At 66.9% G+C, this 52993-nt stretch carries 61 protein-coding genes (1 of these 61 cut by a window edge); 21 read left to right on the top strand and 40 right to left on the bottom strand.

The window, feature by feature from the left end; all coding sequences use genetic code 11:
- Window positions 1-914: the 5' portion of an MFS transporter gene (locus AC3WTC_RS12125; RefSeq protein ID WP_059063279.1), read on the bottom strand. The gene continues 448 nt to the left of window position 1, outside the view; 914 of the gene's 1362 nt are visible here — the first part of the coding sequence; its start codon is at window positions 912-914; its stop codon lies beyond the left edge, outside the window.
- A gap of 88 nt (window positions 915-1002) precedes the next feature.
- Here AC3WTC_RS12125 and soxR point away from each other — a divergent pair, with 88 nt between their 5' ends.
- The gene (soxR, locus tag AC3WTC_RS12120) at window positions 1003-1437 is read left to right on the top strand and encodes a redox-sensitive transcriptional activator SoxR (protein WP_032951587.1); all 435 of its coding nucleotides are present in this window, start codon (window positions 1003-1005) and stop codon (window positions 1435-1437) included.
- Window positions 1438-1474: 37 nt separating this feature from the next.
- On the opposite strand, the gene AC3WTC_RS12115 is transcribed toward soxR, so the two are convergent.
- Window positions 1475-2077: a short chain dehydrogenase gene (locus tag AC3WTC_RS12115; RefSeq protein ID WP_025874043.1), complete on the bottom strand. Its 603-nt coding sequence runs from the start codon at window positions 2075-2077 to the stop codon at window positions 1475-1477.
- A gap of 98 nt (window positions 2078-2175) precedes the next feature.
- Here AC3WTC_RS12115 and AC3WTC_RS12110 point away from each other — a divergent pair, with 98 nt between their 5' ends.
- Complete coding sequence (locus AC3WTC_RS12110) at window positions 2176-3051, top strand: LysR family transcriptional regulator (protein WP_025874042.1); 876 nt, start codon at window positions 2176-2178, stop codon at window positions 3049-3051.
- A gap of 54 nt (window positions 3052-3105) precedes the next feature.
- On the opposite strand, the gene proC is transcribed toward AC3WTC_RS12110, so the two are convergent.
- On the bottom strand, window positions 3106-3927 hold the full coding sequence (gene proC / locus AC3WTC_RS12105; RefSeq protein ID WP_492711499.1) for a pyrroline-5-carboxylate reductase: 822 nt from the start codon (window positions 3925-3927) through the stop codon (window positions 3106-3108).
- 16 nt (window positions 3928-3943) lie between these two features.
- Window positions 3944-4621 (bottom strand): YggS family pyridoxal phosphate-dependent enzyme, encoded by a 678-nt coding sequence (locus tag AC3WTC_RS12100; protein ID WP_105163564.1) that lies wholly within the window; start codon window positions 4619-4621, stop codon window positions 3944-3946.
- 87 nt (window positions 4622-4708) lie between these two features.
- Between AC3WTC_RS12100 and AC3WTC_RS12095 the strand changes: the two genes are divergently transcribed.
- From AC3WTC_RS12095 to AC3WTC_RS12080, 4 genes are all read left to right on the top strand, one after another.
- The gene (locus AC3WTC_RS12095; protein WP_004147099.1) at window positions 4709-5746 is read left to right on the top strand and encodes a type IV pilus twitching motility protein PilT; all 1038 of its coding nucleotides are present in this window, start codon (window positions 4709-4711) and stop codon (window positions 5744-5746) included.
- Between the two features lie 100 nt (window positions 5747-5846).
- Window positions 5847-6989 (top strand): PilT/PilU family type 4a pilus ATPase, encoded by a 1143-nt coding sequence (locus AC3WTC_RS12090; RefSeq protein WP_025874039.1) that lies wholly within the window; start codon window positions 5847-5849, stop codon window positions 6987-6989.
- A 43-nt stretch (window positions 6990-7032) separates the two neighbouring features.
- Entirely contained in the window at window positions 7033-7701 is a 669-nt protein-coding gene (locus AC3WTC_RS12085; protein WP_492711496.1) for a PIN domain-containing protein, read from the top strand.
- A gap of 142 nt (window positions 7702-7843) precedes the next feature.
- Complete coding sequence (locus tag AC3WTC_RS12080; RefSeq protein WP_492711495.1) at window positions 7844-8827, top strand: aldo/keto reductase; 984 nt, start codon at window positions 7844-7846, stop codon at window positions 8825-8827.
- A gap of 129 nt (window positions 8828-8956) precedes the next feature.
- Here the strand turns inward: AC3WTC_RS12080 and AC3WTC_RS12075 are convergent, their stop codons facing one another.
- Window positions 8957-9856: a LysR family transcriptional regulator gene (locus tag AC3WTC_RS12075; protein WP_033830519.1), complete on the bottom strand. Its 900-nt coding sequence runs from the start codon at window positions 9854-9856 to the stop codon at window positions 8957-8959.
- Between the two features lie 277 nt (window positions 9857-10133).
- Here AC3WTC_RS12075 and AC3WTC_RS12070 point away from each other — a divergent pair, with 277 nt between their 5' ends.
- Window positions 10134-10346, top strand: coding sequence for a DUF4287 domain-containing protein (locus tag AC3WTC_RS12070; protein WP_025874036.1), 213 nt, complete (start codon window positions 10134-10136; stop codon window positions 10344-10346).
- A 404-nt stretch (window positions 10347-10750) separates the two neighbouring features.
- The gene (locus AC3WTC_RS12065; RefSeq protein WP_025874035.1) at window positions 10751-11458 is read left to right on the top strand and encodes a YitT family protein; all 708 of its coding nucleotides are present in this window, start codon (window positions 10751-10753) and stop codon (window positions 11456-11458) included.
- Between the two features lie 74 nt (window positions 11459-11532).
- Here AC3WTC_RS12065 and AC3WTC_RS12060 read toward each other — a convergent pair whose 3' ends face one another.
- Entirely contained in the window at window positions 11533-12078 is a 546-nt protein-coding gene (locus tag AC3WTC_RS12060) for a DNA-3-methyladenine glycosylase I (RefSeq protein ID WP_025874034.1), read from the bottom strand.
- The gene (locus AC3WTC_RS12055) at window positions 12075-13886 is read right to left on the bottom strand and encodes a DUF4153 domain-containing protein (RefSeq protein WP_492711493.1); all 1812 of its coding nucleotides are present in this window, start codon (window positions 13884-13886) and stop codon (window positions 12075-12077) included. The genes AC3WTC_RS12060 and AC3WTC_RS12055 overlap by 4 nt, the downstream gene beginning before the upstream one ends.
- 81 nt (window positions 13887-13967) lie before the next feature.
- On the opposite strand from AC3WTC_RS12055, the gene AC3WTC_RS12050 reads away from it, so the two are divergent.
- From AC3WTC_RS12050 to AC3WTC_RS12040, 3 genes are read left to right on the top strand one after another with little or no spacing between them, the layout of a single operon-like run.
- Entirely contained in the window at window positions 13968-14534 is a 567-nt protein-coding gene (locus tag AC3WTC_RS12050; RefSeq protein WP_059063289.1) for a YqgE/AlgH family protein, read from the top strand.
- Window positions 14527-14994: a Holliday junction resolvase RuvX gene (gene ruvX / locus AC3WTC_RS12045; protein ID WP_025874031.1), complete on the top strand. Its 468-nt coding sequence runs from the start codon at window positions 14527-14529 to the stop codon at window positions 14992-14994. The genes AC3WTC_RS12050 and ruvX overlap by 8 nt, the downstream gene beginning before the upstream one ends.
- A gap of 16 nt (window positions 14995-15010) precedes the next feature.
- Entirely contained in the window at window positions 15011-15961 is a 951-nt protein-coding gene (locus AC3WTC_RS12040) for an aspartate carbamoyltransferase catalytic subunit (protein ID WP_080149501.1), read from the top strand.
- Window positions 15962-16042: 81 nt separating this feature from the next.
- Here AC3WTC_RS12040 and AC3WTC_RS12035 read toward each other — a convergent pair whose 3' ends face one another.
- From AC3WTC_RS12035 to AC3WTC_RS11955, 17 genes are all read right to left on the bottom strand, one after another.
- Complete coding sequence (locus AC3WTC_RS12035; protein WP_492711492.1) at window positions 16043-16534, bottom strand: REP-associated tyrosine transposase; 492 nt, start codon at window positions 16532-16534, stop codon at window positions 16043-16045.
- A 132-nt stretch (window positions 16535-16666) separates the two neighbouring features.
- A complete protein-coding gene (locus AC3WTC_RS12030; protein ID WP_492711491.1) occupies window positions 16667-17464 on the bottom strand; it encodes a carboxylesterase family protein in 798 nt (265 codons plus the stop codon).
- A 70-nt stretch (window positions 17465-17534) separates the two neighbouring features.
- The gene (locus tag AC3WTC_RS12025) at window positions 17535-17801 is read right to left on the bottom strand and encodes a hypothetical protein (RefSeq protein ID WP_025874027.1); all 267 of its coding nucleotides are present in this window, start codon (window positions 17799-17801) and stop codon (window positions 17535-17537) included.
- An 11-nt stretch (window positions 17802-17812) separates the two neighbouring features.
- Window positions 17813-19174, bottom strand: coding sequence for a magnesium transporter (mgtE, locus tag AC3WTC_RS12020; RefSeq protein WP_025874026.1), 1362 nt, complete (start codon window positions 19172-19174; stop codon window positions 17813-17815).
- A gap of 218 nt (window positions 19175-19392) precedes the next feature.
- Window positions 19393-21162, bottom strand: a complete 1770-nt coding sequence (gene ptsP / locus AC3WTC_RS12015) for a phosphoenolpyruvate--protein phosphotransferase (protein WP_025874025.1) — start codon at window positions 21160-21162, stop codon at window positions 19393-19395.
- Between the two features lie 2 nt (window positions 21163-21164).
- The gene (locus AC3WTC_RS12010; protein ID WP_025874024.1) at window positions 21165-21434 is read right to left on the bottom strand and encodes an HPr family phosphocarrier protein; all 270 of its coding nucleotides are present in this window, start codon (window positions 21432-21434) and stop codon (window positions 21165-21167) included.
- Window positions 21427-21819: a PTS sugar transporter subunit IIA gene (locus tag AC3WTC_RS12005; protein WP_025874023.1), complete on the bottom strand. Its 393-nt coding sequence runs from the start codon at window positions 21817-21819 to the stop codon at window positions 21427-21429. Before AC3WTC_RS12005 ends, AC3WTC_RS12010 begins: the two co-directional genes overlap by 8 nt.
- Window positions 21820-22248: 429 nt before the next feature.
- Window positions 22249-23133 (bottom strand): RNase adapter RapZ, encoded by an 885-nt coding sequence (gene rapZ / locus AC3WTC_RS12000; protein WP_032951584.1) that lies wholly within the window; start codon window positions 23131-23133, stop codon window positions 22249-22251.
- A gap of 27 nt (window positions 23134-23160) precedes the next feature.
- Window positions 23161-24111, bottom strand: coding sequence for an HPr(Ser) kinase/phosphatase (hprK, locus tag AC3WTC_RS11995; RefSeq protein WP_004147299.1), 951 nt, complete (start codon window positions 24109-24111; stop codon window positions 23161-23163).
- On the bottom strand, window positions 24108-24560 hold the full coding sequence (locus AC3WTC_RS11990) for a PTS sugar transporter subunit IIA (RefSeq protein ID WP_032977285.1): 453 nt from the start codon (window positions 24558-24560) through the stop codon (window positions 24108-24110). Before AC3WTC_RS11990 ends, hprK begins: the two co-directional genes overlap by 4 nt.
- Window positions 24561-24581: 21 nt before the next feature.
- The gene (hpf, locus tag AC3WTC_RS11985) at window positions 24582-24899 is read right to left on the bottom strand and encodes a ribosome hibernation-promoting factor, HPF/YfiA family (protein ID WP_004147311.1); all 318 of its coding nucleotides are present in this window, start codon (window positions 24897-24899) and stop codon (window positions 24582-24584) included.
- 58 nt (window positions 24900-24957) lie between these two features.
- Window positions 24958-26397 carry an RNA polymerase factor sigma-54 gene (locus AC3WTC_RS11980; RefSeq protein ID WP_100435910.1) on the bottom strand — a complete coding sequence of 480 codons (1440 nt, stop codon included), beginning with the start codon at window positions 26395-26397 and terminating at the stop codon, window positions 24958-24960.
- A gap of 40 nt (window positions 26398-26437) precedes the next feature.
- A complete protein-coding gene (lptB, locus tag AC3WTC_RS11975; RefSeq protein ID WP_025874019.1) occupies window positions 26438-27157 on the bottom strand; it encodes an LPS export ABC transporter ATP-binding protein in 720 nt (239 codons plus the stop codon).
- On the bottom strand, window positions 27157-27681 hold the full coding sequence (lptA, locus tag AC3WTC_RS11970) for a lipopolysaccharide transport periplasmic protein LptA (RefSeq protein WP_025874018.1): 525 nt from the start codon (window positions 27679-27681) through the stop codon (window positions 27157-27159). The genes lptB and lptA overlap by 1 nt, the downstream gene beginning before the upstream one ends.
- Window positions 27682-27786: 105 nt before the next feature.
- Window positions 27787-28362: an LPS export ABC transporter periplasmic protein LptC gene (gene lptC, locus AC3WTC_RS11965; RefSeq protein WP_080149498.1), complete on the bottom strand. Its 576-nt coding sequence runs from the start codon at window positions 28360-28362 to the stop codon at window positions 27787-27789.
- Window positions 28359-28907: a KdsC family phosphatase gene (locus tag AC3WTC_RS11960; protein WP_492711485.1), complete on the bottom strand. Its 549-nt coding sequence runs from the start codon at window positions 28905-28907 to the stop codon at window positions 28359-28361. The genes lptC and AC3WTC_RS11960 overlap by 4 nt, the downstream gene beginning before the upstream one ends.
- A gap of 66 nt (window positions 28908-28973) precedes the next feature.
- A complete protein-coding gene (locus AC3WTC_RS11955; RefSeq protein ID WP_025874015.1) occupies window positions 28974-29975 on the bottom strand; it encodes a KpsF/GutQ family sugar-phosphate isomerase in 1002 nt (333 codons plus the stop codon).
- A 54-nt stretch (window positions 29976-30029) separates the two neighbouring features.
- Between AC3WTC_RS11955 and AC3WTC_RS11950 the strand changes: the two genes are divergently transcribed.
- Genes AC3WTC_RS11950 through AC3WTC_RS11940 form a run of 3 tightly spaced genes read left to right on the top strand, consistent with a single transcriptional unit; the run spans window position 30030 to window position 31867 of the window.
- The gene (locus tag AC3WTC_RS11950) at window positions 30030-30260 is read left to right on the top strand and encodes a BolA family protein (RefSeq protein WP_025874014.1); all 231 of its coding nucleotides are present in this window, start codon (window positions 30030-30032) and stop codon (window positions 30258-30260) included.
- Window positions 30261-30281: 21 nt separating this feature from the next.
- On the top strand, window positions 30282-31556 hold the full coding sequence (gene murA / locus AC3WTC_RS11945; protein WP_492711484.1) for a UDP-N-acetylglucosamine 1-carboxyvinyltransferase: 1275 nt from the start codon (window positions 30282-30284) through the stop codon (window positions 31554-31556).
- Window positions 31553-31867, top strand: a complete 315-nt coding sequence (locus AC3WTC_RS11940; protein WP_025874012.1) for a hypothetical protein — start codon at window positions 31553-31555, stop codon at window positions 31865-31867. The genes murA and AC3WTC_RS11940 overlap by 4 nt, the downstream gene beginning before the upstream one ends.
- Window positions 31868-31982: 115 nt before the next feature.
- Here the strand turns inward: AC3WTC_RS11940 and AC3WTC_RS11935 are convergent, their stop codons facing one another.
- The 7 genes from AC3WTC_RS11935 to purM all read right to left on the bottom strand — a co-directional run bounded on the left by AC3WTC_RS11935 (window position 31983) and on the right by purM (window position 36891).
- The gene (locus AC3WTC_RS11935; RefSeq protein WP_025874011.1) at window positions 31983-32666 is read right to left on the bottom strand and encodes a DUF3108 domain-containing protein; all 684 of its coding nucleotides are present in this window, start codon (window positions 32664-32666) and stop codon (window positions 31983-31985) included.
- A 2-nt stretch (window positions 32667-32668) separates the two neighbouring features.
- Window positions 32669-33466 carry a DUF3108 domain-containing protein gene (locus AC3WTC_RS11930; RefSeq protein ID WP_025874010.1) on the bottom strand — a complete coding sequence of 266 codons (798 nt, stop codon included), beginning with the start codon at window positions 33464-33466 and terminating at the stop codon, window positions 32669-32671.
- Between the two features lie 68 nt (window positions 33467-33534).
- A complete protein-coding gene (gene purN / locus AC3WTC_RS11925) occupies window positions 33535-34191 on the bottom strand; it encodes a phosphoribosylglycinamide formyltransferase (protein WP_080149496.1) in 657 nt (218 codons plus the stop codon).
- Window positions 34188-34799, bottom strand: a complete 612-nt coding sequence (locus tag AC3WTC_RS11920; protein WP_170919604.1) for a DUF2238 domain-containing protein — start codon at window positions 34797-34799, stop codon at window positions 34188-34190. Before AC3WTC_RS11920 ends, purN begins: the two co-directional genes overlap by 4 nt.
- 94 nt (window positions 34800-34893) lie before the next feature.
- Window positions 34894-35316 (bottom strand): hypothetical protein, encoded by a 423-nt coding sequence (locus AC3WTC_RS11915; RefSeq protein WP_080149495.1) that lies wholly within the window; start codon window positions 35314-35316, stop codon window positions 34894-34896.
- Window positions 35313-35810: a hypothetical protein gene (locus AC3WTC_RS11910; protein WP_059063303.1), complete on the bottom strand. Its 498-nt coding sequence runs from the start codon at window positions 35808-35810 to the stop codon at window positions 35313-35315. Before AC3WTC_RS11910 ends, AC3WTC_RS11915 begins: the two co-directional genes overlap by 4 nt.
- A 22-nt stretch (window positions 35811-35832) precedes the next feature.
- Window positions 35833-36891: a phosphoribosylformylglycinamidine cyclo-ligase gene (purM, locus tag AC3WTC_RS11905; protein WP_032951578.1), complete on the bottom strand. Its 1059-nt coding sequence runs from the start codon at window positions 36889-36891 to the stop codon at window positions 35833-35835.
- A gap of 112 nt (window positions 36892-37003) precedes the next feature.
- Between purM and AC3WTC_RS11900 the strand changes: the two genes are divergently transcribed.
- From AC3WTC_RS11900 to hda, 3 genes are read left to right on the top strand one after another with little or no spacing between them, the layout of a single operon-like run.
- Entirely contained in the window at window positions 37004-38131 is a 1128-nt protein-coding gene (locus AC3WTC_RS11900) for a DUF2066 domain-containing protein (RefSeq protein WP_223482051.1), read from the top strand.
- A complete protein-coding gene (locus tag AC3WTC_RS11895) occupies window positions 38128-39300 on the top strand; it encodes an AI-2E family transporter (protein WP_080149494.1) in 1173 nt (390 codons plus the stop codon). The genes AC3WTC_RS11900 and AC3WTC_RS11895 overlap by 4 nt, the downstream gene beginning before the upstream one ends.
- Window positions 39300-40007: a DnaA regulatory inactivator Hda gene (hda, locus tag AC3WTC_RS11890; protein WP_032977533.1), complete on the top strand. Its 708-nt coding sequence runs from the start codon at window positions 39300-39302 to the stop codon at window positions 40005-40007. The genes AC3WTC_RS11895 and hda overlap by 1 nt, the downstream gene beginning before the upstream one ends.
- A 539-nt stretch (window positions 40008-40546) precedes the next feature.
- On the opposite strand, the gene murU is transcribed toward hda, so the two are convergent.
- The 4 genes from murU to AC3WTC_RS11870 all read right to left on the bottom strand — a co-directional run bounded on the left by murU (window position 40547) and on the right by AC3WTC_RS11870 (window position 44191).
- Window positions 40547-41257, bottom strand: a complete 711-nt coding sequence (gene murU, locus AC3WTC_RS11885; protein ID WP_032975826.1) for an N-acetylmuramate alpha-1-phosphate uridylyltransferase MurU — start codon at window positions 41255-41257, stop codon at window positions 40547-40549.
- A gap of 11 nt (window positions 41258-41268) precedes the next feature.
- Window positions 41269-42294: a phosphotransferase gene (locus tag AC3WTC_RS11880; protein ID WP_263929575.1), complete on the bottom strand. Its 1026-nt coding sequence runs from the start codon at window positions 42292-42294 to the stop codon at window positions 41269-41271.
- Window positions 42295-42358: 64 nt separating this feature from the next.
- Window positions 42359-42628, bottom strand: coding sequence for a GlsB/YeaQ/YmgE family stress response membrane protein (locus AC3WTC_RS11875; RefSeq protein WP_025874000.1), 270 nt, complete (start codon window positions 42626-42628; stop codon window positions 42359-42361).
- 69 nt (window positions 42629-42697) lie between these two features.
- Complete coding sequence (locus AC3WTC_RS11870; RefSeq protein ID WP_033830531.1) at window positions 42698-44191, bottom strand: M20 family metallopeptidase; 1494 nt, start codon at window positions 44189-44191, stop codon at window positions 42698-42700.
- Between the two features lie 198 nt (window positions 44192-44389).
- Between AC3WTC_RS11870 and AC3WTC_RS11865 the strand changes: the two genes are divergently transcribed.
- From AC3WTC_RS11865 to AC3WTC_RS11850, 4 genes are all read left to right on the top strand, one after another.
- A complete protein-coding gene (locus AC3WTC_RS11865) occupies window positions 44390-44716 on the top strand; it encodes a ComEA family DNA-binding protein (protein WP_033832065.1) in 327 nt (108 codons plus the stop codon).
- A gap of 337 nt (window positions 44717-45053) precedes the next feature.
- Window positions 45054-46121: a L,D-transpeptidase gene (locus AC3WTC_RS11860; RefSeq protein ID WP_492711479.1), complete on the top strand. Its 1068-nt coding sequence runs from the start codon at window positions 45054-45056 to the stop codon at window positions 46119-46121.
- Window positions 46122-46138: 17 nt separating this feature from the next.
- The gene (locus AC3WTC_RS11855) at window positions 46139-46864 is read left to right on the top strand and encodes a murein L,D-transpeptidase catalytic domain family protein (protein ID WP_025873996.1); all 726 of its coding nucleotides are present in this window, start codon (window positions 46139-46141) and stop codon (window positions 46862-46864) included.
- Window positions 46865-46898: 34 nt separating this feature from the next.
- Complete coding sequence (locus tag AC3WTC_RS11850; protein WP_032975832.1) at window positions 46899-47507, top strand: HutD/Ves family protein; 609 nt, start codon at window positions 46899-46901, stop codon at window positions 47505-47507.
- Window positions 47508-48080: 573 nt separating this feature from the next.
- Here the strand turns inward: AC3WTC_RS11850 and AC3WTC_RS11845 are convergent.
- The 5 genes from AC3WTC_RS11845 to AC3WTC_RS11825 all read right to left on the bottom strand — a co-directional run bounded on the left by AC3WTC_RS11845 (window position 48081) and on the right by AC3WTC_RS11825 (window position 52832).
- The gene (locus AC3WTC_RS11845) at window positions 48081-49685 is read right to left on the bottom strand and encodes a sulfite reductase subunit alpha (RefSeq protein ID WP_492711477.1); all 1605 of its coding nucleotides are present in this window, start codon (window positions 49683-49685) and stop codon (window positions 48081-48083) included.
- The gene (locus AC3WTC_RS11840) at window positions 49682-50653 is read right to left on the bottom strand and encodes an FAD:protein FMN transferase (RefSeq protein ID WP_492711508.1); all 972 of its coding nucleotides are present in this window, start codon (window positions 50651-50653) and stop codon (window positions 49682-49684) included. Before AC3WTC_RS11840 ends, AC3WTC_RS11845 begins: the two co-directional genes overlap by 4 nt.
- A 55-nt stretch (window positions 50654-50708) precedes the next feature.
- Window positions 50709-51512 carry a DUF4198 domain-containing protein gene (locus tag AC3WTC_RS11835; protein WP_025873992.1) on the bottom strand — a complete coding sequence of 268 codons (804 nt, stop codon included), beginning with the start codon at window positions 51510-51512 and terminating at the stop codon, window positions 50709-50711.
- 125 nt (window positions 51513-51637) lie between these two features.
- A complete protein-coding gene (locus AC3WTC_RS11830; RefSeq protein WP_080149488.1) occupies window positions 51638-52156 on the bottom strand; it encodes a DUF2271 domain-containing protein in 519 nt (172 codons plus the stop codon).
- A gap of 40 nt (window positions 52157-52196) precedes the next feature.
- Entirely contained in the window at window positions 52197-52832 is a 636-nt protein-coding gene (locus AC3WTC_RS11825) for a PepSY-associated TM helix domain-containing protein (protein ID WP_033830536.1), read from the bottom strand.
- Window positions 52833-52993: the final 161 nt, after the last annotated feature.

The raw sequence follows: 52993 nt of genomic DNA, 5'->3' as shown, positions 1-52993 counted from the left end.
GCCCAGCTGGGTGACAGCCCACGCTCGCGCTGCAGCAGCAGGGGCAGGTAGGCCTCGCAGGCGAAGAACGCGGCAGCGGCCACACCACGCAATGCGATCACACTGGGCAGGCCACGGCGCAGGCGCAGGGTGCCGGCGGGCAACAGGCGATGCACGCAGAACAGCAGCGCCAGCATCGCCACGCTGATGCACAGCAGTGCAGGTACGCCCTGTTGTTGCCCGCCCAGATACAGCAGCAGGGCAGCCAGGGAGGCGCCGCTGGCCCAGCGCACGATGTTGCCGCGGCCATCATCGGCAACATCCGTGGCTGCAGCCTGCATGCGCGCCAGCGCCGGTCGCAGCAGCAGGCCGGCCGGTATCGCCAGCAGCGGCACCGCCAGGAACACCCAGCGCCAGCCAAGATGCTGCACGATCACACCGCTCAGCGCGGGGCCGATCATCGACGGCACCACCCAACCGGCAGAGAACGCGGCGAAGACCTTCGGCCGCAGATGCTCGGGATAGGTCCGGCCGACCATCACATACAGCGACACCGAAATGGCGCCTGCGCCCAGGCCCTGCAGCAGGCGTCCGGCCACCAGCATGCCCATGCGCAGGGCGAAGCCCGCCAGCAGCAGGCCCAGCACGAAGCAGGCCAGGCCCCACCATAGCGGGCGTGCGGGGCCGTGGCGGTCGGCCCAGCGGCCGGCCAGGGTCATGCCGATCACGCTGGTGGCCAAGGTGCCGCCGAAGGCCAACGCATACAAGCGCAGGCCGTCCAGGGCCTCGGCCACGGTCGGCATTGCTGCGGCCACCGCCAGTGCCTCGAAGGCATGCAGGGAGACCAGGGCGACCATGCCCAGGGTGGTGGCGCGGTAGCGCGCGGACAGGATGGAGGAATCGACCGGATCGGCCGTGGCAGCGGGGGAGGGCATCGGGTTCCTGCGGGGGCGGACGGGCCGCGCTTGTCATCTGGCGGCGATGGTAGCAGCATGCCACCTCAACCAAAGTTGAGGTCAATCGATGCTGGCACAGGACATGAGCGTCGGCGATGTCGCCCGTCGCAGCGGCGTGGCCGTCTCTGCGCTGCATTTTTACGAGCGCAAGGGATTGATCAGCAGCCTGCGCACGTCGGGTAACCAGCGCCGCTACGCCCGCGACGTGCTGCGCCGGCTGGCGGTGATCCGCGTGGCGCAACGCGTGGGCATGCCGCTGGAAGCTGTGGCACGTGCGTTCGAGAGCCTGCCGCAGGGGCGGGCGCCGACCAAGGCCGACTGGGCCAAGCTGTCGGCACGCTGGCAGGTGGAACTGGAGGAACGCATCCACATGCTGCAGCTGCTGCGCGACGAGCTGACCGGCTGCATCGGCTGCGGTTGCCTGTCACTGAAGCGTTGCCGCCTGGCCAACCCGGATGACGTGCTCGGCGAGCGCGGCGACGGCCCGATGCGCTGGGGCTGACCGTGCTGGTGGGTGCCGACCTTGGTCGGCACGCTCGTTACCAGACGGTGATGGTTTCGCCGCTCTGAATGCCTTCCACCGCGCGCTGGAAGGCCAGTGCCGCGCGCTGTGCGGTTACTGCTTCAAAGCCGGGGAAGTAGGGGCCGTAGGCTTCCATCGATTCCACCAGCACGTTCGGGCTGACCACGTTGATGCGCAGCCCGCGCGGCAGCAGTTCCAGCGCCGCCGCCCGCACGAAACCTTCCAGTGCATGGTTGACGGCGGTGGCATTGGCGCCATCGCGGATCGGCTGCGCGCTGACGATGCCGCTGGTCAGGGTGATCGAGCCGCCAGCGTTGAGATGGTGCTGCGCGGCCAGTGCAAGGCGTACCTGGCCGAGCAGCTTGTCCTGCAGGCCGACGTTGAACTGTTCGGGTGTCATCTGCTGCAACGGGCCGAAATGCAGCTTGCCGGTGGTGGATATCACCGCATCGACCGGGCCGGTCTGCGCGAACAGTTCGCGCACGCTGGCGTCGTCGGTGAGGTCCACGCGCAGGCTGCCGCTGTGGCGGCCGGCAGCGAGGATGTCGTGCTGCTGGCCCAGGTGGCGGGCGACCGCCTGGCCGAGGGTGCCGCTGGCACCGACGAGAAGAATCTTCATGACAGCTCCTTGCGAGAGGGGATGGATGCAGTCTGCGCTGTCACCGGTTGGTTTGGTAAGTGGCTTATGATTCGCATATTCCTAACCATGGATTTGCAATGGATACCTTGCGCTGCATGCAGGCCTTCGTCGCCGTGGCCGAGCACGGTAGTTTTTCCGCTGCCGCCAGCCACCTGCAGGTGTCGGCGGTGATGGTCGGCAAGTACATCCAGCAGCTGGAAGCGCACCTGGGCACCGCGCTGCTGCAGCGGAACACCCGTCGCCAACGCCTGACCGAAGCCGGCACTGCCTACCTGGCCGGTTGCCGGCAGGTGCTGGAACAGGTGCAGCAGGCCGAGGCGGACGTGGCCGGGCTGCAGGTGCAGCCACGCGGGCTGTTGCGGGTCAGTGCGCCGACCACCTGGGGCAGCTGCGTGCTGGCTCCCGTGTTGAGCGATCTGCTGCGGGCACAGCCGCTGCTGAACATCGAGCTGGACCTGAGCAATCGCCGCATCGACCTGATCGAGGATGGCTTCGATGCAGCCATCCGCGTCGGTCCGCTGCCGTCGCAGGAACTGGTGGCGCGGCCGCTGCCGCCGTATGCGATGAGTCTGTGTGCATCACCGTCGTACCTGCGCCGCCGTGGTACGCCGCGCACGCCCGCCGATCTTGAAGGACATGATTGCCTGAGCCACCTGGCCTGGCGCGGCGGTCACGGTTGGCAGCTGGCCAATGGCGAACAGGTCGATTGGGAAGCGCGGTTGACCAGCAATGACGGTTACGCGCTCCGCGAAGCAGCCGTGGCGGGCGCAGGCCTGGTGCTGCAGCCGACCGCGCTGCTTGCCGGTGAAATCGCAGCGGGACGATTGAAGCCACTGCTGCGCGACTATCTGCCCGAGCCACGGCCGATGCACCTGATCTACCTGCCCGACCGTCGCCCCCGACCGCGGCTGCAGTGTTTCGTTGATTTCGTCATGGCCAGGCTGGGCACGTAGATCCACGCATGCGTGGATGGCGGTGGGTGCCGACCGTTGGTCGGCACACTTGTTTCAATCATTGGCGGCAGACAGTTCCTGCCCACGCACCTGCGCGGCACGCAGTGCCTTTTCCACCAACGCTTCAAACCCACCTGCCTGGAAGCTTTCGATCGCCGCCTGGGTTGTGCCGTTGGGTGAGGTCACCCGGCGCCGCAGTTCGGCTGGGCTTTCACCGGCTTCGTCCAGCATGCGCGAGGCGCCCAGCAGTGTCTGCACCACCAGCGTGCGCGCCGCTTCTGCAGGCAGGCCTTGTGCGATGCCGGCCGCTTCCATTGCTTCGGCCAGCAGGAACACATAGGCCGGGCCACTGCCGGATACGGCGGTGACCGAATCCATCTGCGCTTCGGCGTCGATCCACACCGTGCGTCCCGCGCTGGCCAGCACGCGTTCGGCCTGCGCATGCTGCTGCGCATCCACCGCTGGCGTGGCATACAGGCCGGTGACCCCGGCGCCGAGCAGGGCCGGGGTGTTGGGCATCGCGCGCACCACCGGCAGCGTGCCACCCAACCAGCGCTGCAGCTGCGGGCTGGTGATGCCGGCGGCGATCGAGATCACCAACGGCTCCTGTGCCTGCGCCAACACCTGCAGTGACTGGCAGACCTCGCGCAGCACCTGCGGTTTCACCGCCAGCAGCCACGTGTTGCCCTGCGCCGCCGCAGCGGCCGCGTTGTCGTGGGTCGGCACGCCAAAATCGGCAGCCAGCTTTTCGCGCAGTTCGGCCACCGGTTCGGCCACGTGGATGTGCGCGGCCGGCACGCCCTGCCGGATCAGGCCGGCAATCAGGCTGCGGGCCATGTTGCCGCCGCCGATGAAGGTGATGGAATCAGCTGCCATGGGAATCTCCTTGGAATCAGGCCGGGCGCGGACGCGCGCCGAACAGGGCGGTACCGATGCGCACCAGGGTGGCACCTTCGGCGATCGCTTCAGCGTAGTCGCTGCTCATGCCCATCGACAGGGTGTCCACCTGGGCATGAGCGGCAGCCAGCGCCTCGAAAAGTGTGCGCATGCGCACGAACGCGTCGCGCCGGCGCTCGGCGTCGGGCCACGGCGCAGGAATCGCCATCAGGCCGCGCAGGCGCAGGTTCGGCTCGGCGGCGATGGTTGCCGCCAGCGTGTCCACGTCGTCCGGCGCGCAGCCGTGCTTGCTCGACTCGTCATCGATGTTGACCTGGATGAGTACGTTCAGCGGGCCGCGTTCAGCGGGGCGGTAGCGGGCCAGCGCGGCGACCAGCTTGGGCCGGTCCACGCTCTGCACCCAGTCGAAGTGCGTGGCCACCGGTTCGGCCTTGTTCGACTGCAGGTGGCCGATCAGGTGCCATTCCAGGCCCAGCGGCTGCAGTTCCTGCATCTTGGCCAGCGCTTCCTGCACGTAGTTTTCGCCGAACGCGGTCTGGCCCTGCGCGGCAAGCGCAGCCACGGCCTCGGCCGGCTGGGTCTTGGACACCGCCAGCAGGCGCGGCGGTGGCCGCCCGGCGGCAGCGGCGGCGTTGTGCAGGTTGCTCAGGATCTGGGGCAGGGGAGTGGCCACGTAACGCGTTCCGTTCAATCAGGAGGCTATACTGCCGCCCGGGGAAAGATCCTTCCAGTCGAAGCCGTTATTGGGGAGTAGCCGCTCATGGATATCGCCGAGCTCTTGGCGTTTTCCGTAAAGAACAAAGCGTCCGACCTGCATCTGTCCGCAGGCCTGCCGCCGATGATCCGCGTGGACGGTGATGTTCGCCGGATCAACATTCCAGCCCTGGACCACAAGCAGGTCCACGCGCTGGTGTACGACATCATGTCCGACAAGCAGCGCCGCGATTACGAGGAATTCCTCGAAGTCGATTTCTCCTTCGAGATCCCGTCGCTGGCGCGCTTCCGTGTCAATGCGTTCAACCAGAACCGTGGCGCCGGTGCGGTGTTCCGTACCATTCCGTCCGAAGTGCTGACATTGGAAGACCTGGCCTGCCCGCCGCTGTTCCGCGAGGTGATCCAGCAACCGCAGGGCCTGATCCTGGTGACCGGCCCGACCGGTTCGGGCAAGTCGACCACGCTGGCGGCGATGATCGACTACATCAACAAGAACGAATACGGCCATATCCTCACCGTCGAGGATCCGATCGAATTCGTGCACACCTCGCAGAAGTGCCTGATCAACCAGCGCGAAGTGCACCGCGATACGCACGGCTTCAACGAAGCGCTGCGTTCGGCACTGCGTGAGGACCCGGACATCATCCTGGTCGGCGAACTGCGTGACCTGGAAACCATCCGCCTGGCGCTGACCGCCGCGGAAACCGGCCACCTGGTGTTCGGCACACTGCACACCAGTTCGGCGGCCAAGACCATCGACCGCATCATCGACGTGTTCCCGGCCGGCGAAAAGCCGATGGTGCGCTCGATGCTGTCCGAATCGCTGCGCGCGGTCATTTCGCAGGCGCTGCTGAAGAAGGTCGGTGGCGGTCGTACCGCCGCCTGGGAAATCATGGTCGGCACCCCGGCCATCCGCAACCTGATCCGCGAGGACAAGGTGGCGCAGATGTATTCGGCCATCCAGACCGGCCAGCAGTACGGCATGATGACCCTGGACCAGCACCTGCAGGACCTGGTCAAGCGCAGCCTGATCACCCGCAACCAGGCCCGCGAATACGCCAAGGACAAGCGTCTGTTCGAGTAAGGCGAGGCAATGGCGGGGCAGGGCGCGCGAATACGTGGCCGGCCCCGCGCTGTTTCCTCCACCGACCGATTCCTGGTACATGCCCCATTGGGAGCCCGCCGTGAACACCACCGCGACCACCATCGATTTCACCTCGTTCCTCAAGCTGATGGCGCACCAGCGCGCCTCGGACCTGTTCATCACTGCCGGCATGCCGCCGGCGATCAAGGTCAACGGCAAGATTTCGCCGATCACCCAGACGCCACTGACGCCGCAGCAGAGCCGCGACCTGGTGCTGAACGTGATGACGCCGGCGCAGCGCGAGGAATTCGAAAAGACCCACGAATGCAACTTCGCCATCGGCCTGTCCGGCGTCGGCCGCTTCCGCGTGAGCTGCTTCTACCAGCGCAACCAGGTCGGCATGGTGCTGCGTCGCATCGAGACGCGCATTCCCACCGTGGAAGAGCTGAGCCTGCCGCCGATCATCAAGACGCTGGCGATGACCAAGCGCGGCATCATCCTGTTCGTCGGCGCTACCGGTACCGGTAAATCAACCTCGCTGGCAGCGATGATCGGTTACCGCAACCAGAATTCGACCGGGCACATCATCACCATCGAAGATCCGATCGAATTCGTGCACAAGCACGAGGGCTGCATCATCACCCAGCGCGAAGTCGGCATCGATACCGATAGCTGGGAAGCCGCGCTGAAGAACACCCTGCGCCAGGCGCCGGATGTGATCATGATCGGCGAAGTGCGTACCCGCGAGGGCATGGACCATGCCATCGCCTTCGCTGAAACCGGTCACCTGGTGCTGTGCACGCTGCACGCCAACAATGCCAACCAGGCGATGGACCGCATTGTCAACTTCTTCCCGGAAGATCGCCGCAACCAGCTGTTGATGGATCTGTCGCTGAACCTCAAGGGCGTGGTCGCGCAGCAGTTGATTCCTTCGCCGGATGGCCGTTCGCGCAAGGTCGCGATGGAGATCCTGCTGGGCACGCCGCTGGTGCAGGACTACATCCGCGACGGCGAGATCCACAAGCTGAAGGAGCTGATGAAGGAATCGGTCCAGCTGGGCATGAAGACCTTCGACCAGAGCCTGTTCGAGCTGTACCAGGCCGGTGAGATCAGCTACGAGGACGCGCTGCGCTACGCCGATTCGCAGAACGAAGTGCGCCTGCGCATCAAGCTCAGCCAGGGCGGCGATGCCCGCACCCTGTCGCAGGGGCTGGATGGCGTGGAGATTTCAGAGGTACGGTGAGGGCGCCGCCCGCCGCTGGCTGACTATCGTAAATGGGGTGCATATGGATATGCCGCGTGCTCGCAACGTCGTGCTCATCGATTACGAGAATGTGCAGCCTCCGTCTCTCAAGGAGTTGGTTGCCCCTGGTTTCACCGTGCTGATCTTCGTTGGCGCATCGCAATCGCGGATCAGCATGGATGTTGCCGAGGCAGTCCAGGCATTGGGTGGCAACGGATGCTATGTGCGTTGCAATGGTAGCGGGTCGAACGCGCTGGATTTCCATATCGCCTTTTACATCGGCGAGATGGCTGCGGCCGATCCCAGCGCATTCTTCCAGATCGTTTCGAGGGACACCGGCTTCGATCCACTGGTGGCGCACCTGCAATCGCGACGTCTCAACGTCCTGCGGTGCGCATCCGTTGCCGATCTGCCAATGCTCCGTGGCACGCAGCAGGCTCCGGCCAAGCCACCGACGCCGGTCGTATCGAAGGCCAAGCCGCCAGCGTTGAGTGTCGACGCGCGCCTGCAACGCGTACATGCAGTGTTGGTGAAGCAGGGCAAGGCGCGGCCGGCTTCAATGAAGTCGCTCACCTGCGCGATCAACAGCCTGTTTCAGAAGGCACTTCCCGCAAAGGATGTCACTGCGCTCATCCAGCAACTGCAGCAGAAAAAATGGATCACACTGGAGGGCAGCAAAGTACGTTATCAGCTGCCGTCCAAGGTGGCATAGGTAACTCGTCCACCGGATGCAGAATTGGTGCGGGCGGCAGGACGGCATTCATGAAATCCAGTCATGACCGACTGCCATCCAGGTCGTTCAATCCGCTGCCCCTGCAGGCGTATCGTCATCGCTCCCCTACTGGAGCACGACGATGCAGACACGTGAACTCGGCCGCAGCGGCCTGAAAGTCTCCGCCCTGGGCCTGGGCTGCATGGGCCTGAGCCACGGCTACGGTCCCGCCGTCGAGCAGAGCCAGGGCATCGCCCTGCTGCACGCCGCGGTCGAACGCGGCGTGACCTTCTTCGACACCGCCGAAGTCTATGGTCCATATACCAACGAAGACCTGCTCGGCAGGGCGCTGGCACCGCACCGCGACAAGCTGGTGATCGCCACCAAGTTCGGCTTCAAGGACGCACAGGTCGACACCGGCCTGGACAGTCGTCCGCAGAACATCCGTGCGGTGGCCGAAGCCAGCCTCAAGCGCCTGCGCACCGACTACATCGACCTGTTCTACCAGCACCGCGTGGATCCAAACGTGCCGATCGAGGATGTGGCCGGCACCGTGCGTGACCTGATCGCCGAGGGCAAGGTGCGCCACTTCGGCTTGTCCGAAGCCAGCGCCGCCACGGTGCGTCGCGCGCATGCCGTGCAACCGGTGGCCGCAGTGCAGAGCGAGTACTCGCTGTGGTGGCGCGAACCGGAACGGGAACTGCTGCCGGCGCTGCGGGAACTCGGCATCGGCTTCGTGCCGTTCAGCCCGCTCGGTCGCGGCTTCCTGACTGGCGCGATCAACGCCGACACCACCTTCGCCGACAACGATTTCCGCAACACCGTGCCACGCTTCGAAGTGGAAGCGCGTCGCGCCAATCAAGCGCTGGTTGACCGCATCACCACGATCGCGGCGGCGCGGGGCGCCACCCCGGCACAGGTCGCGCTGGCCTGGCTGCTGGCGCAGGCACCGTGGATCGTGCCGATTCCGGGTACGACCAGGATCCATCGCCTGGAAGAGAACCTTGCCGCCGCCGACCTGCAGCTGTCTCCCGCCGAGCTGGAGCGCATCGCGCAGACGCTGCAGGAGATCGCCATCGTCGGCGAGCGCTACAACGCACAGCGTGCGGCACAGGCCAAGGGCTGATCGCAGTGGGCGCGGACTCTCGTCCTGTGCTGGGTGTGGTCTTTCGATCTTTGGTGGGCGCGGTCTTTCGATCTGTGGTGGGTGCGGACTCTCGTCCTGTGGTGGGTGCGGTCCGTTGGTCCGCACGCCTCACCCCACCATCGGTCCGCGCAGCGCATCAAGCACCGTACGCATCGCCACGGTGACATGCCGGCGTGACGGGTAATACGCGTAGTAGCCATCGAAGTGCGGGCACCAGTCATCCAGTGTTGATTGCAGGCGGCCTTCCAGCAGAGCCGCCTGCACCTGGTCTTCGGGCAGCCAGGCCAGTCCGCTGCCGGCCAGCGCCGCAGCCCGCGTCATGCCCATGGTGTTGAAGGTCCATTGGCCGGAGACGCGGATGCTCAGCTCGTTGCCATCCTGACCGAAATCCCACGGCATCAGGCCGCCATGGGTGGGCAGGCGCAGGGTGATGCAGTTGTGCGCGGCCAGATCGTGCGGATGCACCGGCGCCACGTGCTGGCGGAAGTACGACGGTGCCCCCACCACGCGCATGCGCAGCGGCGGACTGATCGGCAGCGCCACCATGTCGCGTGCCAGGCGCTCACCGAGACGGATGCCGATGTCGTAGCGCTCGGCGACGATGTCGGCCAAGCCGTAATCGGTGGTCAGCTCGACCTTCAGGTCCGGGTACTGCTGCAGCAGCGGCGCCAGCCTGGGCCAGGCCAGGTATTCGGCGGCGTGGCCGGTGGCGTTGATGCGGATGGTGCCTGCGGGGCGCTCGCGGTACTCGGCCAGCGCGGCCAGTTCGTCTTCGATCTCGGCCAGGCGCGGGGCCAGGGTTTCCAGCAGGCGGGCACCGGCCTCGGTGGTGGCGACGCTGCGGGTGGTGCGGGTCAGCAGGCGCACGCCCAGTCGCTCTTCCAGCCCGCGCATGGCGTGGCTGAGGGCGGATTGCGAGACGCCCAGCTGGGCAGCGGCTTTGGTGAAGCTGCCTTCGCGGGCAACGTGGACGAAGGCTTGCAGGTCGTTGAGGTTTTCACGCGGCATGAGGGGATGATACGGCCGGGCTGCGCCCGGCGCCCGCGGTAGTGCCGGCCGCGGGCCGGCAACCGCAACAGCAACAGCCGGAGCAACAGCAACAGCGGGCTTCCTGTGGAGCGGCACGGCCTGCTCGTGGTGGGTGTCGACCTTGGTCGACACGTAGATCCACGCCATGCGTGGATGCGTGCCCGGTGCTGCCGGTGCTGGTCGGTTAATGCGCCATGTCGATTTGTGGTTCCGTGGTTCGTCGAATGGGTACTTTCCAAACAACAGGGAGCAGCACATGAGCACCGACAGCAAACCCAAGGGCCCGGCGTCCTACTTTCCTTCCATCGAGAAAACCTACGGGCAGCCGGTGACGCATTGGCTGGGGCTGCTGGCCAAACGGCCGGGGCTGAAGCACATGGAACTGGTCAGCTTCCTGAAATCCGAGCACGGGCTGGGCCATGGCCACGCAAACGCCCTGGTCGCCCACCACCTGGCCACCCAGCGCTGAGACAACCGCTCCACCGAGCGAAGCGACCCGCTTCTGCTCTTCTTTTCTCTTTACGTGGCTGGACGCGCACGGAACCTGTCCAAGGCCGGGTGGGGTGAGGCTGCGGGGGTGTCCGCGGCATGGGCCCGAGGCATGCCTCGGGCGGGTTGGGCAGGACGCCCAACCCCGGTCTTGCCGTGTGCGCAGGACAGCGCACACGAGCAAGACGCGGCCAAGCCTCCAGGGACGGATTAACGGCGTCCCCCGCAGCCTCACCCCGCCCGGCCAAGCCACTGAACTGCATTACGCCGCCCAGCCACGAGGGGCTGCGCCGTTCGCCGCAACTCCCAACTGAACGATTTCATCTGCAACTGTCATGCAGATCGTGTCTAATACCGCTCCCCACCCGTAGTGCCCCCACCTGTATGTCCCTCCAATCCCATGGCCCGGCGCCGTGCGACGACGCTGACGGCCACCTGGTCACCGCTGGCCCGCTGACCCCGCCGCCCGATGTTGCCGGCACCCCCGCCGATGAGAAGGCGCTGCGCCACTCGGTCGCCGAGGACGTGCAGGGCATGGTGCTGGCCATGCTCGTGGCCTCACTGGGCCTGGCGATCTTCGCCAAGGGCGGGCTGATGATCGGCGGCATGGCCGGCATGGCCTTCCTGCTGCACTATTCGATGGGCTGGAACTTCGGCCTGGTGTTCGTGCTGGTCAACCTGCCGTTCTACTGGGTGGCCGTGCGCCGCATGGGCTGGGAATTCACCCTGAAGACGTTCGCAGCGGTCACTGCCTGCGGCCTGCTCACCGACATCCTGCCGCGCTGGGCGGACTTTTCGCATATCGCGCCGCTGTACTCGGCGCTGGTCGGGGGCGCGCTGTCCGGCCTGGGCATCCTGTTCTTCATCCGCCATCGCGCCAGCCTCGGCGGCATCGGCATCCTGGCGGTGTACCTGCAGCGCACCCGCGGCTGGAGCGCCGGCAAGGTGCAGATGTCCTTCGATGCGTGCCTGATGGTGGCCGCGTTCTTCGTGCTGTCGCCGTCCAAAGTGATGTACTCGGCCATCGGTGCGGTGGTGCTCAGCCTGGTGCTGATGTTCAACCACCGCCCGGGCCGCTACATGGGCGTCTGATTCCGCATTCGGCGGATCGCCCGCCCAGGTGCCACGCGCCCCGGTAGCGCCGGGCCATGCCCGGCGGATGCGCATCAGCCGCGCGCTGCCTGTACCCACGGCGGTGCCAGCTTCAGCAGCGTTGCATGCACCGGGCAGTCCTCGGCATGCGCGCCCGGCAGGTAGCCCAGGCTCATCAGGAACTCGCCGGTGATCTCGCCACCGGTGAAGCGGAACGTCTTCTTGAACAGCTTCACCCAGTCGGCCTTGCTGCGCGGATGGTGTGCGTCCAGCCAGGCGGCGAAACTGCCGTGGCTCTGGCGCAGCTGCTGGATCACCTGCGCGTTGTGAATCGCTGCCAGCACCTTCAAGCGGTTGCGGATGATGCCCGGGTCCGACAGCAGGCGCTCGATGTCTTGCTCGGCGTAGGCGGCGACGCGATCAACGTCGAACGCGTCATAGGCTGCGCGGAATCCCTCGCGCTTCTTCAGGATGGTTTCCCAGCTCAGGCCGGCCTGGTTGATCTCCAGCAGCAGGCGCTCGAACAGTTCACGCTCATCGCGCTGCGGGAAGCCATATTCATTGGCGTGGTAGTACTCGTGCACCGGATGGCCCGGGGCGATGCGGCAGTATCCGCTCATGGTGTGGCCGCCTCCGCGCGGTCGTTGCTGCGATCAATCTCCAGCTGGCCCGCCGCGCCGTCAAGCAGCAGCGTCGGCCAGCGCGGCGGCTGCATGGTCAGGCGGCCGTCGCGCAGGGCCTGTGGGGCCCCGTCCGGGGTGCGCTGGTCAACGTCCTGGAAGGAAACATCACCCTCCTTTCTCCAGCCAGCCGGTTCACGCACGTGCAGCTGGCAGCGCGGACCGCTGTACAGACTGGTAATGCACAGCAGCACGTCGTCTTCTCCATCGCCGTCCAGGTCACGGCGCAGGGTGACGCAGCGGTTGTCGCCGGTCTTGTCGTCGTCCAGGCAATCGCCCGCGTGCAAGCGACGGTCCAGTACCGCCTGCCACCAGTCATCGGCTGGCGAGGCGGTGCCCTTGGCCTGCACGATCCGGGACTTCAGGCTGGCCAGGTCGCGCACGCCATCGTCGATGTCGTTATCCCAGCGTGACTCACGCTTCTGCCGGGCCAGGGCCTGCACGATGATGCTGGAGGCGCGGGTGTCGGCCGCCAATGACGGTGCTTTCTGCAGCGTGCGCAGCGCCTGCACACCTCGACGGCCCAGCTCGAAACGCAGCTGATTTGCGGCGTCCGCAGTCATCAACGCCGGATCGGCGCGCAGGCGCTTCATCTGGCTGGCCAGGGTGATGCGCACCGGGTCGATCACCGGTGAGATGGCCAGCAGTGCAGTTGCCAGCACGGCCCAGCACATCCAGCGGTTGACCGGCTCAAGCCGATGCAGCCAACGCCCGTGCCGGCGCAGTGCGGCGAAGGCGTAGCCGATGGCATAGCCGGCAATCAGCACTGCCACCGCCACGCCCCAGAAGCGCGAGAGGGTCCAGCCGTACTGGCTGACCCGCAGGGACATCGCATACAGCGCCAGGCCGGCGTAGATCGGCAGTGCCAGCAGGCTGGCCTCGACCAGCCGGCGCAGCCATGCAGGGTAGGGCGGGGTGCCGTCGTCGTGCTGGTAGACCGCGTTGGCCAGGCTGATCAGCAGCACCGCCAGCACCAGCAGCAGGCTGGCGGCCGAACGCGTGGCCCACAGCGGCGCCAGCCCGGTAAACGGCAGCGACAGCACGAACAGCACCGCGATGAACGACAGCAATGGCAGCAGGCCGCGGCAGATCGCGAAGAGCACCTGGCGGGTGATCTGCATCGCGCGATGCTGGGTGCGCCCGATCAGCACGCCGAAGCCTGCCAGCATGCCGGTGGCCAAGGCGATGAAGGCATCGCTGCCGAACAGGACGTGGAAAAAGTCGACCTTGACCATCCGGAACAGCGCCGCCCACAGCCATAGAAGCAGCCAGGTCAAGCCGGTGAACACCGCCGCCAGCACCAGGGTCAGCCCGTTCTGCCAGGCGCGTTCGAACAACGCGCCATAGTCGGCCCGCCAATGTCCGGCATGCAGGCGGAACTGCCACCACGGCAGGGCAATGAACGTGGCAACGGCCAGGCAGATCGAGAGCGGAACCTGCAGCACGGCCGCATACAGTGCGGTTTCTCCGCTCAGGTTCCAGGCGGTCCAGGCGGCCAGGGCGAGGACCAGCAACGAGGCCAACCCGGCGTGCAGCCACAGGCGCCAGGCCTTCAGATCGACCAGCGTCAAGGCCACTGCGGTGGGCACGGTCAATACCCAGGCATACCAGCAGTAGCGCCAGCCGATGTCCCGGAACGGCCATTGATCCGCCAGTTCCTGGGCCGCGAAAAGCATCAGCCCCTGCAGCAGTGCGATCAACACGATCATGCTGCGGGTGGGCCATGACAGCGTTGCATCCTGCTGCATCGGGTCGTCCTCCTTGCAAGAGCGCCATCCTAGCCCATCCCTTCGCGCCCGCATCCGGTCGCAGCGGTTAGAATGGCGCCCATGCCAGTAACGCCGACTTCCCTCGCCAATCACCTGCTCGTGGCGCTGCCGTCGCTGATCGACGCCACCTTCGCCCGCACCGTCGCGCTGATCTGCCAGCACGACGAGAACGGGGCAATGGGGGTGCTGGTCAACCAGCCGTCCGAGTACACCCTGGGCGAAGTGCTTGCGCAGATGGATATCGCTACCGGCGATGGCGTCCTGCAGGCGCGTCCGGTGCTCAATGGCGGACCGGTGCATCCCGAGCGTGGCTTCGTCATCCATGACGACGCGCGCGCGTGGGATTCCAGCCTCGTCGTCGGTGAGGGCCTGTACCTGACCACCTCGCGTGACATCCTTGAGGCGATGGCGCGTGGCGAAGGCCCGGCCAATGCCGTGGTCACCCTGGGCTGCGCGGGCTGGAGTGCCGGCCAGCTGGAAAGCGAACTGTCCGAAAACAGCTGGCTGACCGTGCCGGCCGATGCCGAACTGGTGTTCCAGCTGCCGCTGGAACAGCGCTGGCAGGGCGCCGCGTCGCGCATTGGCGTCGATCTGTTCCGGCTGACCGATTACAGCGGCCATGTCTGAGCCGGCCCTCATCCGTCGCGATGGCACCGTACTCGGTTTCGATGTCGGCTCGCGCCGGATCGGCGTGGCGATCGGCAGTGCCTTCGCCGCGCATGCACGCGCGGTGGCCGTGGTCGATGTGCACGGCAATGGCCCCGACTGGGCGGCGATCGAACGCCTGCTCAAGGAATGGAAGCCCGATGGCCTGGTGGTCGGCGATCCGCTGACCCTGGACGGCCAGGACCAGCCCAACCGCAAGCGCGCGCAGGGCTTTGCCCGCCAGCTGCGGGAACGTTTCAAGCTGCCGGTGGTGATGATCGACGAGCGTTCCAGCTCGGTCGAGGCCGCCCGCCGCTTCGCCGTCGAACGCGCCGAAGGGCGCAAGCGTCGCCGCGACGCGGCTGCGCTCGATGCCGTGGCTGCGGCGGTGATCATCGACCGCTGGTTGTCGTCGCCGGACGACGCCATTCCCATTCCCTGACGATACGAACCCCGCCATGACCGCCCAGCAACTCGATGACTCCGGCCGCCTGCGCCACCTGTTGACGCTTGAAGGTCTTCCCCGCGACACCCTGGTGCAACTGCTCGACCGCGCTGGCCAGATCCGCGATGCCGCGGTCGGCCGTGTCGGCAACAAGCGCCACGTGCTGGGCGGATCGGCGGTGTGCACGTTGTTCTTCGAACCCTCCACCCGTACCCGCAGCTCGTTCCATCTGGCGGCGCAGCGGCTGGGTGCGGACGTGCTGAACTTCGACGCCTCCACCTCGTCCACGCGCAAGGGCGAAACCGCCTGCGACACGCTGAAGAACCTGGAAGCGATGGGCGTGCGTGGTTTCGTGGTGCGCCACCCCGATGACGGCGCCGTGGCGGCGCTGGCTGCCGTGGCGGGCGAGGGCACCGCGCTGGTCAATGCCGGCGACGGCCGCAGCTCGCACCCGACCCAGGGCCTGCTGGACATGCTGACCCTGCGCCAGGCCAAGGGCCCGGACTTCTCGAAGATGAAGGTGGTGATCGTCGGTGACGTCAAGCACTCGCGCGTGGCCCGCACCGACCTGCATGCCCTGCGCACGCTGGGCGTGGGCGAGATCCGCGTATGTGGCCCGCAGTCGCTGCTGCCTGACGACGACACCCTCAAGGGCTGCGTGGTCGGTGATGATTTCGACGCGATGCTGGAAGGCGTCGACGCGCTGATGATGTTGCGCCTGCAGCGCGAGCGCATGGAAGAAGGCCTGGTGCCGTCGCTGGAGCAGTACCACGCACAGTACGGCCTGAACACCACACGCCTGGCCCGCGCCGGCAAGGACGCAGCCGTGCTGCACCCGGGCCCGATCAACCGCGGCGTGGAAGTGACCGATGAAGTGGCCGACGGCCCGCAGTCGTGGGTGCTGCGCCAGGTCGCCAACGGCGTCGCCGTACGCATGGCCGTGCTGGAAACCCTGCTGGGTTGATTGCCTCCGATTGCTGCGTTGATGCGTGCCAACCTGGGTTGGCACGTGCACTGCTTTGGTAGATGCCAACCTTGGTTGGCACTATCCGTCCGTGCTGAATGCCTCCGGTCGATCACCCAAGGCCTCGAGCTCCCACTCGCACCATGCGTGCCGATACTGCCCCAACTGCGTCGTCAGACCCGCCCTGATCGGATTGCCCATCAGGTACATCGCATGCCGGTACAACGATTCGTCCGAGCGGATCGCATGATCGTGGTAGCAGGCCTGCCAGAAGCGCCCGCCCTTTCCCAACAACCGGTTTGCCTGCTGCGCCGTGCGCGATTTGAAGCGCTTCATGACGGTTTCCAGTGTTCCCGCACGTAGTTCGAGCAGCCAGTGGATGTGATCGGGCATGACCACGTAAGCGATCGAGCGGGTGAAGCCTTCCTGATCCAGCCTCTGGAATTCCTGGATTGCCAGGGCTGCGGCAGCGTCGTTGGCGAACAGGGGCGCGCGGCGATCCACGACGGTAGTCAGGATGTAGCTGAGGCCGATGCTGGAGCGACGGCCGAGCAGGAGGCGGACGTTTTGCATGGCGCAAGCTTGGACGGACACGCTTGCGACGGACATCGGGGAATGGCTTGATCTTGGGTAGGCTGGTGCCAACCAAGGTTGGCATCTACCAGAAGGGGGCCAACCAAGGTTGGCCTCTACCGGAGCAAGCGCTCAGCGCTGCTGGGCGAACAGCCACGCCCACATCGCCGCGTCGGCGTAGGTGGCATCCCAGGCGTTGTGGTTGCCTTCCGCGTACTCGGTATAGCGCACGTCGCGCGCGCCGGCGGTCTGGAACGCGGCATGCAGCCGGCGATCGTCATCCGGTGGCACCACATCATCCAGCGCGCCGTGGAAGATCCAGATCGGGGTGCGCTGCAACCGTTGCGCGATCACCGCATAGGGATCCGCTTCGTTCGCCACCTGCTCGACGAACAGGGTAGGGCGTACCGCACGTGGTGCCAGCACCGCACCGCACACCGGCACGATCGCGGCAAAGCGCTTCGGATCGTCCAGCGCGATGTTCCAGCTGCCATAGCCGCCCATCGACATTCCGGTCAGGTACTGCCTTGCCGGGTCAGCGTCGAATTCGGCAATCGTGGCATCCAGTGCCGCGATCGCCACCCGGTTGTTGCGACCGCTCCATTCCTCGTCGCCGGGAACCTGCGGAAACACCGCCAGCGCGGGGAAGTCGGCCGCGTGCCGACGCAGGTACGGGCCCAGGCCTGCGTGGGTCTGCTTCACGCCATCGCCGCCGCGCTCGCCGGAGCCGTGCAGGAACAGCACCACCGGCAGCGGACCAGCCGCGCGCGCGGCAGCGGCCGGGATGAACACCTGGTAGTAGGCGGTGTCGCCGTCCACCTTCACCGCGCGTGCCTCGAAGTGGCCGCGCGCACCGGGCGGCGTACTGGCACACCCGGTCAACATCAGCAGGGCCAGCAGCGGCAGCCAGCGCAGAAGCAATCGAAGCATGGCGGTTCCCATGAGGGCGATGTCGCCCCGATGGTAGTGCGCCGCGACCGGCCCGGCATCGTGCGCCGCATCACTGCGGGCGCGGGAAGCTGGCGATGATCTCCAGCTGCTCCTGTGCTTCGGCATTGCCGCCTGCGGCCGCGGCCTGCACCTGCGCCATGTCCGGGTGCAGCACCACCAGCAATGGGTTCTCGCACACCGGGCACACATACTCGGTGGCGTCCTCGTCCAGTTCCATCACCATTGCCCGCGAACTGCCTTTCCACTCGCAGGCGGCACAGGTGTGAAGCTGGTCGCGCCAACCCGGTGCAAAGTAGTTTTCGATCGTCGTTGCCATGGCAGTTCCAGTCAGTGCAGCAGGACCATGGTGGCCAGGCCGAGGAAAGTAAAGAAGCCCATCGAGTCGGTCACCGCTGTCAGGAAGATGCCGCTGGCCAGCGCCGGATCGAAGCCGAAGCGCTTCAGGCCCAGGGGCACCAGCACGCCGGCAAGCGCCGCGAACAACAGGTTGCAGGTCAACGCGATGGCGATCACGGCCGAGAGTCCGGGCGAGTGGAACCAGGCGAGCACGATCAGGCCCAGCACCGAACCGAGCACCACGCCATTGAGCAGGGCCACCCGCACTTCCTTCCACAGCAGCGTGCGTGCGTTGGAACTGCCGACCTGGCCCAGTGCCAGGCCGCGCACCATCAGCGCCAGCACCTGGGTGCCGGCGTTGCCGCCGAGGCCAGCGACGATCGGCATCAGCACCGCCAGGGCGACCAGCTTGTCGATGGTGCCCTCGAAGTGGCCGACCACGCTGGAAGCCAGGAAGGCCGTGCACAGATTCACCGACAGCCACATCAAGCGGCGGCGCATCGCGCGCCAGACCGGGCTGAACAGATCTTCATCCTCGTCCAGGCCGGCGGCGCCCAGCGCCTGGTGCTCGGCCTGGCCACGGATGATGTCGACCACGTCATCGATGGTGATGCGGCCGATCAGGATGTTGTTGTCATCCACCACCGGCGCCGAGATCCAGTCATGGTCGGAGAACTGCCGCGCCACTTCCTGGTCGCTCTCGCCGACATCGATGGCAGGCTGCTCATCGTCGATCAGGCGGTTGATCGGGGTGGTGTCTTCGTGGGTCACCAGCGAGGCCAGAGACACGCGGCCCAGGTACTGGTGGCGGCGGCTGACCACGAACAGGTGATCGGTGTGGTCCGGCAGTTCGCCGCGCAGGCGCAGGTAGCGCAGCACCACATCGACGTTGACGTCGGCGCGTACCGTCACCACGTCCGGGTTCATCAGGCGGCCGGCGCTGTCCTCGGGGTAGGACAGCACCTGCTCCAGGCGCTCGCGGTTCTCGCGATCCATCGACTTGAGGACTTCGTCGATGACCGTGTCCGGCAGGTCTTCAACCAGGTCGGCCAGATCGTCGATGTCGAGGTCTTCGACCGCGGCGATGATTTCGTCCGGGTCCATGTCCGCCAGCAGGCTTTCGCGCACGTCGTCGCCGACGTGGACCAGTACCTCGCCGTCATCTTCCGGATCGACCAGGCCCCAGACGATCTCGCGCTTGCCCGGCGGCAGCGATTCGAGCAGGTTGCCGATCTCGGCCGGCGCCAGGGTATTGACCAGACGGCGTACCGGGCCCAGCCGACCGCTGTCCAGTGCATCGGACAGCATCCGCAACTGGCGCGCAGTCTTGTCGTGGCGTACGGCCTCAGCCATCGCAGCTCCCGCGGGATAAGAAAAGCCGCGATCCTGGCAAGGATGCGGCAACAGGGGTGTTCAGCGCGTCATTATCGCAAGGGGATGTTTCAGCGCATAGCCGCCGGGCATGGCGGCTATGCCGGGCGTTGGTAGTGCCGGTCGCTGGCCGGCAACTGCAACATGCCTACCGAAGGTCCATGAGGTTGCCGGCCAGCGGCCGGCACTACCGTCGGGAATCAGGACGCGTCCGCCACAAGCGCCAGCCAGCGCTCGATGCCGCGGCGGTCACGCATGCCCAGCAGCTTCGGTGCGCGGGCACGCAGGGCCCCCAGATCGGCATCACGGACGGCTCGGCGCACTTCCAGCAGGGTGCCCGGGTGCAGGCTGAACTCGGTCAGGCCCAGTGCCAGCAGCAGCGGGGTCATCCGTGCGTCGCCCGCGATTTCGCCGCATACCGCTACCGGGATGCGATGGCGTGCGCCGGTCTCGATCACCATCTGCAGCAGGCGCAGCACGGCCGGATGCAGCGGCGAATACAGTTCGCCCAGTGCTTCGTTGTTGCGGTCGGCGGCCAGCAGGTACTGCACCAGATCGTTGGTGCCGATCGACAGGAAGTCGACCAGGTCGATGAAGCTCTCCAGCGCCAGCGCGGCGGCGGGCACTTCGATCATCGCGCCCAGTGGCACGTGCTCGGCCACCATGTGGCCCTCGGCGCGCAGTTGCTCGCCCAGTTTCAGCATGCGCCGGCGTACCGCCAGCAGTTCATCACGGGTGCTGACCATGGGCACCAGCACGCGCAGCTTGCCGTAGGCCGAGGCACGCAGGATCGCGCGCATCTGGGTGTCGGCCACCTTGGGCCGCGCCAGCGACAGGCGCACGCCGCGCAGGCCCAGCGCCGGGTTTTCCTCGTTGCTCAGGGTCAGGCCGGTGCGGTCGGCCTTGTCTGCACCCAGGTCGAGGGTGCGGATGGTCACCGGCCGGCCACTCATGCCCAGCGCCGCATCGCGGTAGGTCTGGAACTGTTCTTCTTCGTCCGGCAGCTCGTTGCGCTGCAGGAACAGGAATTCGGTGCGGTACAGGCCCAGGCCATGGGCGCCCAGCGCATGCGCCTGGGTCACATCTTCCAGCGATTCGGCGTTGGCCAGCAGTGCGATGTCGACCTGGTCGCGGGTACGGCTGGGCTTGCTGCGCAGGCGGCCGAGCTCGCGCTGCTCGCGTGCGTGCTCCTTCAGGCGCGCCCGGTAATCACGCAGGTTGTCGGCCTGCGGGTTGACGGTGATGCTGCCGTCGGCGCCATCGATGATCAGCACGTCGCCGTCGATCACCTTGTTCAGCAGCTGCGGCACGCTGACGATCAACGGCAGGTGCAGGCTGCGGGCAAGGATCGCACTGTGCGAAAGCGCGCTGCCAGCGCTGGTGACGATGCCGACCACACCGTGCGATTGCAGCTGGGCCAGCTCGGAAGGGGCGATGTTGTCGCAGACCAGGATTTCGCCGGCCAGGCCCTTCACCGCTGCGGGCCGTTCCGGCTGCAGGAACGCGTGGATGCGCCCGATCACATGGTCGAGATCGTCCATGCGGCTCTTCAGGTAGGCATCGTCCATGCCGTCGAAGACTTTGGCCAGGCGGTCGCGCTGCAGGCGCAGCGCGTAGCCGGCACTGTAGGGACCACTGCGGATCAGTTCGTCCAGGCCGAACAGCAGTTCGGGATCGTCCAGCAGCAGTGCATGCAGGTCGAGGAACTCGCCCACTTCCTGGTTCAGCGCGCCATGCAGGCGCTGGCGCAGCTCGTGCATCTCCGTGCGCGCCGCGTCCACGGCGCGATGCAGGCGTGCCAGCTCGGATTCAACCTGGGAGGGGGCGACGCGCTGTTCGGCTACTTCCAGTGCATGCGGCAGGCGCACGCGGGCGCGGCCCATTGCCGTGCCGCGGGCGGCGCCGTGGCCGGCCAGCAGCTGTACCGGCCGTTGGCCGGTAGGGGTTTGGCCGGCGCGCGCGCGCGGCACGCTCAGTTGTCCTCGTCGAAGCGACGCTCGAACAGGTCGACCACTGCATCCATCGCGGCGACTTCGTCTTCGCCGTTGATGCGGATGGTGACCGGCGTGCCTTGCCCTGCCGCCAGCAGCATCACGCCCATGATGCTCTTGGCGTTGATCTCACGGCCCTTGGCGGCCATGGTCACGTTGCAGCGGAACGGCGCCAGGGTCTGCACCAGCTTGGCGGTGGCCCGGGCATGCAGGCCCAGGCGGTTGCTCACAGTGAGTTCTCGTTCAAGCATCGTCGACTATCGCTCCATTACGGGTGCCCGCCGCCGCAGTGGCGGGCAGTTGATCCAGTCCCTGTTCCGGATAATTCATCACCCGCAGCAACATCGGCAGACTCAGCGCCGACACCCGGCGAACCGGGGTCCCCAACCGGGCCAGCTGCCCGGCAAGGTTGGCAGGACTGGCGCCGTACAGGTCGGTCAGGATCAGCACGCCATCGCCCCCATCGACCCGCCGCAGAGCGGCCGAGGCGAGCGGGAGCAGAGCATCCAGGTCTGCGTCGAACGGTACTTCGAAAGCTTCGGTCTTCAGCGGCAACTGCCGCAGAAGCCGGGTCGCCACGTCGAGCAGGGCGATCCCGACCCCAGGATGTGTTACGAGGAGAATGCCACAGGTCATTACTGCACGTTAACAGGTCAAGGTGAATTGGCGATAGCAGCAGGAGAGGGGCACTGTGTCCCGTATTCAGCGTTGTTCGGGTCAGAGCCCTTTTTCGTTGAAAAAGGGATCCGACTCCATCCGTTTTTTCGATGCCTGATAGAGATTCATCCACGCATGGCGTGGATCTACCGTGTCGACCAAGGTCGACACCTACCCACAGTGCAACTCCGACCCGCCGCGATCTGTCAGAGGCGGGGTGGTGTGGGGGTGCAGGACCGTTGGCGCCATGGATGGCGCCATCGAGCCCCCAAGGATGGGTTTACGGCGTGTCCTGCGCGCCCACACCGCCTCGCCATCCAAGGGAATCCGATGTTGCTGTTGCTTCGGCTGTTGCTGTTGACGTTGCCGTGGTTTCTGCAGGTGCCGGGCGCAGCCCGGCCGACCCCCTCAATCCTGCTCGCGGTGGTACGTCGCCACGTCTTCCCAGCCCATCTCACGCGCATGGCGGGCCAGGCGTTCGGCCAGGAACACCGAGCGGTGCTTGCCGCCGGTGCAACCGAAGGCCACCGTCACATAGCTGCGGGTGCCATCGCCCAGCTTGGGCAGCCAGGTATCCAGGAAATCCATCAGCTGCGCCAGGTAGCGCTGCACATCCGGCTGCGCCTCCAGGTAGTCGCGCACGCCCGGCTCGCGGCCGCTCAACGCACGCAGTTCCGGATCCCAATGCGGGTTGGGCAGCACGCGCGCGTCGAACACGAAGTCGGCCTCGGCCGGCACGCCACGCTTGTAGGCGAACGATTCAAACAGCAGCGACAGGCGGCTGGCATGGCCCATCGCAAATTCAGTGATGATCCGGCGCCGCAGCTGGTGCACGTTCAACGCACTGGTATCGATCACCGCATCGGCTTCGCGGCGCAGCGGCGCGATCAGCTCGCGCTCACGGGCAATCGCTTCGGGCAGCGACAGGCCCAGCTGGCTCAGTGGGTGCCGGCGGCGGGTGTCGGCATAGCGCTTGAGCACCGTTTCATCGCTGGCCTCGAAAAACAGCACCTTGGCGTCGACGCCGGCATCGGTGGCCAGCTGCCGCCAGCTGGACAACTGGGTCAGGTCGCTCTGCCCACGCACGTCGATGCCCACCGCCAACCGGCGCGATGCCGCGCCGTCATGGTGACTCAGCACATTGCGCACGAAATCCGGCAGCAGCTGGATCGGCAGGTTGTCCGAACAGTAGTAGTCCTGGTCCTCGAAGGTCTTCAGGGCGACGGATTTACCCGAGCCGGACAGGCCACTGACGATGATCAGGGTCGGGGCGGTGGGAATGACGGTGCTCATGGACGGGCTCTTCGAAGGACAGGGGGGTCAGGGCGTTCGCCGTTCCAGCAGGTTGCTGTGGCGGGCGATGAACATCGCCGCCGGGTCGATACCCTTGGTACGCAGAATGTGCAGGCGGGTGGCCGCCTCGGTCAGGACGGCCAGGTTGCGGCCGGGCATCACCGGCAGGGTGATCAGCGGCACGTCCAGGTCCAGCACGTGGCGCGTGCCCGAGTCGCCGGTCAGGCGCTCGTAACCATGGGGGGTGGGCTCGGTCATCGGCTTGGTCAGGTGGACGATCAGCCGAAGGTACTTGTTCTTCTTTACAGCGGTGTCGCCAAACATCTCGCGCACGTTCAGCACGCCCAGGCCGCGCACTTCCAGCAGGTCCTGCAGCAGTTCCGGGCAGGTGCCATCGAGCACGTCGGGGGCGATCTGGGTGAACTCGGGGGCGTCGTCGGCCACCAGGCGGTGACCGCGGCTGAGCAGCTCCAGGGCCAGCTCGCTCTTGCCTGATCCCGCTTCACCGGTGATCAGCACGCCGATGGAGTAGATCTCCATGAACACGCCATGCAGGATCACCCGCGGCGCCAGCGTCCGGGCCAGGTGGTAGGACAGATGGTTGAGCAGTTCGTGGCCGCGCTTGGGTGACAACCACAGCGGCGTGCCGGATTCATCGGCGGCCGCGCGCAGGTCTTCCGGGCAGGGCTGGTTGCGGGTCAGCACCAGTGCCAGCGGATGCGACTGCATGATCTTTTCGATGGTTTCCCAGCGCTGGCGTGGTTCCAGCGCGTCCAGCCAAGACAGTTCCTCGGTACCGAGTATCTGCACCTTGTTGGGATAGATCGCATTGAGATAGCCGGCCAGCGAAGGGCGTCGCGAAACCGTATTGCCGGCCTCCAGCTCGCGCTTCTCGCCGGATTTGCCCGCTGCCCAGCGCAGGCCGAGCCGCTCTCGCTGCTGTTCGAACAGTTCGCGGGCAGTGATGCTGGTATTCATGCGGCGCTCGCCGGTGGGGTCAGGTCCAGGGCCTGGCGCAGCTCCCGTGCATCACCGGCCTCGCGCAGCGCCTGGCGGATGCAGGGCGCGGAAAACAGCTCGGCCAGCTCGGACAGCAGCATCAGGTGTTGATGGGTGTAGTGGGCGGGAACGGCCATGGCGAACACCAGGTCCACCGGCTCGTCACCACCGAAATCGACCGGGGTCTGCAGACGCAGCAGCGCGCCACGGGGGCGATCCAGGGTCGGCGCACGACCATGCGGGATGGCGATGCCGTAGCCGATCGCGGTACTGCCCAACGCCTCGCGCTGGCACAGGTTGAGATAGATCTGTTCGGCGTTGGCCTGGCGGCAGGCCAGCAATCCGGCCGCGGCCTGCAGGACGCTGTCGCGGTCGGTGGCCGTGCAGAGCTGGGTCTGCACGGCCGCCAGGAGGTCAGTCAGGGGCATGTCTGCGGGGAGCGGTGGCGATCAGCCACCATTGTCGCCCACCGGCAGCGGTGCGTGCTGCTGTTTTTTCTCCTTGTGCTTGATCACCAGGCGGTCAAGCTTGTCCGCCAGCAGGTCGATCGCCGCATACATGGTCTGCGCATTGGCTTCAGCGTGCAGGGTCTGACCCGGAATATTGAGGCTGGCATCGACGTGGTGTTCAGTCTTCTGCAGCTTGAGCGTCACCCGCGCTTCGCAGTGCTGGTCGAAGTGTTTGCCGATCCGGGCCAGCTTCTCCTCTACATAGGACTGCAGGGCCGGGGTGACTTCGACATCTTTGCCAAACGTTTCGATGCGCATCGGGTTTCTCCTTTGATCGGAAGTGCCAATGAACCTCTCCGCCGGGCGCGGCGGCGCGTCAAACGATTCTGACTCTTTCGTGCGAGGCGGAGATGTTCATGGCCTCACGATACTTCGCCACGGTGCGCCGCGCTACTGGGATTCCCGACGATTTGAGCAGGTCAGCCAGCTTGGCGTCAGAAAGCGGCTTGCGTGGGTTCTCGTCATCGATCAGGCGCCGGATCATGGCCTGGATGGCGGTGCTGGACGCTTCGCCGCCGCCGTCGGTGTCGATGCCCGAAGCGAAGAAGGCGCGCAGCGGCAGGGTGCCGCGTGGCGTACGCACATGTTTGCGGGCGATCGCGCGCGATACGGTGGATTCGTGCAGGCCCAGTTCGGCTGCGATCTCGCGCAGGGTCAGCGGGCGCAATGCCTGTTCGCCAAATTCAAGGAAGCCGGCCTGCTGCTGGATCAGGCTTCGCACTACCCGCAACAGCGTCTCGCCTCGCGCCTGCAGGCCCTTCAGCAGCCAGCGCGCCTCCTGCAGTTGGCCGCGCAGGTAACCGGCATCGGCGTCACCGCAGCGGCGGATCATCTGCTCGTAACCGCGGTGGATCACCAGCTTGGGGCCGGCATGGGCGGCCAGCGCGGCGCGCCAGATGCCGTTCTGCCGCCATACGACGACGTCGGGCACCACGTAGGTGTCCTGGGCGAGCGGGGCGATCTGGGTGCCGGGGCGCGGGTCCAGCGAGCGCAGCAGGGCCACGGCGGTCTCGACCTCGGCCAGCGGCTGCTTCAACTGCTGGGCCAGGCCGGTCACGCCCGAGCGCGGCAGTTGTTCCAGTGGGCCGGCAGCAACCTGCCGGGCCAGGGCCAGGCACGGGGTGTCGGCAGGAAGCACGTCCAGCTGCAGTTGCAGGCATTCGCCGAGGCTGCGTGCGGCCACGCCTACGGGGTCGAAGCGCTGGATCTGGTGCAGCACGGTCAGGATTTCGTCTTCACCGGCGTGGATCGCCGGCAACAGCGCTTCGGCGATGGCCGAGAGCGGCTCGCGCAGATAGCCGTCGTCTTCCAATGAATCGATCAGCGCGGCGCCGATGCTGCGGTCGCGCTTGGACAGGTGGGTCAGGTGCAGCTGCCACAGCAGGTGGTCGGCCAGGGTTTCGGTTTCGGCAACGCGTTCGGCGGCACTGCCGTTGTCGTCGTCGTCATCGAAACTACCGCCGCTGCCGCCACTGCTCCAGTCCAGCTCGGCAGGCGCCCAGTCGTCGCCGCTGCTTTCAGCGTTGTCGGGTGGGGCGTCATTGTCGCCGCCCGCGTCCTCGCTGCTGCCGTCCTTGTCGACACCGGCGCCTTCGTCGCTGCTGTCCGACCAGTCCAGCAGCGGATTGCTCTCCACCGCCTGGGCGATTTCCAGCTCCAGCTCGGTCGTGGACATCTGCAGCAGCTTGATCGCCTGCTGCAGCTGGGGCGTAAGCACCAGCTGCTGTCCCAACGATGTCTGCAGCCGAGTCTTCATGCCTGTGCCGAACGGAAGGGAGAGGGCCCGGCGGCCGCGGTCACAGCTTGAAGGAATCCCCAAGGTAGACGCGGCGCACGTCGGCGTTGTCCAGGATCGCCTCGGGCGAGCCCTGGGCCAGTACGGTGCCCTCTGCGAGGATATACGCGCGGTCGCAGATTCCCAAGGTCTCGCGCACGTTGTGGTCGGTGATCAGCACACCGATGCCGCGTTGCTTGAGATGGGTGACGATGCGCTGGATTTCTCCGACCGAGATCGGGTCGACACCGGCGAAGGGTTCGTCGAGCAGGATCAGGCGCGGCTTGGCGGCCAGTGCACGGGCGATCTCGCAGCGACGGCGCTCACCACCGGACAGGCTGGCACCGAGCTGTTCGGAAACATGCCCAAGCTGCAGTTCGTCGAGCAGGCTGTTCAGTTCGCGCTCGCGGCCCGCCGAATCCAGATCCTCGCGCAGTTCCAGCACCAGGCGCAGGTTGTCGGCCACGGTCAGCTTGCGGAACACCGACGGTTCCTGCGGCAGGTAGCCCACGCCCTGCTTGGCGCGGGTGTACATCGGGTCGCCGGTGATGTCCTTGCCGTCCAGCACGATGCTGCCGGCATCGGCACCGACCAGGCCGACGATCATGTAGAAGCAGGTGGTCTTGCCGGCACCGTTGGGACCGAGCAGGCCAACCACTTCACCGGCGTCCAGAGTCAGCCCGAAGTCCTTGACGACTTCGCGCTGCTTGTAGCGTTTGCGCAGGCCAGTTGCGACGAGCATTACTTCTTGCCTCCAGCCGGAGCCGGAGCGGCAGCAGGCGTCTTGTTCTTCGGCGGAATCACGGTGCGCACGCGGCTGCCATCGCCGCCGGAGTTCATTTCACCGCTGCGGGTGTTGTAGACCATGCGCTGGCCAGCGTTGGTGCCGCGCGCGCTGGTGACCTTGTAGTTGCCGGTCAGGGTGATGATCTCGGTGGTGATGTCGTAGTCGATCCGGTCGGCCACCGCATCCATCCAGGTGCCATCGTCGAGCTGCTGCTTCATCTTGGCCTGCTTGCCGGTGAACACCGCACGCACGGCTTCGCCGCCCTTGAGGTAGATCTCCGCTTCGGACGAGCGCAGGTCCAGGGTGCCCTGGGTGATGATCACGCCACCGGACAGCACGGTCTTGCCATCACCGGTGAGGGTGCCGGACTGCGCACCGGAATCAATGTTCATCGCTTCGTTGCGGTCCGTCGACTTGGCAAAGGCGACAGCGGGGACAAGAAGACTGAGTGCGAGCACGGCTGCAAAGGGAATCTTCATCGGGGTCCGTTCTACCGGTGGTGGCCCTCCGGCGGGACCGGGGGCGGCGGGTGGGGGCTGCCGGCTTCGCGCCTGTCGGGAAGACGTCGCGGGCGGGCGGCGGAATCAGCGCTTGGGCGTGTAACGGCCCTTGGACTGACTGAGGAAATGATACGTGTTGTTCTTCGAATCCACCTCGAACCCGACGCCGGACTGCTCCATGCCGGGCCGGGTCATGGTCACCAGGGCATCGGTGCGGGCGCGGTTGTCCTTCGGGAATACATCCAGGTGGTCGGTGCGGAAGGTGGTCGGGACCACGCCCGGGCCGGCCGGGCTGTCGCCGGCGACGTTGCCCCGCAGCTTCATCTCGTCGCCCTTGGCACTGAGCCAGCCGGTCTGGGCGCGCAGCGTCCAGTGCTTGCCGTCCTTGTCGGGCATTTCGAACAGCGGCGTGGTGATGTTGAGCGTCTGGTCGCCACGCTGGCGTTCCAGCAGGGGCGCGCGCAGAGTGGTCGATTCCTTGCCATGTTCGTCCAGGGCGACGATCTGGAAGTCGTGCAGGATGTAGTCCACACCGGCGTCCTGGCCTTCGGCGGCAGGTGCCTTTTCACGGTTGCGCAGCGCTGCCCAGCTGCTCAGCAGGGCGGCCAGCAGCAGGCCGACGCCGAGGATCATCCGCCAGTTCAGGGTGGGGGCATTCATGCGCCGAACCTCGCCAGCACGGCGTCCACGCGACCCTGCGCGGCCAGCAGCACGTCGCACAGCTCGCGCGCGGCACCACGGCCTCCGTCGGCACGGGTGATCCAGTGCACGCGCTCGGCGATCCACGGGTGGGCATTGGCCGGAGCCACGGCCAAGCCGACCGCGCCCAGCGGCGCCAGGTCCGGCAGATCGTCACCCATGAAGGCCACTTGGTCCAGGCCGATGCCGTGCTGGGCGCACAGCGCCTGCACGCTGGCCAGCTTGTCGCCGACGGCAATCTGGGTGTCGATGCCCAGGTCGGCGCCGCGCTTGAGCGCGGACTGGCTGTTGCGCGCGGTGATCAGCACGGGGTGGATGCCGTGCTGCTGCAGCAGTTTCAGGCCCAGACCATCCTGCACGAAGTACGCCTTGCTCTCGTTGCCATCCTTGTCGTAGTACAGCCGACCGTCGGTGAGGGTGCCGTCCACGTCGAAGCAGGCCAGGCGGATACCGGCCGCAACGGCATGCAGGTGGGCGGGGAAGGCGGGCAGGGGGGACCAGGGCATCAGGGCATCGGACTCGGTGGTTGCGGGCTCGTTGGTACAGACTGAATGGGGTCTACGGACTGTCGGTTAAACCACCCGTGCCCGCAACAGGTCATGAATGTTCAGGGCGCCGACCGCGCGGCCCTGGCTGTCGACCACGATCAGGCCGGTGATCTTGTGGGTTTCCATCAGCCGCGCAGCCTCCACCGCCAGCTTGTCGGCGCTGATGGTGCGCGGTTGCCGGGTCATCACATCGGCGATCCTGGCGGTGCGTACGTCCAGGTCGGTGTCCAGGGCGCGGCGCAGGTCGCCGTCGGTGAACAGCCCGATCAGCACGCCCTGGTCATCGACCACGGCGGTCATGCCCAGGCGCTTGCGGCTCATCTCCATCAGCGCTTCGCTGAGGCTGGCGCCGACATCGACCTTGGGCAGGTCCTCGCCGGTGTGCATGACGTCGGTGATGTGCAGCAGCAGGCGGCGGCCGAGGCTGCCGGCCGGGTGCGAACGGGCGAAATCGTCGGCGGTGAAGCCGCGTGCATCCAGCAGGGCCACCGCCAGCGCGTCACCCATCGCCAGCGAGGCGGTGGTGCTGGAAGTGGGCGCCAGCGCCAGCGGGCAGGCTTCGGCCGGCACGCTCACATCCAGGTGGAAATCGGCGGCGCTGGCCAGGCTCGACTGCGGGCGGCCGGTCATGGCGATCAGCACATTGCCCTGGCGCTTGAGCACCGGCAGCAGCATCAGCAGCTCATCCGATTCACCCGAATAGGACAGGGCCAGCACCACGTCGTCCTCGGTGATCATGCCCAGGTCACCATGGCCGGCCTCGCCCGGGTGCACGTAGAACGCCGGGGTGCCGGTGGAGGCCAGGGTGGCGGCGATCTTGCGTGCCACATGGCCGGACTTGCCCATGCCGGTGGCGACCACCCGGCCACGGCTGCCAAGGATCGCCCGGCAGGCCTGCTGGAAGGCGTCGCCGAGGCGGTCGGCCACGGCGTCCAGCGCCTGCCGTTCGATCTCGAACACGCGCCGGCCACTGGCGACCAGGGCGGCAGGGTCGGCGGAACGGGGGGGCAACAGGGATTCGGCCATGCGGACGCCACGCAGCGGAAGTAGAATGGACGCACATTTTATTAGGAAAGCCCGTTGGACGCCGACACCATCCGCAATCTGATCGAAACCGGCCTGCCCGGCGCCCGCGCCGACGTGCAGGGTGACGATGGCGTGCATTTCGAAGCGACCGTGGTCAGCGAGGCCTTTGCCGGCAAGCTGCCGCTGGCCCGCCACCGGATGGTGTATGCCACTCTGGGTGACCTGATGGGCGGCGCGATCCACGCGCTCGCACTGAAAACCGTGACCCCGGCCGAAGCCGGCTGAACCGCAGAAGATCCCCAATACATGGCCAAGATCGTTGTGACCGGCGGCGCTGCGCTGCACGGTGAAGTAAGCATCTCCGGCGCCAAGAACGCCGTCCTTCCCATCCTGTGCGCGACCCTGCTGGCCGATGCGCCGGTGGAGATCACCAACGTGCCGCATCTGCACGATGTGGTCACCACGGTGAAGCTGCTGGGCGAACTGGGCGCGAACGTGACCATCGACCAGGGCACGCTGTCGCGTGGCAGCGCGATCGTGGTCAACCCGCGTCCGGTCAACCAGCATGTGGCTCCGTATGAACTGGTCAGGACCATGCGCGCCTCGATCCTGGTGCTGGGCCCGCTGCTGGCCCGCTTCGGCGCGGCCGAAGTATCGCTGCCCGGCGGTTGCGCGATCGGTTCGCGCCCGGTCGACCAGCACATCAAGGGCCTGCAGGCACTCGGTGCCGACATCGTGGTCGAGAACGGCTTCATCAAGGCCACCGCCAAGCGCCTGAAGGGTGGCCACTTCACCTTCGACATGGTCAGCGTGACCGGTACCGAGAACGTGCTGATGGCCGCAGTGCTGGCCGAAGGCACCACCATCCTCGACAACGCGGCGATGGAACCGGAAGTCACCGACCTGGCGCATTGCCTGATCGCTCTCGGCGCGAAGATCGAAGGCCTGGGCACCGCCCGCCTGGTCATCGAAGGCGTCGAACGCCTGTCCGGTGGCCGCCATGAAGTGCTGCCCGACCGCATCGAAACCGGCACCTTCCTGGTGGCTGCAGCGATGACCGGTGGCAAGGTCACCGTCAACCGCGCGCGCCCGAACACCATGGACGCGGTGCTGGCCAAGCTGGTGGAAGCCGGCGCGACCATCGAGACCACCGAAGACAGCATCACCCTGGACATGCACGGCAAGCGGCCGAAGGCAGTCAACCTGACCACCGCACCGTATCCGGCGTTCCCGACCGACATGCAGGCGCAGTTCATGGCGCTCAACTGCGTGGCCGACGGCGTGGGCGTGATCAATGAAACGATCTTCGAGAACCGTTTCATGCACGTCAACGAGCTGCTGCGCCTCGGCGCGGATGTGCAGGTGGAAGGCCACACGGCCATCGTGCGTGGTCACGAGCGCCTGAGCGGTGCACCGGTGATGGCAACCGACCTGCGCGCGTCAGCGTCGCTGATCCTGGCCGGCTTGATGGCCGATGGCGATACCACCATCGATCGCATCTACCACCTTGATCGCGGCTACGAAAACATCGAAGAAAAGCTGTCTTCGCTCGGCGCCACCATCCGGCGCGTGGCCGCATGATCCTGCGCGGCAGGTTCAGCCGTCGCCGCAAGGCGCTTCTGGTGCTGGTGCTGATCGTGCTGGCGTGGCTGGGCTATGCCTGGTACGCCAACATCGCCATCACCAAGGGCATCGAGCAGAAGGACATGGACTGGAATGGCGATGGCACGGTAACCCGTGACGAGATCATCCAGTCGTTCTACGCGGTTGCGGTGAACGACAGCCAGGACGGCAACCGCCATTGCCGCACGTTCGTGCGCCGATCCACGGGCGAGCAGATCCGGGTCGACTGCCGCACCGAGTTCAAGCCGGCGGAAGAAACGAAGAAATGAAAAAACGCCCGCGAAAGCGGGCGTTTTTGTGTGAGGGGCGTGAATCCAGGCATGGCGTGGATCGACGTTGGGCGGTAGCGCCGGACCATGCCCGGCGAGCGCGCAGCGCGGTCGGTCAGTTCATCGCCTTGATGGTCAGGTCCAGCGCATCGCGGCCGCTCTCACGCTGCAGCATGCGCGCCGGCACCGGGAACTCCGGCACGATCCAGGCAATCAGCTCCTTGTTGCCGTCGACGCGCGAGACCTTGGTGGCCTCGTAGCTCTTGCCGCCGACGGTGACCGATTCCTTGCCCACCACGCGGTAGGTCATGTTCTTGATACGGCCCTCGTCGACCATGCGATAGGTCAGCGGCTTGCCGGCGGCCAGGTCGCGGGCGATGGCGAGGTTGATCAGCAGCGCGTCCATGTCGCCGGCCTTCAGGGCGATCGGTCCGGCGCGGTCCGGCTTGATGTCGCCGGTCCAGGTGGCCTGGTTGCTGGTCCAGTTGTAGTTGGCCTGCACATTGCGCTTCTTCACCAGCAGCGCAGAGCGGTCCTGGCTGCTGAGCGGGCGCAACTGCCCGCGCACTTCCTCGAACACCGTGGTCTGGCTCAGGTCCGCCAGCTGGTTCTTGACCTGCAGGCTGTAACGCCACTTGTTGGTGCCTTCGCTGGCCAGGGTCATGCTGCCATTGGCCTGCATGCCCATGTAGCTGGCGAGGTAGTCGGCCTTGAACGGCTGCAGGGCCATGGCCGGCAGGCTGGCCACCGACAGTGCGGCAGCGGCGATCCAGGTCAGGGGGCGGGTCAGGGTGTTCATGCTCAGACTCCTTGGTATTCGATCAGGCGCAGATCGACGCGATCTTCGCCGTCTTCACGTTGCAGGATGCGCACCGGGGTGGGGACACCGTTGGCGATCCAGAGAATGGTTTCATTGTTGCCGCCGTTGGTGCGATACACCCGCAGCGCGTTGTAGGACAGGTCGCCGACCTCGACGTTCTCGGTCTGCGGCGCGGCCTGGTAATCGTGCTGGCGCACCTTGCCCATGTCGACGTAGCGATAGTGCATGGCCGCGCCGGGACGGGCGTCGCGCATGATCGCCAGGTTGATCAGCAACGCGCTCTGGTCGCCGGCCTGCAGTGGAATCGGCTGGGCGCGCTTCTTTTCCACGTCGCCGCTCCATTGCGCGGTACCGGCCTGCCAGTTGTAGGTGCCGACCGCCTTCTTGCCCAGGAACAGGCCCTTGCGCACCGTGCTCTGGCTGAGCGGCGCATACACACCGCTGCGCTCCTCGAACACCGTGCTCTGCTCGATGTTCAGGCCGAGCACGCTGGCAAAGCCGCGGCGGCCGACCACCTGCATGTCCACCCGCCACTGGCTGCCGCCGGTGTGGGTGACCTGCATGGTCGCATCGCCTGCTTCCTTGCCCTTGAAGAACGCCTGGTAGGTCGCGCTGAACGGCTGCAGCGGCGGCGGCTCCCAGGCCAGTGCAGGCAACACCGGCGGCGCCACCTCCGCAGGTGCCGGCGCAGCGGGCGCTGTTGCCTGGCCCCAGCCCGCACAGGCGAGGACGGCAAGCGGCAGCAGCAGAGTTGTACGCAGCAGGGACGTGGTCTTCATGGCCGACAGGAACCGCAGGAGGGGAGCAGGATGCCAGCCCCGCAGTCAGCGGGGCGTGTGCACGGGCGTTACCGGTTCAGGTTTCCGGCGGAATCTAGAGCCAAGGGGCTAAACAGGGGGTGACCGTCGAACATCGGCTGGCCTTCCCGTTCAGCCAGGCGCCCTGCACAGAGCAGTTCCAGGGTGGCGATCAGCAGCGGATGCTCCACCGCAAGCACGCGTTCGGCCAGGGTCTGCGCATCGTCGCCGGCAAGCACCGGAACCCGGGCCTGCGCCAGCACCGCGCCGGCATCCAGTTCCGGCACCACCAGGTGCACGCTGGCGCCGTGCTCGCTATCGCCGGCCTCAAGCGCCCGTGCATGGGTGTGCAGGCCCTTGTGCAACGGCAGCAGCGAGGGGTGGATGTTGACCAGGCGGCCAGTGAACCGCTGTACGAAATCGGCGCCCAGAATGCGCATGTAGCCGGCGCAGACGATCCAGTCCGGCGTGGATGCTGCCAGCGCATCACCCAGCGCCTGCTCGTAGGCGGCGCGGTTGCTGAATTCCTTCGGCGCATGCCCCCAGCGCCGATCCGTTGCCACCCGCTCCAGGGCGGTCGCATCGGGACGATCGGAGAACACGCCGACAATCTCGGCCTGCAGTCGCCCTGCCGCGATGGCGTCGACAATGGCCTGCAGGTTGCTGCCGCGCCCGGATGCCAGCACGGCGATTCGGCGGATGCTCATCGCACCACGCTCCGGCGTACCAGCGGCCACAGCAACAGGCTGCCCAAGGTCGCCAGCAGCATGTCCGCATGCGCGTCCCACATGTCGCCCTGCTGGCCGTTGTAGGCCTCAGCCGCTTCCGGCGACAGGGCAAGGGCGATGCCCCATTCCAGCCACTCATACACCAGGCTGGAACACATCACCGCCATCACCGCCAGGGTGAATGCCTGGCCGATGCGCAGCGCAGGCCAGGAATGTCGCGCCAACTGCAGCAATGCGGGGGTGAAGCAGACGCCATAGAGGAAGTGGATCAGGCGATCGAAGTGGTTGCGCTGCCAGCCAAAGGCTGCGTCCGGCGACCACCCGAGCAGCGACTGCAGCCATGCGTCATACGGCACGTTGGAGTACAGCCAGCGCGCGGCCACGCAGTGGATGGCGATGAAGCCGCAGATGGCGATGAACGCGCCGTTGCCCAGCTGCCAGCGCCGGTCCACCCACCACAGGGCCAGCAGGCCGATCACCGTCAGCGAACTGTGCAGGGTCTGCTCGAGCGGCCACAGCGGATGGATCCAGGTGGCGGCGAAGATGCCCAGCACCGCGACCAGTGCGGCCTTCTTCGGTGCCGACAGGGAGTGGGTGGCGCGGTTGCGGGCGAGCGTGGAGGCAGCGGGCGTGGACATGTCGGGGCGATCAGCAGAAGAGACGGAACATGCGCTTGCCAGCTCAGACGCTGACGTGGTCGCCGCGGTCGAACAGTGCGGCGATCTCCGGCTTGCGCAGGAAATACACCGCGTAGGCGGTCAGGGCCATGCCCAGTGGGCCGGCCATCACCGCTGCCCAGGCCGCGCCGCGACACCAGGCCAGGTGGCTGCGCTGGCCAAGCAGCCGCGCGGTGCGCAGCTGCAGGAAGCCCAAGCCGATGGCCAGCAGCGACACCGCGGCGTACACCGTCGACAGCACAGCGCCGTCGTCCATTCCGCGTTCGAAGGCGACGATGCCGACAAAGCCGAGGAAGACCAGCGCTGCCAGCCAATGGAAGCCGGCCAGCGCGTAGAACAGGATCTTCAGGTTGTGCAGGTGGCTTGCGGTCTGCAGGTCGGCCAGGGTCTGCCGTGGCAGCGGCGGTGGGTTCATTCCATCGCTCATGCCACACCCGCCTGGCCAGCGAAGGCGGCCTTCACCTGCGGGCGCAGCAGCACGACCAGGGTGAACACGCCGAGGATGGTGCCGATGGGGGTGAACAGGCACGCCAGCCCCGCCACGATCATGCACAGCAGGTAGCGGCGCTGCTGTGACAGGCAGCGGCCGGCATAGGCCACGAAGCCTGCCAGGGTCAGCCCGCCGAGCACGATGCAGACGCCCATCACGGTGAACAGCCAGCCGACGAACTGCTGCTCTTCCGGCGATGACGGTTCACCGCCGGATTTCATCGGCAGCGAGCCGGACAGCATGGCGATGCCCAGCACGATGTGCAGCACGAAGACCAGCGAGAACACCGCCATCAGGCCAGCGACCACATAGTGGCCGATCGCCAGCTGGCGCAGCTGGGTGGCGTCCTGCGGGCCGAACACCGGCACGGCCGGGTTCGGCGGCAGCACCGGCGGAGCCGGCGGCGTCGACAAGGGAGGAGGTGCGTCCATGCGGGTTCCTTTGTCCAGTGGATCAGGCGATGTGGACGCGTTCGCCGCCCTGGGCGGTGACCACCTGGCCGATCGTCCAGTGCTCCAGGCCTTCCGCCTTGACCGCAGCGGATACGGCCTCGAGCTGGTCGGCAGCGACGATCAGCACGAAGCCGATGCCGCAGTTGAAGGTGCGCCACATCTCGCTGTCTGCCACCGCGCCTTCCTTCTGCAGCCACTGGAACACCGGCGGCAGGGTCCACGACGAGGCCTGGATGTCCAGGCCGAGGCCTTCGGGCACCACGCGGATGATGTTCTCGGTCAGGCCGCCACCGGTGATGTGGGCCATGCCGTGGATGGCATCGCCGTGCGACTTCAGCAGCGACAGGATCGGCTTGACGTACAGGCGGGTGGGGGCCATCAGCGCATCGACCAGCTTGACCCCGCCTTCCAGTTCCAGCTCGGCCGGGCGGCCGGCGCGGTCATAGATGCGACGGACCAGCGAATAGCCGTTGGAGTGCGGGCCGGACGAGGCGATGCCGATCAGCACGTCGCCGGCGGCGACATTGGCGCCGTCCTTCAGTTCGCTCTTTTCGACGGCCGCGACGGTGAAGCCGGCCAGGTCGTACTCGCCCGGCGCGTACATGTCGGGCATCTCGGCGGTTTCGCCGCCGATCAGGGCGCAGCCGGCCTCGGTGCAGCCATTGGCGATGCCGCCCACGACCGCGGCGGCGGTGTCGATGTCCAGCTTGCCGGTGGCGAAGTAGTCCAGGAAGAACAAGGGCTCGGCGCCCTGCACCAGCACGTCGTTCACGCACATGGCGACCAGGTCGATGCCGATCGTATCGTGGCGGTTCAGCTGGTGGGCCAGCTTCAGCTTGGTGCCGACGCCGTCGGTGCCCGACACCAGCACCGGCTCGCGGTACTTGTTGGACAGGTCGAACAGGGCGCCAAAGCCACCCAGGCCGCCCATCACCTCCGGACGGAAGCTGCGCTTGACCAGGGGCTTGATCCGCTCGACCAGTTCGTTGCCGGCGTCGATGTCGACACCCGCGTCACGGTAGGTGAGGGGAGAAGGGGCGGAAGACGGGCTGTTGGTCACGGGCGTCGGCGCTGGCAGGGGTTGAATCGCCGATTTTAACAGGCCGCATTGGCGCAAAGGCCGTATTCGGGCAACAATTCCCCCCGGATACGTCGAGCCAATGGATGTCCTGATGCGCCGCAGCCTGTTTTTGACCCTGCTCCTTGCGCTGTGCCTGCCGGTGGCCACGATGGCCCAGAGCGGCATGCGAACCGAGGGGGATGTTGCCACTGCCAGTGGTGCGTACGAGGCCGAAGTGCCCGTCAACAGCCAAGCCGAGGCTGACCGCAACGGTGCACTTGCCCGCGCGTTGAGCGTTGTACTGGGCAAATTGTCCGGCGATCGCAGCGTCATGTCGCGCCCCGGCGTGGCGCAGGCGTTGCGCAATGCCAAGGACTACGTTGCCAGCTACGACTACAAGCAGGACCAGAGCGTGGGCGCCAGCGGTGCGCCGAGCTTCCGTACCCTGCTGGTCGCGCGCTTCCGCGAGGATGACGTGGACGGGCTGGTGTCGGCCCTGGGCCTGCCGCTGTGGCCTCAGCCCCGGCCGAAGCCGGTGCTGTGGCTGGCCGTCGACGACGGCAGTGGTCCGCGCCTGGTCAGCGTGCAGCAGGCCAATGCTGCGCGGCCGCTGCTGAGCCGGGCCATCGAGCGCGGCTACAAGCTCGGCCTGCCCAGTGGTGGCGCCGCCGAGCAGGCCCTGGCCGGTGCCATCTGGCGCCAGGACAGCGCCGCAGTCGCGCGGGCCTCGTCGCGCTATTCGCCGCCGATGCAGCTGATCGGCAAGCTTTACCGCGCCAATGGCGGTTGGCAGGCGGACTGGGTGTTCGTCGACAACGGCCGTGAACTGAACAAGTGGACCAGCAAGGACGCCAACGCCATGCGCGCGATGGCCGCCGGTGCCGATGGCGCTGCCGACGCGCTGGTCAAGCGTTATGCCAAGGCCGGTGCGGCCACCGGCCAGGCGGGCACCTACCGCGTGGTGGTGACCGGCATCAACAGCGCCGACGAATACCTGCGCCTGGCCGCCGGCCTGCGTGAAGTGGCCGTGGTGCGCAACGTCACCCCGCTGCGCGCGACCGCCGACCATCTGGAACTGAATCTGGAAATGACCACCGGCCTGGCCGGCTTCAATCGCATGCTTGGCGACAACGGCGTGCTGGTGCCGTCGGCGACACTGCCGGCCCTGCCGACGCCGATCGACGATACGACCGGTGCACCGGCACCGGCGCCGGTCAGCAATGAGTACCGCCTGCGATGATCCTGTCCCCGGAAGCGGAAATCGCGCAGTTCCTGCGGCGGCTGAAGTTCATCCTGCTGGCCGGCCTGATCGGCTGGGTCGTGTGGCTGCTGGCGCCGATCCTGACGCCGTTCGTGCTGGCGCTGGCGCTGGCCTGGCTGGGCGATCCGCTGGTGGACCGCATCGAGGACACCGGCCGCTCGCGCATGACCGGCGTGGTGCTGGTGTTCGTGGCAATGGTGCTGGTGATCGTCGCGCTGCTGCTGGTGCTGGTGCCGATGATCGAACGCCAGATCAGCACCCTGATCGCCGCGGCCCCGCAGGCGCAGGCCTGGCTGATGGAGAAGGGCATTCCCTGGTTCGAGCAGAAGACCGGGCTGGAAGTGATGCAGTGGATGGATCCGGACCGTGTGATCGAATGGGTGCGCAGCCATTGGCAGCAGGCCGGCGGATTCGCCACGACCTTCATGGGCTACGTATCGCGTTCGGGCTTCACGGTGGTCACCTGGGTGGTCAACCTGTTGCTGCTGCCGATCCTGGCGTTCTACTTCCTGCGTGACTGGGACAAGCTGGTCGAACGCGTGGCATCGGTGATCCCGCGCAACCAGATCGGCACGATCACCACGCTGGCACGTGAATCCAACGAGGTGCTCGGCGCCTTCATCCGCGGGCAGTTCCTGGTGATGCTGGCGCTGGGCGTGATCTACGCCGGTGGCCTGTCGCTGGTCGGGCTCAAGCTGGGCCTGCTGATCGGCCTGATCGCCGGCCTGATCAGCTTCATTCCCTACCTGGGCGCGACCACCGGCATCCTGATGGCGATCGTGGCTGCGCTGGTACAGGCGCAGGGGTTCGACCTGAAGCTGCTGATCCTGGTGGGCGTGGTGTTCACCGTTGGCCAGCTGCTGGAGAGCTACGTGCTGACCCCGCGCATCGTTGGCGACAAGATCGGCCTGCACCCGGTGGCGGTGATCTTCGCGGTGATGGCAGGCGGCCAGCTGTTCGGGTTCCTGGGCATGCTGCTGGCGCTGCCGGTGGCGGCGGTCAGCAACGTGCTGTTGCGCTATGCGCACCAGCGTTACCGCCAGAGTGAGCTGTACGCCGGCGAGAAGCCCGCGATCGTGCTTGATGGTGTGATCGACCAGCCCCATATCATCGTGCCTGGCAATGACAAGGGTCCGGAACTGAAGTGATTGGTGTGCCGCAACTTCCGCTGGCCCTGCATTACCCGCGGGACCAACGGCTGGAAAGCTTCATCGGCGCGCCGGACGGCGCGCTGGCGCAGCTGCATGCCATCGCGGTAGGGGCCAGCCACGACTGGGTGTACCTGGAAGGCGCGGCCGGCACCGGCAAGACCCACCAGGCGCTGGCGATGTGCTCCAGCGCCGAGCAGGCCGGGCGCCTGCCGACCTATGTGCCGCTGGCCAGCGTGGTCGGCCGGGTGCGGGTGGCGCTGGAAGGGCTTGAGCAGCGCGAGCTGGTGGCGCTGGATGGCCTGGATGCGGTGGCAGGCAATCGTGAGGACGAAATCGCGCTGTTCGATTTCCACAACCGCGCGCGCGCTGCCGACGTGACGGTGCTGTACACCGCACAGAAGTCACCGGGCGAACTGGGCCTGGTGCTGCCGGACCTGCGTTCGCGCCTGGGCCAATGCGTGCGCGTGCTGTTGCAGCCGCTGGACGAGGAAGGCCGCGCGGCGGTGTTGCGCGAGCGCGCGCTGCGCAGGGGGCTGGCGATCGACGAGGCCGCCATCGAGTGGCTGCTCTCGCACACCGGTCGCGAGCTGGGTGGGCTGATCACGTTGCTGGACTGGCTGGATCGCGAATCGCTGGCGGCGAAGCGGCGGATCACCGTGCCGTTCCTGCGCCAGGTGCTGGAAGAAGGCCGTCCTCGTTACTGAGGGGTGTTGGGTGTTGGGTGTTAGGCAGGACTGCGCCCTGCACCCGCCGAAGCCAGGGCAACGTCAACGTCAACGTCAACAGCAAAAGCTCGCTATCCGTGGGATGGCGGGGTGGCTCAGGTTGCGGGGGACGGCGCAAGTACGTCCCTGTAGCCTCGGTCGCGCCATCCATGGCGCTCACGCCCCCGCAACCTGAGCCACCCCGCCTTCGACAGGTTCCCGCGATCTGCCGTGTCGGCGTTCTGCACTGCTGTTGGTGGGTGTCGACCTTGGTCGACACGTGTCTTGCTTGTAGTGGGTGACGACCGTTGGTCGTCACCAGAGCAAGCGCAGCGAAGCGACCCGCTTCCGCTTTTTTCTTTCTTCCGTGGCTGGACGCCCACGCAGACTGTCAGAGGTCGGGCGGGTGGGCCATGCAGGGGCGTTGGCGCCATGGATGGCGCCATCGAGCTTACATGGATGTACTTGCAGCGTCCCCTGCATGGCCCACCCGTCCGGCCAAGCACGCGATCCGCTCTGCGCGACCAACCACGAGGGGCTCAGCCGTTCGCGGCCAACTCCGCATCCAGCGCATGCAGGCGATCAACGGTCCCGACATCGGTCCAGCGCCCGCGATGGTGCTGCCCCGTCATCAGCCCCTGTGCCATGAAATGCTTCTGCAACGGCACCACCGAAAACTTCGGTGGCACACGCTCGCTGCCCGGTGCCTCACCGATCACCGCACGCCAATCGGCCACGATCGACGGACGATAGACGCCGATGCCCGCATAGGTCAGGCACGGCCCTTCGCGGTCATGGTGCAGCACACCGTGCGCGTCCAGCCGGTAGTCGCCATTGGGGTGCTGCGCCGGGTTGTCGACCAGCACCAGATGCGCTTGGCCGGCCGGTTCACGCGGCAGCGTGGCGAAATCGAAATCGGTCCAGATATCGCCGTTCACTACCAGGAACGGATCGTCCCCCAGCGCCGGCAATGCATTGAGGATGCCGCCACCGGTTTCCAGCGGGGTATCGCCTTCGTGCATGAAATGCAGGCGCAGGCCCCACTGGCTGCCATCGCCCAATGCGGCCGGGAACTGCTCGGCGAGCCACGCGGTGTTGATCACCACGTCGTGGATGCCGAGCGCAGCCAACCGCTCCAGATGCCACGCGATCAGGGGTTTGCCGGCCACCGCCAGCAGCGGCTTGGGCGTGTGCAGGGTGAGGGGGCGCATGCGCTCACCCAGGCCGGCGGCGAAAATCAGTGCCTTCATCGATGCGGCCTTCAGCGCTGCACGCGCATCGGCGCGGCCAACTCGGCCAGTGCCGGTTTGATCCGCGTTTCCAGCAACTGCTGCAGGGGCGCCAGTTCGCGATAGCGCGGCAGCACTTCATCGAGGTAGGCGATGAAGCGCGGCGCATCGTCCAGGTAGTGGCCCTTGTTGTCGCGATAGCGCAGGCGGCAGAACAGGCCGAGGATCTTCACGTGGCGCTGGATGCCCATCCAGTCGGCATCGCGCAGGAAAGTGGCACGGTCGGGTACCGGCAGGCCGGCATCGCGTGCGCGCTGGTGATACTGCGCCAGCCATTCGTCCACGCGCTGCAGCGGCCAGCTCAGGAAGGCATCCTTGAACAGACTTACCGCGTCGTACGCGATCGGGCCACGCACCAGGTCCTGGAAATCCAGCACCGCCGGGCCGCCATCCACCGGCATCAGGTTGCGCGGCATGTAGTCGCGGTGGGTCATCAGCTGGGCCTGGCCCAGCGCGTTGTCCATCAGCCGACGGTGCACCAGCTGCAGGCCTTCGATCTCGCCGCAGTCCAGTTCAAGGCCAAGATGGCGTTGCAGGAACCACTCGTCGAACAGGCCGGCATCACGCTGCAGCAGCGCTTCGCCGAACTGGCCGAAATCGGCCGGCACCGGAATGGCCTGCAGGCGCAGCAGCTGATCGATGGATCGGCTGAACCACGCGTCGGCATTGCGTTCGTCGAGGATCTTCGCCAGCGTCGGGCCGCCCAGGTCTTCCAGCAGCAGGAAGCCGGCGTCGAGGTCCTGGGCAAGCAGGGCGGGCACGCGCAGGCCGTGATCGTGCAGCAGGCCGCGCATGCGCAGCCACGGCGTGGGGTCTTCCAGCCCCGGCGGGGCGTCCATCACGATGTGGCTGCCGCGCTGGCTGGTGGTGCGCCAGTAGCTGCGCATGCCGGCGTCGACCGAGGCGCGTTCGACCACGGTGTTGCTGTCGTCAAGCTGGGTACGGGCCCATTGCAGGCGCTGTGCGCTGCGCTGGGGATCAGAGGCGGGTTCGGTCATGCAGGCATATCCGGGCGCGCCGGGCGCGCCAACGTCGGGGCAGAATGGAAAAGGAGATGGCGGCTCAGCGGCGGCCGCTGAACAGGCGCAGGATCGCCAGCACGACGACCGCACCCAGCACCGCGCCGAGGAAGCCGGCCGGTTCACCGGGCGCGTACCAGCCCATGTACTGGCCGAACCAGCCGGCCAGCAGCGCGCCGATGATGCCCAGCACGATGGTCAGCAGGCAGCCCATGCGGTTGTTGCCGGGCATGAAGAAGCGTCCCAGCAGGCCGACGAAGAAGCCGACCAGGATGATGTAGAGCCAGCTGGTGCTGCCAAACAGACCGTTCATGCGATCAGTGCTCTGGAAGGTTGGACGCAGCCTAGCAAGGCCGGGCTGCGTCCGTCACTGCGTGCTGGATCAGCAGCAGCCGTGGTCGCCGTGGCGGGTGCCGCTGTCGGCGGCCACCGGCGAACCGCTGGTCTCGCCACGCAGGCTGGCCGCGTAGTGCTCGCTGATCACCTTGGACACGCACGCGGTGACCTTCTTGCCCATCGGGATGTGCAGGAACTCGTTCGGGCCGTGGGCATTGGAGTGCGGGCCGAGCACGCCGGTGATCATGAACTGGGCGCCCGGGAACTTCTCGCCCAGCATGCCCATGAACGGGATCGAGCCGCCTTCGCCCATGTACATCGCCGGCTTGCCGAAGAAGGTCTGGCTGGCATCGTCGATGGCCTTGGTCAGCCACGGTGCCATCGCCGGCGCGTTCCAGCCGGTGGAGGCCTTTTCCAGGTCCAGGGTGACCTGCGCGCCGTTCGGCGGATCGCGCAGCAGCGCTTCCTTCAGCAGCTCGCCGCAGGTCTTGCCATCGGCAGTGGGCGGCAGGCGCAGCGACAGCTTCACTGCGGTATGCGGGCGCAGCACGTTGCCGGCCGATTCCAGCGGCGGCATGCCGCCGATGCCGGTCACCGAGAGGGCAGGGCGCCAGGTGCGGTTGAGCACCAGCTCGGTCAGGTCGTCGTTCATCGGCTTGAGGCCATCGACCAGCGGGAATTTCTCGAAGATCGCGGTGTCGACCACGTCGGCGGCACGCTTGGCCTGTTCCAGGCGCTCGGCCGGGATCTCCACGTTCATGCCGTCGATCAGGATGCGGCCGGTGTCCTGGTCCTCGATGCGCGACAGCAGCTGGCGCAGCAGGCGGAAGCTTGACGGCACCACGCCGGAGGCATCACCGGAGTGCACGCCTTCGTTGAGCACCTTCACCGAGAAGTTGCCGCCGGTCAGGCCGCGCAGCGAGGTGGTGCACCACAGCTGGTCGTAGTTGGCACAGCCCGAATCCAGGCAGACCACCAGCGACGGCTTGCCGATGCGGTCAGCCAGATGGTCCACGTAGGCCGGCAGGTCGTAGCTGCCCGACTCTTCACAGGCTTCGATCAGCACCACGCAGCGGGCATGCGGCAGGCCCTGGGCCTGCAGTGCCAGCACGGCGGCCAGCGAGCCGAAGATGGCGTAACCGTCATCGGCACCGCCACGGCCATACAGCTTGTCGCCGCGCAGGACCGGGGTCCACGGGCCCAGGTCGTCGTCCCAGCCGGTCATCTCCGGCTGCTTGTCCAGGTGCCCGTAGAGCAGGATGGTGTCGTCGCCGGTTTCGGCGCCGGTAGCCGGAATTTCCAGCAGAATCAGCGGGGTACGGCCTTCCAGGCGCACCACTTCGACCTTCAGGCCGGGCAGGTCCTGGGCCTTGGCCCAGGTTTCCATCAGGGTGACCGCCTGCTCCATGTAGCCGTTCTGCACCCAGTTGGCGTCGAACATCGGCGACTTGTTGGGAATGCGGATGTAGTCGACCAACTGCGGGACGATTTCGCTGTCCCACTTGTCATTGACGAATTGGCCGAGCTTGGCGCTGTCCATCTGAAACTCCGGTTGCATGGCTGATCCGCCCATTCTACGCCTCGGCCAAGGGTAGGGTTTTCCCTACATCACGTCGGGTATTTGGCTGGCTTTTAGAAATCCGTGAACCCTATACGCTGTGTGCATGTGGTGACGGACACTGTTTCGACCGACGGGATTGCCGGTCGGGACGGTCAGAACCACAAGGAGATACACGTCGTGCCTTGGTTTGTCGTGTTAAGGGCGCTGGTGCTGGGAGTGTGGATCGCGGGAGCGCAAGCTGCCGAGCCGATCGACATCAACCGGGCCGATGCCCAGGCGCTGCAGCAGGGATTGACGATGGTCGGGGCCACCAAGGCTGCGGCGATCGTCGAGCACCGGCGCAGACACGGCCCGTTTCACCGCGTCGAGGACCTGACGCAGGTGAAGGGGATAGGGACATCGATCGTCGAACGGAATCGACGACGGATCACCGTTGGCAACACGATGTTGCCTGCGGATCCGGTACCCGGATCGGTACCGGTGCGAACCGTACCCAGGCGCTGACAACAGGAATCGTCGGAATCTGCAGGATGCAGGTTCAATGGCTGCGGACAGGATGGCTGCAGCCGCCGACCGTCGCAGGGATGCGGCACCAATCACCAGGATGGTGGCATCACAGACCTGTGGAAGGGGCTGAGATACAAACAGGACAGACGCGGCCGCGTGCAGGATGCAACGCCGCCCCCGCTTCGCAGGATGCGAGGGGGTGGCAGCAGGCCGACAGGGACGTGACGATTGCCCGGTACGACACATGGCTGTGTCGCCGGGCAATTTCTTTTGGCGCGGCTGCGACGTGCCCATGGTGTACGGTGGGGTCTTCGCATGGAATGGAACCCGCTGGATGCACCTGCACCGTTTGACCTTGATGCTCGCCGTGGCCTTGGCACTGCCGTGCGCCGCACAGGCGGCCGCCCCCTCCAAGCCTGTCGTGGCCACGACTTCCAAAGTACGCGGGCCGACCGACCTCAAGCCGGGCGAGTACCTGTGGCATCCGGAAGTCTCGCCGGCCGGTCCGATCGTGCTGGTGGTGAGCCTGGATGAGCAACGGGCTTACGTGTACCGCAATGGCATTGCCATCGGCCTGACCACGATCAGCTCGGGCAAGACCGGCCATGAGACGCCGACCGGTGTGTTCACCATCCTGCAGAAGGACAAGGACCACCGCTCCAACCTCTACAACAGCGCACCCATGCCGTACATGCAGCGGTTGACCTGGGACGGCATCGCCCTTCACGGCGGCAGCCTGCCCGGGCATCCGGCCTCGCATGGCTGCGTGCGCCTGCCGCAGGCCTTCGCCCAGAAGCTGTTCAGCGAAACCAAGCGCGGCGATACGGTGGTCGTGGCCGATGCCAAGAGCGCGCCGATGACGCTGGCCTATCCGGCGGTGCTGGCGCCGGTGAATGCACGCGGCCAGGCCCTGCCGGAAGGCGAGGGCGGTGCTCCCGACAAGGCCTGGTGGGATGATGCGGCCGCACCCAGTGGCCAGGTCGGCATCCTGGTCAGCCTGCACGACCAGCGCCTGTACGTGCTGCGCGATGGCGTGATGATCGGTGAGTCGCCGCTGAAGGCCGACGCGCTGCCAGCGTTCCAGGGCACCACCCTGTTCGTGATGGGCCAGGGCTACAGCGATACGCCCAGCCCGCTTGATGCACAGCAGCGCCTGCACCAGTGGACGGCCTATCCGCTGCTCGGCCAGGACCGCGCCCAGGCCACGCCGGACCTGCTGGCCACGCCGTCGTTGCCGATGGCCCTGCCGGCCGATTTCGCCCGCCAGCTGTACCAGGTGCTGGTGCCGGGCACGACCCTGCTGGTGACGTCCCTGCCGGCGGTGCGCCCAAGCGCGGCTGAATCGGGAATGCAGCCGGTCTTGGAATCAGAGCCGCCAGCGTCCACCCTCAAGGGATCCTGAGACCTCCCTACGTGCCCATGTCTGCTTCCCGCCTGTGCCGGCTGGCCGCCCTTGGCCTACTGGCAACCACTGCCAGTGCCCCGGCCGGGGCACAGACGCCTATTGCCGCCATCAGCGCCGACGACCTCGCCGCGCAGCTGGCACGCACCGCGCCCAAGGCGGACCGTCGGGTTCTGCAGTTGGCTGCCCACGCCATGCGCTGCGCACTGCAGCGGCCGGAGCTGGGAGTCAGCAGTGAACGCCTGAGCGTGATCGATTACTCGCGGCCGTCCACCGAGCCGCGGATGTGGGTCTTCGATCTCGCCCGCCAGCGGCTGTTGTTCGAGGAGTGGGTGGCGCACGGCCGCAACAGCGGCGAGAACCGCACCGAACATTTCTCCAACCGCGATGGCAGCTTCATGTCCAGCATCGGTGCGTTCACCGCGCAGGAAACCTACATGGGCGGCAACGGCTATTCGCTGCGCCTGGCAGGGTTGGAGCCGGGGTTCAACGATCGTGCGCGCGAGCGCGCCATCGTCATCCACGGTGCGCCGTATGTGAATCCGTCCACTGCGCAGTTGCAGGGGCGGTTGGGGCGCAGTCTGGGCTGCCCGGCGGTGCGGTTGTCGGTGGCCAAGCCGCTGATCGACGCGCTGCGAGGCGGCACGATGGTGTTTGCGTACTACCCCGACAAGGACTGGCTCAAGCACTCACAGCTGCTGGGCGGCGATTGCGGTACGGCTGCGGGTCTTGCAACGCGTTGATGCGTTGCGGCGCGCGGCATGATGCAATGCGCGCATGAACATCGACTCCCTGCTGCAGACCCCGAGCCAGGTGATTTCCAGCCTGGACTACCGCCGCGAACGCTGGCGCAACGGCCTCGGTTGGACCCGCGAGATCCTGCGGTTGCCAGCGCAGGGCGATGATTGGGCGTTGCGCCTGTCGGTGGCCGAGATCGAGCAGGACGCCGCGTTTTCCGCATTCCCGGGCGTCGAGCGCGAACTGGTGCTGCTGCAGGGCAATGGCGTGCGCCTGCGTTTCGAGGACGGCCGCGTAGCCGAGGTGCTGCCACCGCATGGGCGCGTGCGTTTTGCCGGTGAGGCTGCGCTGCACGGCGAGCTGGTGGACGGCACCACTCACGATTTCAACCTGATGTGGAAGCGCGGACTGCTGCAGGCCGAGCTGCTGCATCGTCCACTGGTCGGGCCGATGTTCTTCTTCTGCGAGCCGGGCGTGGCCTGGGCGCTGCACCTGTTGGGCGGGCAGGCCACGTTCGGCGCGGACAGCGGATTGCCTGCGATGCAGGCCGGCGATACCGCGTGGTTGGCCGCCGGTGAGCGTCAGCGGCATGCATTGCAGGGCGGCGGCGAGTTGTTGGCGATACGGGTGAGCGCGGCGGGCGGCTGAGCCAGCGTCGGCGCCCGGAGGCAATCATCCACGCATGGCGTGGATCTACTGCAGCATGGTTGTCACCTTGGATCCGCGTAGATCCACGCCATGCGTGGATGCGGCAGCCGATATCGCAGGTGCGAACAAGGGATCGCCGCCAGCCGTTCAGTAGATCCACGCCATGCGTGGATGCAGCAGCCGATATCGCAGGGTGCGAACAAGGGATCGCCGCCAGCCGTTCAGTAGATCCAAGCCATGCGTGGATGCAGCAGCCGATGCCGCAGAAGGGTGCGAACAAGGGATCGCCGCCAGCCGTTCAGTAGATCCACGCCATGCGTGGATGCAGCAGCCGATGCCGCAGCAGGGTGCGAACAAGGGATCGCCGCCAGCCGTTCAGTAGATCCACGCCATGCGTGGATGCGGCAGCCGATGCCGCAGCAGGGTGCCAACAAGGGATCGCCGCCAGCCGTTCAGTAGATCCACGCCATGCGTGGATGCAGCAGCCGATGCCGCAGCAGGGTGCCAACCAAGGTTCATACCCACCAGGAGGCAGTTCGCACCCACAAGAGGCGGTTTACCCCAAACGTTCGCTCAATACACGTCGCGCCGGTAACGACCGGCCAGCAACAGCGCTTCCTTGGCGTCGGCACCGAGCACCTGCTCGATCACCGCATCCACTGCCGGGGCCATGCCCTGCAGGCTGCCGCAGACCAGGATCGTCGCGCCGTCATCGACCCACTGCCGCAGCGTGGTTGCTTCGGCCAGCAGGCGATCCTGCACGTAGCGATGTGCGCCGCCATCACGGCTGAACACCGTATCCAGGCGGGTCAGCCTGCCGTTGCCGAGCATCGCCTGCAGTTCATCGCCGAAGTGGAAGTCATGCGCGGCCGAGCGTTCGCCGAACAACAGCCAGGTGCGGGCACCGCCAATGCGTGCGCGTTCGTGCAGGTGCGCGCGCAGGCCGGCGATACCAGTGCCGTTGCCGATCAGCAGCAGTGGAACATCAGCGGCGACGCCATGGAAATTCTCGTTGCGGCGCAGGCGCATCTGTACCGGCCCGCCGATGGCGGCGTGGTCGCACAGCCAGCCACTGCCGATGCCCGGCGTGCCATCGGCACGCAGCTGCCGGCGCAGCAGCAGTTCCACCGCGCCGTCGTCCATCACCGAGGCGATGGAGTATTCGCGATGTGGCAGGGGCTGCAGTGCCGCCAACAGCCCAGGCAGATCGCCTGCTGCAACCAATGACGGCAGGTGCGAGCGCGCAACGCGGGCGAGCAGCGTAGTGCCGTCGTCCAACACGGTGTCCGCATCGAAGCCCTGCGTCTGCAGCCAGTCGCGCGTGCTCCGTTCGGCATGCTGCGGACCGACCTCGGCGATGTCACCGGCCTGCCACTGCGTGCCGCTGCCGGTCGGGGGCTGCAGGCGCAGCCAATAGACCGGACCACCGGCACTGCCGGGGTTGAGGTGGGTACGCTGCAGCAGCGTCCACGGCTGGTACTCGGCCGGTGTCCAATCGGGAAGTTCGCTCGCGCCGCCGCCGAGCTGGCCAAGCAGTTGCTGCCAGTGGCGCAGGGCAGCTGGATCGGCGTTGTCGACTTCAATGGCATCGAACAGCGGATGTGCTCCGTGCTGGCGCAGCCAGTCATGCAGTTGGTGGCCGAACGCGCAGAAATGCCCGTAGCTGCGATCGCCCAGTGCGAGCACCCCGTACTGCATGTGCTGCAGCGGCGGAGGCGTGCTCATCACCTTGCGCAGGAAGGGCAGGGCGTGGTCGGGTGCATCGCCTTCGCCGGTGGTGCTGACGATGAACAGTACACGCGCGCTGCCCGCCAGCAGGGTGGCATCGACCTCATGCAGACCGCGCAGGCGCACCGGCATGCCGGCCGAGCGCAGAGCCTGCGCACTGCGCTCGGCCAGTTCGCGGGCGAAGCCGGTCTGGCTGGACCAGACCAGCAGCATCGGTGGGTTGCCGCCTTCGGGCGTGTCGTCGCGCGGACGGCTGCGCCACCACAGCACGCCACACGCCAGCAGATACAGCGCGGTGGCGGCCAGCGCGATGCCCCATTGCCGGGCCGGCGGTGCACCCTGCCACCACGCTTCGCCCAGGTGCAGACGCAGCAGTGCCCCGCCGATCACGGCCAGCAGGGCCAGCACCATGACGTTGCCAACGGTCGCGCGCGGGAAACGCATGCTCATCCAGCCTGCTCATCCAGCAGCTGCTGGAAGGCGCTGCTGAGGGTTTCGCGTGGGCCGGTGGTGGTGCGTTCCAGATAGCGCGCGGCCAGCCCCTCGCGCTCTGCCAGCGCGATGCCTGCGTCGCGGCCGAGCACGGTCAGCGCGGTGGCCCACGCGTCAGCGTGCATCGCGTCGCTGGCGACCACAGTGACGGCGGCTGCGACCTGCCGTACCGGCGTGCCGCTGCTCGGGTCGAGGCTGTGGCTGTAGGCCACGTCATCGTCGTGATAGTGGTGCCAGCGATCGCCGGAGGTGGCCACCGCCTTGCCGTCCAGCGCCAGGACACGCGGTGGCGTATCGGTGTGGGCATCTTCTTCCGGCGCCGACTCCACCAGCACGCGCCACGGCTGGCCGTCGGGCTTGCGGCCGTAACCGGCCAGTTCCCCACCGACTTCAATCAGTGCGGCATCGACACCCTGGCCGCGCAGCCAGGCGGCGACGTGGTCGACGCCGAAGCCCTTGGCGATCGCCGAAAGATCCAGCTCCAGGCCACCGGGCTGCAGCAGCGCATCCTCCTGCCAGTGCAGGCGCTGCCAGCCGCAGCGTGCACGCGTTGCCTGCAACGTGGCGGCATCGGGTGCGCGCCGTGCGCCGGCATGGGCGCCGAAGCCCCACAGCGCCACCAGCGGGCCGACGGTGGGGTCGAACGCACCGCCGCTGGCTGCAGCGATGGCCTGCGCGCAGGCCAACACATGGCGTGTCTCGATGGGAAGCACCAGGTACTGACCTGCGTCGGCACGGTTGTAGCGGCTCAGGTCGGAACCCGCTTCCCAGGTGCTCATCTGCGCGACCACTTCATCCAGACGTGCCTGGATGCCAGCATGCAGTGGATGCAGGTCGCGCTGGTGCGGTACGACCAGTGACACGCTCCAGGTGGTGCCCATGGTGGTGCCGCCCAGCCGGGCGATGTCGAGTGCGGTAGAGGTCATGGGCATGCGTGGCAGCCTGCGATACCAGGGCGCGCCGGGTATCGCAGCGCTGTCTTTACTGCGGCAGCACTTCCAGCGTGGCGACGTAGCTGAGGCGGCGCTTGGCGGCCTGCTTGACCGAGGTCTTCTTGTCCTCGGTGCCGGTTTCCAGCCAGTACATGCCGGCTTCCGGCCAGGTCACCTTGATCTCGCCCTTGGCGTCGCTGGTCAGCTTCTGCTCGTCCTGCGCGTTGCGGTAGCGGGTGCCGCCGCGCACGATCTCGAACTCCAGGCCTGCGGTCGGCTTGCCGTCGACCAGTACGCGGAAGGTGGCTTCCTCGCCGGCGAACAGGTCGTTCGGGTGACCGACGGCCACCAGTTCGATGCCGCGGTTGGTCGGCTTCAGCGCGGTGTCGTTCGGCGCCCCGTTGGTGACGAAGGTCTCCACGCGGCCGACCGACTGGCTCACTTCCAGCTTCTTCGCATCCTTGGGCAGTTCGCCGAAGGTGGCGGCGGTACCGCGCCAGCGCTTGCGCTCGCCGTTCAGTTCATAGGTGGCCGACAGGCCGTCGTTGACCGAGGCGATGCGGTAGGTGCCCTGCTGCTTCAGCTCGACGTCGAACACGCTGCGGTACTTGCCGGTGGCCGCGTTCTGCGCCTGCACGGTGCTGCCGTCCGGGGCGGTGATCACCACCGATTCCAGGCGCAGCGGCACGTGATTGAAGTAGAACAGGTCGTTGGAGACCGCACCATCGACGGTGATCCACGGCGCGTTGCCGGCGATCACGGTCTGCGAGGGCAGCAGCCAGGCCTTGTGGGCCAGGGCAGAGAAGGGAAGGGCAGCGGCCAGAGCGGCGGCGAGGACGAGCGTGCGCTTCATGCGGAAGACTCCAGGGTGATTGATGGGGTCAGAGCCCTTCCTGCGGAAGGGATCCGACCCCTGGGGTGCTGCGATGGGGTCGGATCCCTTTCCAGCGGAAAGGGCTCTGACCCCGGCTCAGGCAATTACGGTTTGACGGCGAGGGTGACCTGGCCCAGTTCGGTGGCGCCCTGCGCGCGGCCGTTCTGTGCGGCGGTGGCCGGCCAGGTGAAGGGAATCTTCAGCAGTTCACGGCCGCCGACTTCGCGCACCGCTTCCACCACCAGGGTGTAGTTGCCCGCGGCCAGCTGCTTCAGTGCGGGCTGCTTGTCGTTGAACGACAGCGCGTGCTTGCCGGCCGGGCGGGTCGGGCCGGTCACGCCGTCCACCGGCACCTGCAGGGTGCGGCCGCTCTTGCGCCACCACTGGCGCAGGTCGGGCAGCCACTTGGTGCCATGGCCTTCGCTGTTGCTGGTCTGCTGGTACCAGACCGACAGGTTGGCGGCGACCTTCTGGTCGGCGCCTTCCAGCCACACCGCCACGTACGGGCGGTGGTACTCGGCCACGTTGAGCTTGGGCACTTCGACGTTGATGTCGAGGGTGGTGGCGTAAGCCGGCGAGGTGGCCAGCAGGCCGCTGAGGGCGATGGTCAGGGTGACGCGCATGGGGCGGCTCCGGAAGAACGGATGGAAGTCACGGTGGAAGTCAGTGGATCAGCAGCAGGGCGATCAGCAGCGGGATCATCAGGCCCAGGCCGACCAGTGGCCAGGTCATGCGTCGCTGCCGCGCATGCAGGTGCAGCAGGAACAGGCCGGTGATGCAGAACACCAGGCAGGCCACGGCGAACACGTCCAGGAACCAGCCCCATGCGGGGCCGGCATTGCGGCCCTTGTGCAGGTCGTTGAGATAGGACACCGCGCCGCGCGAGGTGGATTCGTACTCCACCGCGCCGGTTTCGCGGTCGATGCTCAACCAGGCGTCGCCGCCGGGGCGTGGCAGTGACAGATAGATTTCCTCGGCCGACCATTCGGCGGGTCGACCGCCGATGGAGATGCCCAGCTGATCGTCGAGCCATTGCCGGGCCGGGCGTGGCAGCGGTGCATTGCCGTCCTCGCGGGAGCCCAGGCCGCCGAGCAGTTCGGCCGGCAGTTCCAGGTGCTGGTTCTGCACCTGTGGCTTGGCCTCGATCTTCGCGGCATGGTTCAGCGTCAGACCGGTCACCGCGAACAGCAGCATGCCGATCAGGCAGACCGCAGAGCTGATCCAGTGCCACTGGTGCAGGGTACGCAGCCAGAAGCCGCGGCTCTGCTGCTGCACGGTGGAAGATGCGGGACGGCTCACGGCACGATTCGGGACGGATGAATACTGGCCATTACATCATTGATGAGAATTGCTCGCAATTAGATGTCGTTGTGTATCTCTGAAGGGGTAGTGGGGGGGGGGGGGGGGGGGGGGGGGGGGGGGGGGGGGGGGGGGGGGGGGGGGGGGGGGGGGGGGGGGGG

This window comes from Stenotrophomonas sp. FW305-C-20-S1, assembly GCF_058783335.1.
The sequence above is the reverse complement of the archived record's forward strand: the minus strand, read 5'-3'. Positions and strand labels throughout refer to the sequence as shown.

What these genes read in the sequence shown, in the direction of transcription:
- soxR (WP_032951587.1), top strand. Translation starts at nt 1,003, where the DNA reads ATGCTGGCACAGGACATGAGCGTCGGCGATGTCGCCCGTCGCAGCGGC.
- AC3WTC_RS12115 (WP_025874043.1), bottom strand. Translation starts at nt 2,077, where the DNA reads ATGAAGATTCTTCTCGTCGGTGCCAGCGGCACCCTCGGCCAGGCGGTC.
- AC3WTC_RS12110 (WP_025874042.1), top strand. Translation starts at nt 2,176, where the DNA reads ATGGATACCTTGCGCTGCATGCAGGCCTTCGTCGCCGTGGCCGAGCAC.
- proC (WP_492711499.1), bottom strand. Translation starts at nt 3,927, where the DNA reads ATGGCAGCTGATTCCATCACCTTCATCGGCGGCGGCAACATGGCCCGC.
- AC3WTC_RS12095 (WP_004147099.1), top strand. Translation starts at nt 4,709, where the DNA reads ATGGATATCGCCGAGCTCTTGGCGTTTTCCGTAAAGAACAAAGCGTCC.
- AC3WTC_RS12085 (WP_492711496.1), top strand. Translation starts at nt 7,033, where the DNA reads ATGGATATGCCGCGTGCTCGCAACGTCGTGCTCATCGATTACGAGAAT.
- AC3WTC_RS12080 (WP_492711495.1), top strand. Translation starts at nt 7,844, where the DNA reads ATGCAGACACGTGAACTCGGCCGCAGCGGCCTGAAAGTCTCCGCCCTG.
- AC3WTC_RS12075 (WP_033830519.1), bottom strand. Translation starts at nt 9,856, where the DNA reads ATGCCGCGTGAAAACCTCAACGACCTGCAAGCCTTCGTCCACGTTGCC.
- AC3WTC_RS12070 (WP_025874036.1), top strand. Translation starts at nt 10,134, where the DNA reads ATGAGCACCGACAGCAAACCCAAGGGCCCGGCGTCCTACTTTCCTTCC.
- AC3WTC_RS12065 (WP_025874035.1), top strand. Translation starts at nt 10,751, where the DNA reads ATGTCCCTCCAATCCCATGGCCCGGCGCCGTGCGACGACGCTGACGGC.
- AC3WTC_RS12060 (WP_025874034.1), bottom strand. Translation starts at nt 12,078, where the DNA reads ATGAGCGGATACTGCCGCATCGCCCCGGGCCATCCGGTGCACGAGTAC.
- AC3WTC_RS12055 (WP_492711493.1), bottom strand. Translation starts at nt 13,886, where the DNA reads ATGCAGCAGGATGCAACGCTGTCATGGCCCACCCGCAGCATGATCGTG.
- AC3WTC_RS12050 (WP_059063289.1), top strand. Translation starts at nt 13,968, where the DNA reads ATGCCAGTAACGCCGACTTCCCTCGCCAATCACCTGCTCGTGGCGCTG.
- ruvX (WP_025874031.1), top strand. Translation starts at nt 14,527, where the DNA reads ATGTCTGAGCCGGCCCTCATCCGTCGCGATGGCACCGTACTCGGTTTC.
- AC3WTC_RS12040 (WP_080149501.1), top strand. Translation starts at nt 15,011, where the DNA reads ATGACCGCCCAGCAACTCGATGACTCCGGCCGCCTGCGCCACCTGTTG.
- AC3WTC_RS12035 (WP_492711492.1), bottom strand. Translation starts at nt 16,534, where the DNA reads ATGCAAAACGTCCGCCTCCTGCTCGGCCGTCGCTCCAGCATCGGCCTC.
- AC3WTC_RS12030 (WP_492711491.1), bottom strand. Translation starts at nt 17,464, where the DNA reads ATGCTTCGATTGCTTCTGCGCTGGCTGCCGCTGCTGGCCCTGCTGATG.
- AC3WTC_RS12025 (WP_025874027.1), bottom strand. Translation starts at nt 17,801, where the DNA reads ATGGCAACGACGATCGAAAACTACTTTGCACCGGGTTGGCGCGACCAG.
- mgtE (WP_025874026.1), bottom strand. Translation starts at nt 19,174, where the DNA reads ATGGCTGAGGCCGTACGCCACGACAAGACTGCGCGCCAGTTGCGGATG.
- AC3WTC_RS12010 (WP_025874024.1), bottom strand. Translation starts at nt 21,434, where the DNA reads ATGCTTGAACGAGAACTCACTGTGAGCAACCGCCTGGGCCTGCATGCC.
- AC3WTC_RS12005 (WP_025874023.1), bottom strand. Translation starts at nt 21,819, where the DNA reads ATGACCTGTGGCATTCTCCTCGTAACACATCCTGGGGTCGGGATCGCC.
- rapZ (WP_032951584.1), bottom strand. Translation starts at nt 23,133, where the DNA reads ATGAGCACCGTCATTCCCACCGCCCCGACCCTGATCATCGTCAGTGGC.
- hprK (WP_004147299.1), bottom strand. Translation starts at nt 24,111, where the DNA reads ATGAATACCAGCATCACTGCCCGCGAACTGTTCGAACAGCAGCGAGAG.
- AC3WTC_RS11990 (WP_032977285.1), bottom strand. Translation starts at nt 24,560, where the DNA reads ATGCCCCTGACTGACCTCCTGGCGGCCGTGCAGACCCAGCTCTGCACG.
- hpf (WP_004147311.1), bottom strand. Translation starts at nt 24,899, where the DNA reads ATGCGCATCGAAACGTTTGGCAAAGATGTCGAAGTCACCCCGGCCCTG.
- AC3WTC_RS11980 (WP_100435910.1), bottom strand. Translation starts at nt 26,397, where the DNA reads ATGAAGACTCGGCTGCAGACATCGTTGGGACAGCAGCTGGTGCTTACG.
- lptB (WP_025874019.1), bottom strand. Translation starts at nt 27,157, where the DNA reads ATGCTCGTCGCAACTGGCCTGCGCAAACGCTACAAGCAGCGCGAAGTC.
- lptA (WP_025874018.1), bottom strand. Translation starts at nt 27,681, where the DNA reads ATGAAGATTCCCTTTGCAGCCGTGCTCGCACTCAGTCTTCTTGTCCCC.
- lptC (WP_080149498.1), bottom strand. Translation starts at nt 28,362, where the DNA reads ATGAATGCCCCCACCCTGAACTGGCGGATGATCCTCGGCGTCGGCCTG.
- AC3WTC_RS11960 (WP_492711485.1), bottom strand. Translation starts at nt 28,907, where the DNA reads ATGCCCTGGTCCCCCCTGCCCGCCTTCCCCGCCCACCTGCATGCCGTT.
- AC3WTC_RS11955 (WP_025874015.1), bottom strand. Translation starts at nt 29,975, where the DNA reads ATGGCCGAATCCCTGTTGCCCCCCCGTTCCGCCGACCCTGCCGCCCTG.
- murA (WP_492711484.1), top strand. Translation starts at nt 30,282, where the DNA reads ATGGCCAAGATCGTTGTGACCGGCGGCGCTGCGCTGCACGGTGAAGTA.
- AC3WTC_RS11940 (WP_025874012.1), top strand. Translation starts at nt 31,553, where the DNA reads ATGATCCTGCGCGGCAGGTTCAGCCGTCGCCGCAAGGCGCTTCTGGTG.
- AC3WTC_RS11935 (WP_025874011.1), bottom strand. Translation starts at nt 32,666, where the DNA reads ATGAACACCCTGACCCGCCCCCTGACCTGGATCGCCGCTGCCGCACTG.
- AC3WTC_RS11930 (WP_025874010.1), bottom strand. Translation starts at nt 33,466, where the DNA reads ATGAAGACCACGTCCCTGCTGCGTACAACTCTGCTGCTGCCGCTTGCC.
- purN (WP_080149496.1), bottom strand. Translation starts at nt 34,191, where the DNA reads ATGAGCATCCGCCGAATCGCCGTGCTGGCATCCGGGCGCGGCAGCAAC.
- AC3WTC_RS11915 (WP_080149495.1), bottom strand. Translation starts at nt 35,316, where the DNA reads ATGAGCGATGGAATGAACCCACCGCCGCTGCCACGGCAGACCCTGGCC.
- AC3WTC_RS11910 (WP_059063303.1), bottom strand. Translation starts at nt 35,810, where the DNA reads ATGGACGCACCTCCTCCCTTGTCGACGCCGCCGGCTCCGCCGGTGCTG.
- AC3WTC_RS11900 (WP_223482051.1), top strand. Translation starts at nt 37,004, where the DNA reads ATGCGCCGCAGCCTGTTTTTGACCCTGCTCCTTGCGCTGTGCCTGCCG.
- AC3WTC_RS11895 (WP_080149494.1), top strand. Translation starts at nt 38,128, where the DNA reads ATGATCCTGTCCCCGGAAGCGGAAATCGCGCAGTTCCTGCGGCGGCTG.
- murU (WP_032975826.1), bottom strand. Translation starts at nt 41,257, where the DNA reads ATGAAGGCACTGATTTTCGCCGCCGGCCTGGGTGAGCGCATGCGCCCC.
- AC3WTC_RS11880 (WP_263929575.1), bottom strand. Translation starts at nt 42,294, where the DNA reads ATGACCGAACCCGCCTCTGATCCCCAGCGCAGCGCACAGCGCCTGCAA.
- AC3WTC_RS11875 (WP_025874000.1), bottom strand. Translation starts at nt 42,628, where the DNA reads ATGAACGGTCTGTTTGGCAGCACCAGCTGGCTCTACATCATCCTGGTC.
- AC3WTC_RS11870 (WP_033830531.1), bottom strand. Translation starts at nt 44,191, where the DNA reads ATGGACAGCGCCAAGCTCGGCCAATTCGTCAATGACAAGTGGGACAGC.
- AC3WTC_RS11860 (WP_492711479.1), top strand. Translation starts at nt 45,054, where the DNA reads ATGCACCTGCACCGTTTGACCTTGATGCTCGCCGTGGCCTTGGCACTG.
- AC3WTC_RS11855 (WP_025873996.1), top strand. Translation starts at nt 46,139, where the DNA reads ATGTCTGCTTCCCGCCTGTGCCGGCTGGCCGCCCTTGGCCTACTGGCA.
- AC3WTC_RS11850 (WP_032975832.1), top strand. Translation starts at nt 46,899, where the DNA reads ATGAACATCGACTCCCTGCTGCAGACCCCGAGCCAGGTGATTTCCAGC.
- AC3WTC_RS11845 (WP_492711477.1), bottom strand. Translation starts at nt 49,685, where the DNA reads ATGAGCATGCGTTTCCCGCGCGCGACCGTTGGCAACGTCATGGTGCTG.
- AC3WTC_RS11840 (WP_492711508.1), bottom strand. Translation starts at nt 50,653, where the DNA reads ATGACCTCTACCGCACTCGACATCGCCCGGCTGGGCGGCACCACCATG.
- AC3WTC_RS11835 (WP_025873992.1), bottom strand. Translation starts at nt 51,512, where the DNA reads ATGAAGCGCACGCTCGTCCTCGCCGCCGCTCTGGCCGCTGCCCTTCCC.
- AC3WTC_RS11830 (WP_080149488.1), bottom strand. Translation starts at nt 52,156, where the DNA reads ATGCGCGTCACCCTGACCATCGCCCTCAGCGGCCTGCTGGCCACCTCG.